Raw genomic sequence first — 56107 nt, 5'->3', positions numbered from 1 at the left:
ACATGCTGTGGCCGGACTTCCAGTTCACCTGGCCGCTGCTCAACAACCCCGATCCCAAACTGTATCCGCCACCGGAAGGCACCATCAGTCCGTGGGGCCTGCCGCTGATCAACACGATTCTGCTGGTCAGTTCCAGCGTGACCATCACCATCGCCCACCATGCATTGCGCAAAGGCCATCGCAGCGCGCTGAAAATCTGGCTGGCGCTGACGGTGTTGCTGGGTTGGGCGTTCCTGGGCTTTCAGGCCGAGGAATACATCCACGCCTACAAGGAGTTGGGCCTCACCTTGGGTTCGGGTGTGTACGGCGCGACGTTCTTCTTGCTCACCGGGTTCCACGGTGCCCACGTGACCATCGGCACCATCATTTTGTTTGTGATGCTGATGCGCATCCTGCGCGGGCATTTCAATGCCGAGCACCAGTTCGGGTTCGAGGCCGCCAGTTGGTATTGGCACTTTGTGGATGTGGTGTGGATCGGGCTGTTTTTCTTCGTGTATGTGTTGTGAAGGGGGTTACCAGGGGGCGTGAGACACCAACTGACCGCTGAAGAACCCCCAGGCGATCAGTGCCAGGGTGATCACGGCCAGTACCACGCGCACGGTCAGGGCGTTGACGAGGCGGTTGGAGTTGCCCTCGTCCTTGACCAGGAAGAACAAGCCACTGAACAGGCTCACGACGGTCGCGATCAGCATCAGGGCAATGGCGGCTTTGAGCATGGTCTGGCTCCGGGGCTTTTTATCGGGAGGGCGAGGCAATGAAAACAAGTATAGCCAGCGCCACAAAACGCTTTCGCCCAGGGCTTGCACCGACGCTGGTGGTGTTGGTGCTGCTGCCGCTGATGGTCGGCCTCGGGTTCTGGCAGCTGTCCCGTGGCCATGAAAAACAGCTGCTGGTGGACAGCTATGCGCAGCGGCGCGTGGCTGAGCCGGTCAATAGCACGCAACTTGACGAGATGGCTGATCCGGCGTTCCGCCGCGTCCGGCTGCGTGGGCAGTTCGACGCCGAACACAGTGTGCTGCTCGACAATCGCATGCGCGATGGCAAGGCGGGCGTCGAGCTGCTGCAACCTTTCCACGACCAGGCCAGTGGCCTGTGGCTGTTGCTCAACCGCGGCTGGTTACCTTGGCCAGACCGGCGCACCCCGCCCGCTTTCACAACGCCTGAGCAGCCGTTGAATCTCGATGCCTGGGTCTACGTGGCCCCCGGCGAAACCTTCCAGTTGCACGCCGACCCGGTCACCGCGCAATGGCCGCGTTTGCTTACTGCCCTGCATCCCGCTGCCCTGTGGGCTGAGCTGGGCCGCAGCGGTTTTGCCTACGAGCTGCGTGCCGAGCCCGGCCCCGGTACGTACGACACCGACTGGGCCGTTGTCGCCATGGGCCCGGAAAAACACCTGGGGTATGCCGTGCAGTGGTTCGCCATGTCGCTGGCGCTGTTGGCGCTTTACCTCTACCTCGGATGGCACACCACAAAAAAGGAGAAGCCCCATGGGAGCGGCCATGAATCCACTCAACGTGTCTGAGGTGCCCGACCGGCGCAAAGGCCGTTGGCAGTTGATCCTGATCCTGATGATGGTGATCGGCCCGATGGCGCTGGCCACCTTCATGTACAAATTGCAGTTCTGGGTGCCGGACAGCCGCAGTTATCACGGCGAGATGATTGGCAATGGCCAGACCCGCGCCGATATTGGCGTGCAGGCCGACGAAGATCGCTGGCAACTGCTGGTGACTGCCCCTACTGCCTGCGCCGCCGATTGCCAGCAACTGGTGTACCTCGCGCGCCAGCTGCAAATCAGTCTGGGCCGTGATGCGTCCCGCGCCAGCCATGCCTTGGCCAGCGCCCAGCCGGTGAGCACCGAATATGAGGCCAAGCTCAAGGCTGAATACCCGCAGCTACAGCGCTATCCGCTCGACCTGACGACCTTCACCAAGAACGCCGCCGCGCCGTGTGATGCGCAGCTGTGGATCATCGACCCTCATGGCAACTTGGTGTTGCGCTATGACGCGAAGGTAAAAGGCAAGGACCTGCTCAACGACCTGCGGTTGCTGTTGAAACTGTCGAACATCGGATAAGGGCATCGTCATGGCCAAACCTGGATTTCGCCTCGCGTTGTTTGCCACCTTGCTGGCGCTGATTGTCGTGCTGTTGGGTGCCTATACCCGTCTGACCCATGCGGGCCTGGGTTGCCCGGACTGGCCGGGTTGCTACGGTTTTATCAGCGTGCCGCAGAGCGAAGCCCAGCTGGCGCATGCCGAGCTGCATTTTCCTGACACGCCGGTGGAGGCCGACAAAGGCTGGGCCGAGATGACGCATCGTTACTTTGCCGGCACGTTGGGGCTGCTGATCGTGCTGTTAGCCGCGCGTTCGTGGAGCCATCGGCGTGATCCGGGCCAGCCGGTGAAGTTGCCGCTGTTCGTGTTGGCGGTGGTGTTCGCGCAGGCTGCCTTCGGCATGTGGACGGTGACGTTGAAGCTGTGGCCGCAAGTGGTCACGGGCCATTTGTTGGGCGGTTTTGCCACCTTGAGCCTGTTGTTTCTGCTGACGTTGCGCTTGTCCGGCGTATTGCCTGCGTTGATTGTGCCCAAGCGCCTGCAGTATTGGGCGACGGCTGGCTTGGTGCTGGTGATCGGGCAGATTGCGCTGGGGGGCTGGGTCAGTTCGAACTATGCGGCGGTGGCGTGTATCGACCTGCCGACCTGCCATGGCGAGTGGTGGCCGGCGGCGGACTTTGCCAATGGCTTTCATCTCACCCAGCACATCGGCCCCAACTACCTGGGCGGGCAGTTGGACAGCGAGGCGCGGACGGCAATTCACCTGACCCATCGCGTTGGCGCCGTCATCGTCTCGCTGGTATTGCTGGGCCTGGCCTGGCAGCTCAAGGTGGTGGGCATGACGCGTCTGGCAGGCTTGTTGCTGATCGCCCTGGCTGCACAAATTTGCCTGGGCCTGAGCAACGTGTATTTCCACCTGCCACTGCCGGTGGCGGTGGCGCACAACGCAGGCGGCGCGGCGTTGCTACTGACGTTGGTGCTGGTCAATTACCACGCCCGCACCAGTCTGGTCCGGGTGCGCAACCAACTGCCGTTTGGCTGGCGCTTTATCCCGCGCAAACACGTATCGGGCCTGATTACCCTTAAAGGAGAGATGCCATGGCGGCCTTGATCGGCGCGCGTCATCGCCAGGCGCTGTGGCGCGACTATCTGGAGCTGACCAAGCCGAAAGTGGTGGTGCTGATGCTCATCACCTCTCTGGTCGGCATGTTCCTCGCGACCCGCGCCGGGGTACCGTGGACGGTGCTGGTGTTCGGCAATCTGGGGATTGCCCTGTGTGCCGGTGGCGCGGCGGCGGTCAATCATGTGGTGGATCGGCGCATCGATGCGGTGATGGCGCGTACGCACAAGCGGCCACTGGCCGAGGGGCGTGTGTCGCCGCTGGCGGCGCTGGCGTTTGCGTTGTTTCTGGCGGTTGCGGGGTTGGCCCTGCTGCTGGCGTTCACCAACCCCCTGGCGGCGTGGCTCACGTTGGCTTCGTTGCTCGGGTATGCGGTGATCTACACCGGCTTTCTCAAGCGAGCGACGCCGCAGAATATCGTCATCGGCGGCCTGGCCGGTGCGGCACCGCCGTTGTTGGGCTGGGTCGCGGTCACCGGCCATGTCAGCGCCGAACCCCTGTTGCTGGTGCTGATCATTTTCGCCTGGACCCCGCCGCACTTCTGGGCGCTGGCCATCCATCGCAAGGAGGAATACGCCAAGGCCGATATTCCCATGCTGCCGGTCACCCACGGCGAGCACTACACCAAGGTGCATATCCTGCTGTACACCTTCGCCCTGCTGGCGGTGAGCCTGATGCCGTATGTCATCCACATGAGCGGCCTGCTCTACCTGGCGTGTGCACTGGTATTGGGCGCGCGCTTTCTGCAATGGGCCTGGGTGTTGTACCGTGGCGCTCAGCCGCACGCGGCGATCAACACCTTCAAGTACTCTATCTGGTACCTGCTGTTGCTGTTTATCGCCCTGCTCGTAGACCACTACCTATTGTTGAACCTATGACCCGAACTCAAAAAACCGTCTTTATCCTGGTGGCCATCGTCGCGTTGATCATGGGCCTGACCGTCAACAAAGTACTCAGTGGCAAAGGCCAGGGTGACCCCACTGCGTTGATCGACGCTGGCATCATCCTGCTGCCGCAAAGTCGCCAACTGCCGCCGGTGACCATGACAAACCAGGACGGCCAGCCCGTGGTGGTCAACGAGTTGAAGGGCAAGTGGAGCCTGCTGTTCTTTGGCTACACCTTCTGCCCGGACATTTGCCCTACCACCCTCGCCCAACTGCGCCAGATCAAGAGCGAGCTGCCCAAGGACGTTGTGGATAAGTTGCAGGTGATCCTGGTGAGCGTCGATCCGCATCGCGATACGCCAACCCAGCTCAAGCAGTACCTGGGTTACTTCGACCCACAATTTGAAGGCCTGACGGGCGCGAATGTGGACGATGTGCAGAAGGTCTCGAATGCGGTGAGCATTCCGTTTATCCCGGCCGATACCAGCAAGCCGAACTACACCGTGGACCACAGCGGCAACCTGGCGGTGATCGGGCCGGATGGGACGCAGCGTGGGTTCATCCGGGCGCCGTTGAATAACCAGAAGTTGGTGGCGCAGTTGCCTGGGTTGCTGCAGCGCAAGTAGCTAGCAACACAAAACAAATGTGGGAGCGGGCTTGCTCGCGAATGCGGTGTCTCAGTCACGGATCTATCGACTGACACTGTGCGTTCGCGAGCAAGCCCGCTCCCACATTTTTTGATCTCCGGTGTTTGGGAGATCGAGTTACATCAGAACGCCGGCAGAATCGCGCCTTTGTACTTCTCAAGAATGAACGCTTTCACTTCCGGGGTGTGCAGCGCTGCTACCAGCTTCTTCACGGCGTCCGAGTCTTTGTTGTCTTCGCGGGTTACCAGGATGTTCACGTAAGGCGAGTCGTTGCCTTCGATCACCAGTGCGTCCTTGGAAGGGTCCAGCTTGGCTTCCAGGGCGTAGTTGGTGTTGATCAGCGCCAGGTCGACCTGGGTCAGTACGCGCGGCAGGGTGGCGGCTTCCAGCTCGCGGAACTTCAGGCCTTTAGGGTTGGCGGTGATGTCCTTGATGGTCGACAGGATGTTGGTCGGGTCCTTCAGGGTGACCAGGTTGTGCTTGGCCAGCAGCAACAGCGCGCGGCCGCCGTTGGTGGCGTCGTTCGGGATAACTACGTTGGCACCGCTTGGCAGGTCTTCCAGCTTCTTGAACTTGCTGGAGTAGGCGCCCAGGGGCTCCAGGTGCACGGCACCGACGCTCACCAGGTGAGTGCCCTTGGCTTTGTTGAACTCATCCAGGTACGGCTGGTGTTGGAAGAAGTTGGCGTCCAGGCGCTTTTCAGCCACCTGTACGTTGGGCTGCACGTAGTCGGTGAAGACTTTGACCTGCAGGTCCACGCCTTCTTTGGCCAGGGCAGGTTTCACGAACTCCAGGATTTCCGCGTGCGGTACCGGCGAAGCGGCGACCGTGAGGGTCTCGGCGTGGGCGGAAAACGCAGCAACGGCGGCAAAAGCAACCAGTAGTTTTTTCATCCAACAAGCTCCTTGTTCGGGCATGTGCCGGCTTTTGGCCGGCAATGGCCGTTATTTTCGAGAAAAATGCACCACCAGCTTGTCGCCGACGGATTGCAGAATTTGCACCAGCACCAGCAGCATCACGACCGTGACTACCATCACATCGGTCTGGAAGCGCTGGTAGCCGAAACGAATCGCCAGGTCACCCAGGCCTCCAGCGCCGACGACACCGGCCATCGCTGTGTAGGACACCAGTGTAATCGCCGTCACCGTAATCGCCGCGAAAATGCCGGGGCGGGCTTCGGGCAACAGGGCGTTGGTGATGATCTGGCGCGTGCTGGCACCCATCGATTGCGTGGCTTCAATGATGCCGCGATCCACTTCACGCAGGGCGGTTTCCACCAGGCGCGCAAAGAATGGCGTAGCGCCTACGACCAGCGGCGGAATCGCACCCGCCACACCCAGCGAAGTGCCGGTGATGAGGACGGTAAACGGAATCATCACGATCAACAGGATGATGAACGGCAGCGAGCGCAGGATGTTCACGATCAGCGACAGCAGCGCGTACAGGCCTTTCTGTTCGAACAGCTGACGTGGGCTGGTCAGGAACAGCAGCACGCCCAAAGGCAAGCCCAACACCACGGTAAAGAACAGCGAGCCGAACAGCATGGTCATGGTGTCGCCGGTGGCGAGCCAGATTTCCGACCAGTCGATATTGGCGAAGAAACTCAACAGGGCTTCCATTAGCGCAGGACCTCCATGTGGACGTCAGCGGCGGTGAAGCGGGCAAACGCCGCCTCCATGTCGCCACCGGTGACGGCGAGGGTCAGTTGCCCGTAGGGGATGTCTTTGATGCGGTCGATACGACCGGCGAGGATGCTGTAGTCCACACCCGTTTCACGGGCGACGGTACCCAGCAGCGGCGCGTAGGTCGCTTCGCCCTGGAACGTCAGGCGCACGATGCGACCCGGCACGTGGGCAAAATCATCGCGTTGCTCGTTTTCGTCGACCTGCTCGGACTCTTGCACGAAGCGCTTGGTGGTCGGGTGCTTGGGGTGCAGGAATACGTCGGCCACCGAGCCTTGCTCGACGATCACACCGGCATCCATTACCGCTACCTGATCACAGACACGGCGGATCACGTCCATCTCATGGGTGATCAGCACGATGGTCAGCTTCAACTCGCGGTTGATCTCGGCCAGCAGTTGCAGCACCGAGGCGGTGGTTTGCGGGTCGAGGGCGCTGGTGGCTTCGTCGCACAGCAAAATCTTGGGCTTGGTCGCCAGGGCGCGGGCGATACCGACGCGCTGCTTCTGGCCGCCAGACAACTGCGCCGGGTACTTCTTGGCGTGGTCGGACAAGCCAACACGGGCGAGCAGTTCAGCCACGCGCAGGTCGATGTCCTTGCGCGACAGTTCGCCAGCCAGGGTCAATGGCAGCGCCACGTTGTCGGCGACGGTCTTGGACGCCAGCAGGTTGAAGTGCTGGAAGATCATCCCGACCTGCTGGCGGAAACGGCGCAGGCCGTTGGCGTCCAGCGCGGTGACTTCCTCGCCATCAACCGTGATCTGGCCGCCACTCGGTTCTTCGAGGCGGTTGATCAGGCGCAGCAGGGTGCTTTTGCCCGCGCCCGAATGACCGATAAGGCCGAACACCTGGCCGTTTTCGACGGTCAGGCTGGTGGGGTGCAGCGCGGGGATATCCTTACCGGCGACGCGGTAAGTTTTATGGACGTTATGAAACTCGATCACGTAGCGAACCTTGTGGGGCGCATGGAAAAGGGATCAGCGGTTAGCCGGGCGCGCATTTTAGCCTGTCCGTATAGCGTTATTTAGCATTTATTTCTCATCTCACCAGCGATTTGGCAATAACGCGATCAAAGGTCATAAAAAAGGAACGGCCCAAACCCCCATCAGTCACTACTTAGGCAACTCGATTTCCCAGGTGCCGTGCCTGGGTCTGAATAAGGAGTTTTGACTGATGAGCACGAAAAAGCCAAAGAGCGAACTTGCCGGAACCAACACCCTGGACCGTGAGAACACCAACGCCAAGTTGCAGGCCCTGGAAGAGTTCCGATCGGACGCCACCGGCCAAGCCTTGCGCACTAACCAAGGCGTTAAGATTTCCGACAACCAGAACAGCTTGAAGGTCGGCGCACGCGGGCCCTCGCTGCTGGAAGATTTCATCATGCGTGAAAAGATCACGCACTTTGACCATGAGCGGATCCCCGAGCGCATCGTGCATGCGCGTGGCACGGGCGCCCATGGCTATTTCCAGAGCTATGAAAACCATTCGGCACTGACCAAGGCCGGCTTCCTGCGTGACCCTGGGCATAAGACGCCGGTATTTGTGCGTTTTTCCACCGTGCAGGGCCCCCGCGGCTCCGGCGACACCGTGCGCGATGTGCGTGGTTTTGCGGTGAAGTTCTTCACCGACGAAGGCAACTTCGACTTGGTGGGCAACAACATGCCGGTGTTTTTTATTCAGGACGCAATCAAGTTTCCTGACTTTGTGCATGCGGTAAAGCCTGAGCCGCACAACGAGATTCCTACGGGCGGGTCGGCTCACGATACGTTCTGGGATTTTGTCTCGCTGCAGCCGGAGTCGGCGCATATGGTCATCTGGGCCATGTCTGACCGTGCGATTCCGAAAAGCCTGCGCAGCATGCAGGGCTTTGGCGTACATACCTTTCGCTTTATCAATGCCGAAGGCGTCTCCAATTTCGTCAAGTTCCACTGGCGTCCGACGGCGGGTACCTGTTCCTTGGTGTGGGACGAAGCGCAAAAGCTTGCGGGTAAAGACACCGACTACCACCGTCGCGATTTGTGGGAATCCATCGAAACCGGTGATTACCCTGAATGGGAGCTGGGCGTGCAGGTGATTCCTGAGGATAAGGAGCACGCATTCGAGTTTGACATTCTGGACCCGACCAAGCTGATTCCAGAGGAGTTGGTTCCGATTACCCCGCTCGGCAAAATGGTGCTGAACCGCAACCCGGACAACTTCTTCGCCGAGGTCGAGCAGGTGGCGTTCTGCCCTGGGCATATAGTGCCGGGCATCGACTTCTCCAATGACCCGCTGTTGCAGGGGCGTCTGTTTTCCTACACCGACACTCAAATCAGTCGTCTCGGTGGCCCTAACTTCCACGAGTTGCCGATCAATCGGCCGGTAGTACCGTTTCATAATGGTCAGCGCGATGCCATGCACCGCACTGTGATCGATAAGGGCCGCGCCGCGTACGAGCCCAATTCGATTGATGGCGGCTGGCCGAAAGAAACGCCGCCGGCAGCGCAAGACGGTGGGTTCGAGTCGTACTACGAGCGCATCGATGCCCATAAGGTGCGTGAGCGCAGTGAATCGTTCGGTGACCACTTCTCCCAGGCTCGCCTGTTTTTCCGCAGCATGAGCAAGCATGAGCAAGAGCACATCATTGCGGCCTACAGCTTTGAGCTGGGCAAGGTGGAGCGCGAGTTTATTCGTGCACGGCAGGTGAACGAGATTCTGGCCAATATTGACCTGGAACTGGCCAAGCGCGTGGCTGAAAACCTCGGTTTGCCGGTGCCGAAAAAAGGCACGGTGGCGGAGTACAAGACCTCGTTGGCACGCTCGCCTGCGTTGAGCCAGGCAAACTTGCTGCCGGCGGATATCAAAACGCGCAAGGTGGCGATCCTGGCAGCGAATGGCGTGGACGGTGCGGGAATCGCCGCATTGAAGAAGGCACTGGAAGCTGAGGGTGCGCATGCCAAATTGCTTGGGCCGACGTCGGCGCCGGTAACAACGGCGGATGGCAAGAGCTTGCCGGTGGATGCATCGATGGAAGGATTGCCGTCCATTGCGTTTGATGCGGTATTCATCCCGGGGGGCAAGGAGTCGGTGAAAGCGCTGAGCGGCGACGGGGTCGCGTTGCATTACGTCCTTGAAGCGTACAAGCACCTTAAGGCGATTGCCGTCGCCAGTGAGGCGAAGTCGTTGCTGGACTTGCTCAAGCTTGAGGCGGATGCGGGACTGATCGTGGGATCGGATGCGAAAGCATTCAAGGCGTTCTTTGCCGCGATTGGGCAGCATCGGGTTTGGGATCGTGAGCCTAAGGCCAAGGCGATTCCGGCTTAACTCTTTGGTTGTTGGTCAGATCGCCATCGCAGGCAAGCCAGCTCCCACACTTGAATGGTGAATACATCCAAGTGTGGGAGCTGGCTTGCCTGCGATGCTTTAATCGGCTTTACGCGGAATCAGCACAATTTGCGCCGGGATATTCTTCAAGATCTGCCGGTGAATCTTCAGGTCATACGCCGAATCAATGCGCTTCACTCGCTTGGTCAGCAAGGTCGCCAGCCATGGGTAATCCTCTGTGCGCGGCGCCTGGATGCTCACATCGCACTGGTAATTCACCACGTCGGTGGCAATCGCATCCAACTGATGGCGCAGTTCCTCGATATGGGTGAGGTTCAGTGCCACAGTGGTGCTTTCAGCCGCAGGGTCGATGACCTTGGCAACCGGTTTCGATTCCGCCGCTTTCAAGGCGGCCTCGGCTTTATCCAGCTCGGCTTTGCGTGCGTGGCTGATGGCGCTGTTGACGCCGCCGGTGAGTGCTGGGGCCTTGGGCATCAGTGCGCGGGCACGGCTCAGGGCGGTGGCTGCGGCGTTGACATCACCTTTTTGCAGCACGATCTGGCTGCGCTGCAGGTAGGCTTCGGCCAGTTGGCGCTGGTAAGGCTCCAGCGTCGGGTCGTTGGGCGACTGGGCCTGCAAGGCGGCAAGCTCGTCCTCGGCGGTGGCCAATTCGCTGCTGGCCAGGTTTTGTTCCAGCTGCGCGATGGCCGCAGCGCGGGCGTCCGGAGCCTCGGTGGCAGCGGGCGTTGTGCTTTGACAGGCGCCCAGCAGCAGGGAAAATGCGGCAAGGAGCAGATAACGGGAGGTGAACGGCTTCATTCCTGCGACTCTCTATTTGCGCAAAAAGCGAGCAAGTCTACACCCCTCGACGGGGCAGGACAAAACTCAGCAGAAACAGGGCGGCGGCCACGACCACAATCGATGGCCCGGCCGGCGTGTCCTTGAACCAGGACAGCGCCAGGCCCCCGCATACTGCGAGCATCCCCAACAGGCTGGCGCCGATGGCCATCTGCTCCGGTGAGCGAGCATGGCGCTGGGCGGCGGCTGCGGGAATGATCAACAGCGACGTGATCAACAATACGCCGACAATCTTCATCGCGACAGCAATCACCACTGCGATCAACAGCATCAGCGCCATGCGCAGGGTCGGCACGGGCAACCCTTCCACGGTGGCCAGCTCTTCATGCACGGTAATCGCCAGCAGTGGGCGCCACAGTGCGATCAGTAACACGAGCACAGCGGCGCTACCGCCGAGGATCCAGGCAAGGTCCGTGGTGCTGATCGCCAGCAGGTCGCCGAACAGATAGGCCATCAGGTCGATGCGCACTTCATGCATGAAGCTCAGCACCACCAGGCCCAGGGATAGGGTGCTGGGCGCGAGGATGCCGAGCAAGGTGTCCGACGCTAGCGGCTGGCGCTGTTGCAGGGTCACCAACAGCACCGCCAGCAGCAGGCAGCCCACGGTCACCGCGATGGTCGGGCTCACATCCAGCAGGAAGCCCATGGCCACGCCCAAAAGCGCGGCATGCGACAGCGTGTCGCCAAAATAGGCCATGCGCCGCCAGACCACGAACGAGCCCAGTGGGCCCGCCACCAGCGCCAGAGCCAAGCCTGCCAGCAGGGCGTAGAGCAGAAAATCAGCCATGCTTGCAGCTATCTCCATGAACATGTGTATGAGGTGCGGCGGGATCATCGACCACGGCGCCATGCAGGTCGTGGGCGTGGTCGTGATGGTGATGGTAGATCGCCAGGCTCTGGGCGTTTTTGCCGAACAGCTCGACGAACGCGGGGTCGCCGCTGACTTGTTCCGGGTGGCCGGAGCAGCACACGTGGCGGTTGAGGCACACCACCTGGTCGGTGGTGCTCATCACCAGGTGCAGGTCGTGGGAGACCATCAGCACGCCGCAGCCGTGGCGGTCGCGCAGGCGGGTGATCAGGCTGTACAGCTCGGCTTGGCCAGCAACGTCGACGCCTTGCACGGGTTCATCCAGCACCAGCAGTTCCGGTTCGCGCAACAGGGCGCGGGCCAGTAATACGCGCTGCATTTCGCCGCCCGAGATGCTTTGCACCGGGCTGTCGATCACCTGTTCGGCGCCGACTTCCTTGAGTGCAGCCTGGGCGCGGGCGCGGTCCACGCCGGGCACTAGGCGCAGGAAGCGCAGCACGGACAAGGGCAGCGTCGGATCGACGTGCAGTTTCTGCGGCATGTAGCCGACGCGCAGCTTGGGCTTACGCCAAACGCTGCCGCTGTCTGGCTTGAGCAGGCCGAGTACGGCGCGCACGAGGGTAGTCTTGCCGGCGCCGTTTGGGCCGATCAGGGTAACGATCTGCCCAGGCTCCACGCTCAGGGCGATGTTATCCAGCACGGCTTGCCCGGCGAACGTGACCCCAACCTGTTCCAGCCGGATTAACGCGTTGCTCATCAAGCCCCCTGGCAACCGGAGCACAGGCCGACCACTTCGACCGTTTGCCCTTCGACCTTGAAGCCGACATCGGCGGAGCTCTTGACGATGGCGTCGCTGATGCTTTTTTGTTCAAGCTCGATGGCGGCGTGGCACTCGCGGCAGATCAGGAACTGACCCTGGTGCGCGTGTTCCGGGTGGCTGCAGCCGACGAAGGCGTTGAGCGAGGCGATGCGGTGCACCAGGCCGTTTTCCAGCAGGAAGTCCAGCGCGCGGTACACGGTTGGCGGCGCGGCGCGACGGCCGTCTTGCTCGCTGAGCACGCCGAGGATGTCGTAGGCGCCCAGCGGCTTGTGGCTCTGCCACACCAGTTCCAGCACGCGGCGACGCAACGCGGTCAGGCGCAGGCCTTTCTGTGCGCACAGGGTGTCGGCCTCCGACAGCGCGGTATGCACGCAGTGAGAGTGGTCATGGGGACGGCTGGCAAGCGGTGTTTTAGGCATGAGCGGCGACAGATATTTGATAGAGACGTTATTATGTTACCCGTTCCTACGCCATCGAGTGGTCATCGTGTCCCGACTTTTTCCTGTTTTTGTCGTATTCATCACCAGTTTGTTCATCGCAGGCGCCGCTCAGGCCGAGGTCAAGGTACTCACCAGTATCAAGCCCCTGCAGTTGATTGCCGCTGCTGTGCAGGACGGCGTGGCCATTCCGGAGGTGCTGCTGCCGCCTGGCGCATCGCCACATAACTACGCGCTGCGCCCGTCCGACGTACGGCGCGTACAGTCGGCAGACCTGCTGTATTGGATCGGCCCGGACATGGAGAGCTTCCTGCCCCGCGTGCTCAAGGGGCGTAGCTTGCCGACCGTGGCGGTTCAGGACCTTGCGGGGATGAAACTGCGGCGTTTCGCCGAAGATAGTCACTCCCATGCCGACGATGCCGACGAACATGACCACGATCACCGCCCCGGCAGCCTGGATGCGCACTTGTGGCTCTCGACGGTCAATGCCCGGGTGATTGCCGCGCGCATGGCCTCCGACCTCAGCGCTGCCGACCCGGCCAATGCCGCGCGTTACCAGAGCAACGTGAAGGCCTTCGATGAGCGTCTGGACGCATTGGATGCGCGTTTGAAAGCGCGCCTGGCATCGATTGGCGACAAGCCTTACTTCGTGTTCCATGAAGCCTTCGATTACTTCGAAGATGCCTACGGCCTCAAGCACACCGGCGTGTTCAGTGTTGCCGCCGAAGTGCAGCCTGGCGCCCAGCATGTGGCTGCGATGCGTACGCGTTTGCAGGAAGTGGGCAAGACGTGCGTGTTCAGTGAGCCGCCGTTGCGTCCGCGCCTGGCGGAAACGCTGGTGGCCGGCCTGCCGGTGAAGCTGGCGGAGTTGGATGCGTTGGGCGGGTACACACCGGCCACGGCTCAGGGGTATGAGCAGGTGTTGGAGAAGCTCGGGAATGATCTGGCCGGGTGTCTTGAGTCGCTTTAACGGCTAACACCGATCGTATGTGGGAGCTGGCTTGCCTGCGATAGCGTCAGGTCAGCCAGCATCTCTGTTGCAGACCCACTCCTATCGCAGGCAAGCCAGCTCCCACATTGACCGGGTTCGGCTTTAGAGTGCGAACGGCAGTTGGACCGTGACCTGCTGGCGTTGCGCCAAGCGGTGTTCAAACTCCGCAGGGTCATGGATCAACACATCCTGTCCTGCAAACGACTCAGCCGCGATCAGGCGTGACAGCCAGAACCGCACACAGGCCACGCGCAGCATGGTCGGCCACAACTCAGCCTCCTTGGCGGTAAATGGTCGGAGACCCGCATAGGCGCCCAGCAATGCGCGGGCACGCTGGCCATCGGTCACGCCATCGGCGTCCGAGCACCAGTCGTTCAGGGCAATCGCCACGTCGTACAGCATCGGGCCAGAGCAGGCGTTGTAGAAGTCGATCAGGCCTGTCAGGTGCGTGCCTTCGAACATCGCATTGTCGCGAAACAGGTCGGCATGGATGTTGGCACGCGGCAGGGCGAGGATCTGCGCCTTGTGGGCTTCAATTTCGTCCAGTGCGTCTTGCAGCAGGCGTTGCGGTGCTGGTGCCAGGTGTGAAATCAGCTGCGCGCCTTCACTAAGCATCCAGTCCAATCCGCGATCGGTCTTGCGCTCGAGTACTTTTTCGCCTTGTGTCGCCAGGTGCAGATGGCCTAGCAGGTCGCCAACCTGTGCGCAGTGTTGCGCATTGGCGTCCTTGATGTGTTTGCCGGCCAGGCGCGGTTGCAGTAGCGCCGGTTTGCCTTTCAGCTCGCGCAGGGCTACACCGTCGGTGGTGCGCAGGGCGTAGGGCACGGGCAGGTCGGCGTCGTGGAGCACGTCGAGCAGTTCGATGAAGAACGGCATCTCGGCGACGGGGCCACGTTCAACCAGGGTCAGGACAAACTCGCCCTGTTCCAGGCTGATGAAGAAGTTGGTGTTTTCGCTACCGGCGGCAATTCCCTGGAAATCAAGCAGGCGGCCGAGCCCGTAAGGGGCGAGAAAGGTTTCCAGCTCGGGCCGAGCCAGGGGGGTGAACACAGACATGGTTAAAACTGCCAGTACGGGCGCCGCGGTGCGCGGCGCCAATTGAAGTTAAGAAGTCATTTCCATTCGAAGATCTTCCATGACGGGATCAGCATATCCGGCTGGTCAGAGCGGATGAAGTTCGCATCGGTTCCGTCCGCGCGTACCAGGAAGTACGGCGGAAAGCCTTTCTGCGTCACCTTGATCGCGTACAGGAAGCCATTCTGGCGGTATTCCTGAATGGTCTTGTCGCCTTCCGTGCGAATAGTAACTTCCGGGTCGCCCGAGGGCGCAGTATCTGCCGCCAAGGCCACGATCGGAGTGAGTGCAATCAAGCCGGTCAACAACAGGCGATTTACTGTACGCATGATAACCTTGTCCCTTTGTCGTCATTGGTCCGGCTATTCTAGCGCCTGACCCGCCGAAAAGGTTGATCCTGCTCATGAGCCAAGCCCCCCTCGTCCTGGTGGACGGTTCTTCTTATCTGTACCGCGCCTTCCACGCGCTGCCCCCGCTGACCACCTCCAAAGGCCTGCCTACCGGTGCGGTCAAGGGCGTGTTGAACATGCTCAAAAGCCTGCGCAAGCAGTACCCGGACAGTCCGTTCGCGGTAGTGTTCGACGCCAAGGGTGGGACCTTTCGCGACGATATGTACGCCGAGTACAAGGCCAACCGCCCCAGCATGCCCGATGACATGCGCGTGCAAATCGAGCCGCTGCATCAAAGCGTGATCGCCCTGGGTTTCCCGTTGCTGTGCGTCGAAGGCGTCGAGGCCGATGACGTGATCGGCACCCTGGCCCGCAGCAGTGCAGCTGCCAACCGCCCGGTGGTGATCTCCACCGGTGACAAGGACATGGCGCAGCTGGTGGACGGGCACATTACCTTGGTCAACACCATGACCGGTAGCGCGATGGACATCGAAGGCGTAAAGGAGAAATTTGGCGTCGCTCCGGAGCAGATCATCGACTATCTGGCGTTGATGGGCGATTCGTCCGACAACATTCCGGGCGTTCCGGGCATTGGCCCCAAGACTGCGTCCGGCTTGCTTGTCGGCGTGAATGGCGGCATCAAAGAGCTTTATGAGCAGTTGGACATTGTGCCGACGTTGCCGATTCGCGGCGCCAAGACGCTTCCGGCCAAGCTCGAAGAACATCGGGAGATGGCGTTTCTTTCCTACCAGTTGGCGACGATCAAGTGCGATGTGCCGCTGGATGTCGGCTTGGATGACTTGCATCTGATCGAGCCGGATCGCGAAAAACTGCTGGAACTGTACTCGCTGCTGGAGTTCAAGAGCTGGATCGATGAGGTTCAGCGCGATGCCAAGCGTGTCGAGCTCAAGGCCGCGCCTGCCGAAGAAGTTGCCGAGGCGGTTCCCGCGGCTCCGGTCGAGACGGCTTACACCACCATTCTCGACCAGGCCACGTTCGATCTTTGGTTGAAGAAACTCAATGACGCGAAATTGTTCGCTTTTGACACCGAAACCACCGGTATCGACGCGCAACAAGCGCAATTGGTCGGTGTTTCCTTTGCCGTGCAGCCCCACGAAGCGGCCTACATCCCGCTGACCCATTCCTACATCGGTGCGCCGGAGCAGTTGGACCGCGACACGGTGTTACTGGCCCTGAAACCGCTGCTGGAAGACCCGGCCAAGCTCAAGGTCGGCCAGCACGCCAAGTTCGACATGAATATCCTGGCCAACTGCGCGATCGGCGGCGACCCGGCGCAGGGCATTACTGTGCGCGGCATCGCATTCGACACCATGCTCGAATCCTACGTGCTGAACTCCACCGCAACCCGACATGACATGGACAGCCTGGCCAAGAAGTACCTGGACCACGACACCGTCAGCTTCCAGGACATCGCTGGCAAGGGGGCCAAGCAACTGACCTTCGACCAGATCGCCCTTGAACAAGCCGGCCCGTATGCGGCTGAGGATGCGGACGTGACCTTGCGTCTGCACCAGGAGCTGTTCGCGCAACTGACCGCCATCCCGAGCCTGGCCAGTGTGTTGACCGACATCGAGATACCGTTGGTGCCGGTGCTGGCGCGCATTGAACGCCAGGGTGCGCTGGTGGACGCGGCGTTACTCGGCGTTCAGAGCATCGAGTTGGGAGACAAGATGGTCGAGCTGGAGCGCCAGGCGTTCGAGATCGCCGGTGAGGAGTTCAACCTGGGGTCGCCCAAGCAGCTCGGCGCGATACTTTACGAAAAGCTCGGTTTGCCAGTGCTGAAAAAAACCGGCAAGGGCCAGGCGTCTACCGCTGAGGAAGTGCTGGCCAAGCTGGCAGAGGACGACTATCCGCTGCCCAAGGTGCTGATGCAGTACCGCAGCATGAGCAAGTTGAAAAGCACTTACACCGATCGGCTGCCGGAGCAGATCAACCCACGGACCGGGCGTATCCATACGTCTTATCACCAGGCGGTGGCGGCGACTGGGCGCTTGTCGTCCAGTGATCCGAACCTGCAGAACATCCCGGTGCGTACCGCTGAAGGGCGGCGGATTCGCCAGGCGTTTGTCGCGCCCAAGGGCTACAAGCTGTTGGCAGCGGACTATTCGCAGATTGAGCTGCGGATCATGGCGCACTTGTCCAAGGACGAGGGGTTGATGAATGCCTTCCGCAACGACCTCGACGTGCATACGGCGACGGCGGCCGAAGTGTTCAAGGTTGAACTGGCTGAGGTTACTTCCAATCAGCGTCGCAGCGCCAAAGCGATCAACTTTGGCCTGATCTATGGCATGGGCGCCCAGAAGCTGGGTAAGGACATCGGCGTCGACACCAAGACGGCCAAGGCTTATATCGATGTTTACTTCGCTCGCTACCCCGGTGTGCGCGAGTACATGGAGCGCACGCGCGCCCAGGCTGCTGATCAGGGTTATGTCGAAACCTTCTTCGGGCGTCGGCTGTATTTGCCGGATATCAACTCCAACAAACCTCAGGAACGCGCTGCGGCAGAACGCACGGCGATCAACGCGCCGATGCAGGGTACGGCGGCGGATATCATCAAGAAGGCGATGGTGTTGGTGGATAACTGGCTGGCCGAGTCTGGCCTGGACGCCAAGGTGATCCTGCAGGTGCACGACGAACTGGTGCTTGAGGTGCGTGAGGATCTGGTGGCAGAGGTCAGCGAGAAGATTCGCGAGCACATGAGTGCGGCGGCCAAACTGGATGTGCCTTTGGTGGTGGACGTAGGCGTTGGTGACAACTGGGACGAAGCGCACTAATTGCGTGGGCTCTGCCGTCGCCTTGGGTGGTGGCAGAGTGCTTTAGATCAGATATCGCCGTCAGTTATTTCCAATAGTTTTTTGAACCTGCCGGAACTTAACCCGTGAAGTGCCACTCAGAGTTACTGAATGGGTGGTGAAGCCCTTCAATGCTCCTATGTTGTGTTAAGTGTTGGCAGATATCTGGACCCCGCCCTAGCGGTCCAGTACTTGAACCCCGAACTTCCCCTCCCCATAAGAAGTCCGGGGTTTTTTTTGCCCGCAGAAAAGTTATTCCGCGAGTTCCGCACCCTTGTCCGCCAATTCCATCCAGCCCGCCAGCACGGTGTAAGCCTCTTCCAGACCCATGCGCTTGGGGGCCGAGAACAGCTGGATGGTAATTGCGTCGCCCCAGCCCTTACGGATTTCGGACTGCACTTTGAGCAAGGTGTTCTTGGCTGCGCCGTAGGTGAGCTTGTCGGCCTTGGTCAGCAGGATGTGCGTCGGCATGCCGCTGGCGACTGCCCAGTCGAGCATCAACAGGTCGAAGTCAGTCATTGGATGACGGATGTCCATCATCAGGATCAACCCCTTCAAACTCTCGCGGCCACCCAGGTAAGCCTCCAGGTGACGCTGCCAGTGCAGCTTCAACGGGATAGGTACTTTTGCGTAACCGTAGCCCGGCAGGTCGACCAGACGCCGATCATCGTCTAGCTTGAAGAAATTGAGGAGTTGCGTGCGGCCCGGGGTTTTCGAGGTGCGTGCCAGGCTGGCGTGGGTCAGCGTGTTCAGTGCGCTGGACTTGCCAGCGTTGGAGCGACCGGCAAAGGCGACTTCAAAGCCTTCGTCATCGGGGCATTGGTCAACTTTGGCGGCGCTGAGCATGAACGTGGACTGTTGGCACAGGCCAAGGATGGGATTCTTGAGTTGCATGAGATTTCCGATGTGGGCGATGCCGAGAAAGGGTGCGGCAAGCGGTGTCGTTTCCGTTTCAGTAGCGCCAGTATATAATGCCGCAGATTTTGTGTGTGTTTTGTCCCAGCGAAGGACGAAATTCACGGGAGCGAAAGACCTTTATTGCGCATTAGAACGCAAAACGCTCTCAAACCCTGAAATGGTCGACGTATGACCAGATGGTTGCTCGCTATCGGTGTCCTGATTCCGCTTTACAGCGCTCAGGCTACACAGGATCCGGAGGCGGTGTACAACCGAGTTTGCGTGGCTTGCCATGCCGGTCAGCTGCCCAACGCCCCCAAACGGGGTGACCAGGCAGCCTGGGCGCCAAGATTGGCGCAAGGCATGGACACGTTGGTCCAACACGTGACCCAGGGTTTCAAGGCAATGCCTCCGCGTGGTTTGTGCATGGACTGCAGTACTGAGGATTACCAGGCCGTCATTGAGTTGATGGTGAGTAAACCCGGTAGATAACTCTTAAACCCCTTAGCCGTAGTTGGATTAGCTGATGAACAAACTGATCGTGAGTCTGCTGTTGACCTTGGGCATCACCGGTGTTGCCCATGCTGCAGGCGACGCTACAGCGGGCCAGGCGAAAGCCGCCGTATGTGGTGCTTGCCATGGACCGGATGGCAACAGCCCGGCGCCGAACTTCCCTAAACTGGCCGGCCAGGGTGAACGTTACCTGACCAAGCAGATGCACGACATCAAGGATGGAAAGCGCACGGTCCTGGAAATGACCGGCCTGCTGACCAACCTCAGCGATCAAGACCTGGCAGACATCGCGGCGTATTTTGCCAGCCAGAAAGGCAGCGTGGGAGCCGCCGATCCTAAAACCGTGGCCCACGGTGAAGAGCTGTTCCGTGGTGGCAACCTGGAAAAAGGCATGCCTTCGTGCATCGGTTGCCACTCGCCTAACGGCGCAGGCCTCGCTGCTGCCGGTTTCCCGCACTTGAGCGGCCAACATGCGCAGTATGTTGCCAAGCAGTTGACGGACTTCCGTGAAGGCAATCGCACCAATGACGGCGATGCCAAAATCATGCAAACCATCACCAATAAAATGAGCAACAAGGACATCGAGGCGGTTTCCCAGTACATCCAGGGCCTGCACTAAGCCTGCGGCTACGTTAACGCTCGATTAATCCATCGATGCAAGCATAAAAAGGGTGGCTTAGGCCGCCCTTTTTTGTGGCCGGTGCCGTTACACTAACGAACTCATGCCCGCGTAGACCTGTCACAACAAAGGTCGCGTGAGGCGACTTTATTTGTCCAGGAGTAAAGCATGCGTAATCTGATCCTCAGCGCCGCTCTCGTCACTGCCAGCCTCTTCGGCATGACTGCACAAGCTGCCGACGTGCCGCTTGAAGCCGGTAAAACCTACGTCGAACTGGCTAACCCGGTTCCGGTTGCGGTGCCTGGCAAGATCGAAGTGGTGGAGCTGTTCTGGTACGGCTGCCCGCATTGCTACGCTTTTGAGCCGACCATTAACCCTTGGGTCGAAAAACTGCCTTCCGACGTAAACTTCAAGCGCATCCCCGCCATGTTCGGTGGCCCTTGGGATGCCCACGGCCAACTGTTCCTGACCCTGGAAGCCATGGGTGTAGAGCACAAGGTCCACAACGCCGTGTTCAACGCGATCCAGAAAGAAGGCAAGCGCCTGACCAAGCCGGACGAAATGGCTGACTTCGTTGCCACCCAGGGTGTCGACAAGGACAAGTTCCTGGCCACCTTCAACTCCTTCGCGATCCAGGGTCAGATCAAGCAGGCCAAGGAACTGGCGCAGAAGTACGGCGTGCAGGGCGTACCGACCATGATCGTCAACGGTAAGTACCGTTTTGACCTGGGCACCACCGGTGGTCCGGAAGCGACCCTCAACGTGGCTGACCAGCTGATCGCCAAAGAGCGTGCAGCGAAGTAAGGGGCCTACCATGCGCCGCTGGGGTACCGAACGTGTCGTTGGTTTGCATGATCCGCAGGTCAACGAACATCACCTGGAATCCACAGGCCTGCCGGCGGACAGCCGCCTGCGCCTGCTGAGCTTCAACATCCAGGTGGGCATCAGTACCGAGAAGTACCGGCACTACCTCACCCGTGGCTGGCAGCACCTGCTGCCCCACACTGGGCGTGCCGGCAACCTGCAAAAAATCGGCAACCTGTTGAATGATTTCGACCTGGTCGCCCTGCAGGAAGCTGACGGCGGCAGCATACGCTCCGGCTACATCAACCAGGTGGAGCATCTGGCCCAGCTAGGTGCTTTCCCTTACTGGTATCAGCAACTCAATCGCAACCTCGGGCGCCTGGCGCAGCACAGCAATGGCGTGCTCAGCCGCTTGAAACCAACCGCTATCGAAGATCACCCGTTGCCAGGCCCCAAGGGGCGTGGCGCGATCCTCGTGCGTTTTGGTGAAGGCCCTGAGGCCTTGGTGGTGGTGATGATGCACTTGGCGCTGGGTGCGCGCACCCGCACCATGCAGTTGGCTTACATCCGTGAGCTGATTGGTTCTTACAAGCACCAGGTGCTGATGGGTGACATGAACACCCATGCCAGCGACCTGCTGCAGAATTCCCCGTTGCGCGACCTCGGGCTACTGGCGCCGCAAGCCGAAGCCACGTTTCCCAGTTGGCGTCCGCAACGTTGTCTTGACCATATCCTGCTCAGTCCAACCCTCACACTCGAGAGTGTGCAGGTGCTGGCGCAGCCCATCTCCGATCACCTGCCGGTCGCGGTAGAGATTCGTCTGCCGGGTTCGCTCACGGCTGATGCATTACCCGCGTTGAGCCCAGGCCCTCGCGGACCCCTTGCATGAGCGACGACGCCCAGCGCTGGAAAGAGAAATACCTTAAAAGTATCGAGCAACAAGAAAAGCTCGAACGCCGTTGGGCTGCCCGCCTCGACCTGCTGCGTCGAGGGCTGGTGCGCAGCACCCTGGCGGCGGAAGGCACTGACCGCGCGGTTGACCAATGCATGAAGGAAATGCGCGACGTCGTCCGTACCGACGATATGGATGCCGCCCTCGCCGCCCTGCTGCCACGCCTGGAAAAGGCCGTATTGGATTCGGAGCAGCGTCGCGAAACCCGGGTTGACCAGATCAGCAGCGCACTCACGTCTCTGGTGGCGCAGTTGCAAAAGCTGCCGCTACCCCGTGAGGTGGCGCGTCCACTGAAAACCTTCGCCAAGCAGTTGGACGGACGCGTCAGCCAGGCCCGCGAGATCCCGCTGCTGCTCAGTGAACTCAGCAGCCTGCAACGGCAAGCGCTGGATAACCTGGAGCCGGACGGCGAAACCCCGCGCCCTGGGCCGGGGTTGCTGCAGCGTCTGTTTGGAGCCAAGGAGGTTGCGGATGAGGCGGTGGCCAGCGAGCCCACCGCCAACCCGATACCGTTGCCCGCTGTGGCCAAGCCAGTCGCAGAGCCCCAAGAGCCCGAGCAGTCCGAGGAATTGACACAAGCCTTGCGCGCTTTTGCACCGCAAGTGCCAGTGCCGAGTGCGCCACAAACTGAAATCCCGGTGCCAGCTAAAGTCGCCGAGGCGGCCAGTGACACGTTCGTCTACGAGGCGCCTGTTCAAAAGGCGTCGCCTGCAACGCCTGTCGCGCGGATCGAGCCCGCCGCTTCCGAGCCTAAGGTGGACGAGCCGGCTCCGGAAAGCGCCCTCGCCGCCTTTGTCGAGGTGCCGCAGGCTCAGGTCGAGACGCCGGACGAAACGCTCATTGGTAGCCTGTCGCTGCCGCCCGTGCTGGAGGCCGAGGAGGCCGATCCCGACGAGCTGCAAGCTGATGGCCCGTATTCTTTGCCGGACTCGCCGGAGCCGTCCTACAGCTCCGTGGCCAAACATATCGAAGACACGCTCCTTGGGCTGCTGGAGGAGCTGTCACTGCCCGAGCGTCACCGACCCCAGGCCGAAGCCATGCGCGAACGCCTGGCCCACGGTTTGAACTGGTACGAGTTGCTGCCGATCCTGGATGACTTGGCGGTGTTGATGTTGGCGATCACCGACAGCGGCCAGCATGAATTTGAAGCCTATCTCAAGCAGCTCAACGAACGCCTTGAAGCGTTCCAAGGCCATTTGCAGGTGGCCAGCGACGGCCACGCCGATAGCCGCTCCGCCGCTCGGGAACTGGACACGCAGATTCGCGAACAGGTCGATGGCCTGCAAAGCAGCGTCCAGGAGGCGGCCGACCTGGACAGTCTCAAGCATGTTTTGGAAAGCCACCTTGAAGGCCTGCTCGGCACCATGGACGAGCATCAGCAACAACGTGACCAGCGTGAACAGGAAGTTGCGGCGCGCCTGACAGGGCTGGCTGAACGGGTCGCCAATATGGAGCAGGAAGCGCAGGGTTATCGTGAGCACCTGGAGGTGCAGCGCCAAAAGGCCCTGATTGATCCGCTCACCGGCCTGCCCAACCGTGCAGCCTGGAGCGAACGCCTCGACTTTGAGGTCAACGCCTGGCACCAACACGGCAACAACCTGTCATTGGCGATGTTGGACCTGGATCACTTCAAGCGTATCAACGACGGATACGGTCATCTGGCCGGTGACAAAGTGCTGAAAATCATCGCCAACGTGTTGCGCAAGCGCCTGCGCCCGACGGACTTTATCGCGCGCTTTGGCGGTGAAGAGTTTGTGTTGCTGATGCCCAATTCTTCCTTGGCCGATGCCGTGGCGGTTGGCAACGTGCTGCGTGCAGCCATTGAAGCGTGCCCGTTTCACTTCAAGGGCGAGCCGGTGACGATTACGGTGTCCATGGGGGTGGCGCAGTTCCAGCCGGGAGAGCGCAGTGACTTGGTGCTCAAACGCGCGGATGCGGCGTTGTATCGAGCCAAGGCGGCGGGGCGCAACCAGGTGCAGGCGGCGTAAAAGATGTTCCATTTTGTAATTTGACCGTCGGGTCGCGGGCGGTACGTTACACTGTTGCATTATCGTCTTCAGTGTAACGTCGCCCGCCATGAAATCCTTTTGCTTCGCCTTTTTGTTTCTTCTGCTCGCCGGCTGCGCCAGCGGTCCTCGCCTGGACACCAGCCACCCCTCGGTGAACCATGACAACCGCGTGCAGTTCGTTATCGTCCACTACACCTCCACCAACCTCGAACGCTCCCTGGCCCTGCTTACCCACGGCCAAGTCAGCAGCCATTATCTGATCGGCGACGACGCCTCAGGCACCATCTACAAGCTGGTCGACGAAAGCCAGCGCGCCTGGCATGCGGGGGAAAGCGAGTGGATGGGCCGCACCTGGCTCAACTCCAGCTCCATCGGCATCGAAATCGTCAACCCAGGCTACCGTGATACGCCCACCGGCCGCGTGTGGTACCCGTACTCGGAGTCGCAGGTGCAGTCGCTGGTGGTGTTGCTCAAGGACATCAGCAAACGCAATGGCATCGATCCCAAGAACATCATCGGCCACAGCGACATCGCACCGTTGCGCAAGCTAGACCCGGGCCCGTTGTTCCCGTGGAAGCGTCTGGCGGCTGAAGGGCTAGGCGTTTGGCCGGATGCGCAAGCCGTTGCGCGGTTCCAGGTGCAATACGCCAGCGAGTTGCCGAGCATCACCTGGTTCCAGGAAGAGTTGGCGCGCCTGGGCTACCAGACGCCGCAGACCGGTGAATTGGATGTCGCCACGCGCCATGTGATTGCGGCATTCCAGATGCACTTCCGGCCTTCGCTGTTCGATGGCACGCCAGATGCGGAGAGTGCCGCGATCCTGCGCGCGTTGAATCGCAGTTAAAGCGGTAGCGCCATATAGAATTGAGTGCCCTGCCCCGGCCGTGAATACACGCCCATGCGGCCACCGTGCAATTGCACGATCTCTTTGCACAGCGCCAGCCCGAGGCCGGCGCCACCCTTCTTGCGACCTACCTGCACGAAGGGTTCGAAGATGCGCCCCTGTTGCCCGTAGGCGATGCCTTCGCCGTTGTCCTCGACGCTGATAATCACCCGCTCACCATGGCGACGCGCCTGCAGGCGAATCTGTCCGCCGTCGGCGGTGTGGCGCAGGGCGTTGCCCAACAGGTTGTCGAGTACTCGCTCCAACTGCACCTGATCGGCATACAACCGGGGCAGATCGGGTTGGGCCTCCACCAGCAGCTCTATGTTTTGCGCGTTGGCCGGTTCTGCAAAGCGTGCGCGGGCATGTTCGAGCAAGTCAGTGACATCACAGGGCCCCAGGGTGAGTTTCTGCAGGCCGTTCTGGTAGCGCGAGAAATTGAGCAGGTCATTGATCAACTGCATCAGGCGCTGCATTTCTTCATTGACCGTATCCAGCAGGTCCGCTTCGCGAGACTCCGCCGGAAACTTCGCGCGTTCGCGGAACAGGCCGAACGCCATGTGCATGCCGGTCACCGGCGTGCGCAATTCATGGGAAGCGCGTAACACGAATTCGCTGCGTACCCGTTCAAAGGCGCGCTGCTCGGTGACGTCATGCAACACCATCACGGCGCCGAGAATGTGCCCCTGGGTATGGCTGACAGGCGTCAGGCTGTAAGTCAGCAGACGCAGTTCGCCTTCGACTTCCACTTCCAGGTCGTCGGGCGCACGTTCCAGGTTGCCGCCCCGTAGGACCAGTTGCAGCTGTTCATCCAGCTCCGGGCGTGCCAGTGCTTCGCCAAGTCCCTGGCCTAGACGTTCTCCATCCCAGCCCAGTTGGCGTTGTGCTACTGGGTTGAGGTGCTCCAGGCGGCCTTGGCGGTCAATCATCAGCAGGCCGTCATCGATGCTGTCGAGCACGGCTTGCAAGCGCTGCTGACCGGCCAGCAGCTCATCAACGTTGGTTGCCTGATGCTGGCGCAGTGCCTCGGCCATGATGCCGAAGCGACGGGTCAGTTGGTTCATTTCCGCGGCTGAAGAAATCGGCAGTGTCACTTCGAAATCGCCCTGCCCGATCTTGTCCGCCGCTTTGGCCAGTGCTTCGATCGGCCCGCCAAAACGTCGGGCGATGCCATGGGCCGTCACAAACCCGATGATCAGCACCGCCAGCCCCACCAAGCCGAGCAAACCGGCGATGAGCAGGGCCCGCTCGCGGGACTTGTGTTCGCTGTTACTGATGTTCTGCAGGGCCAGCTTGTGCTCGTTGATCAGGCCGTTGCGCAGTTCATTGAAGGCTTCGGTGAGCTGCTCCTTGCTGCCGGGAGGCGGTGTCGCTTGCTGGGATTCGTCAAACGCCTTGAGCAAGTCTTGGTAATCGTCCTTGGCTCGGCTGAACCCCGTTCCAACACCGTCCCTCTGCTCGTGCGCTATGCCTTGGTCCAGCAGTTCGAAATAGCGTTGTTTCGAAGCCTGCAAGGCCTGCGGGTCCGGGCTCTCTTCCAGCATCATCATCAACTGGTCGCCCAGGCTCTGGCGCAACTTGAGCCCCAGGTCCAGGGTGACGAAGTTGCTACGGATCAAGGACTCCTGGGTCTTCGCCATTTGCATGACGCTGACCAGGCCCAGGATCAAACCCAGCAGGGCGACGGTGATCAGCGCTGAGATACTCAGGAACAGCCGAGTGCGCAGTTTCATCGCAAGCTTCATAGGCTACAGCTCACAGGTTGTACTGTTTGCGTTTGCGGTACAGGGTCGATGCGTCGATACCGAGGGTACGGGCGGCCTGGTCCAAGGTGTCGCTGGTGGCCAGCACGGCGCCGATATGCGCTTTTTCCAGCTCATCCAGGCTCAGCGCTGCGCCGATACGCGGGGCATTATTGGTCGGCTGCTCGGCCATGCCGAGGTGAGTGATTTCGACCTTTTCCTGGGGGCAGATAATGCTCGCCCGCTCCACCACGTTGCGCAATTCACGGATATTACCGGGCCAGCGATAGTTAAGCAGCGCTTCGCGCGCTTCATCGCTGAAGCCACGTGCGGGTCGTGCGTATTCCTTGACGAAGCGCGCCAGGAAGCGGTCGGCCAGGGTCAGGATGTCTTCGCTGCGCTCGCGCAACGGAGGCAGGTGCAGGGTGATCACGTTGAGGCGGTATAGCAGGTCTTCTCGGAAGCGACCCTCGCGCACCATATCTTCCAGGTTCAAGTTGGTAGCCGCGAGGATGCGCACGTCGGCACGACGGGTGACCGGGTCGCCCACGCGCTCATATTCCTTGTCTTGAATAAACCGCAGCAACTTGGGTTGCAGGGTGAGCGGAAAGTCGCCGATTTCGTCGAGAAACAGCGTTCCGCCATCTGCTTGGTTGACCCGGCCGAGGGTGCTTTCGCTTGCGCCGGTAAAAGCACCACGGCTATGGCCGAACAGCTCGCTTTCCATCAGCTCTGCCGTCAGCGACGGGCAGTTGATGGTGACGCAGGACTTTTTCGAGCGCTTGCTCCAACCGTGAATGGCACGGGCCAGCTCGCCCTTACCCGTACCGGACTCGCCCAGGATCAGGATGTTGGCATCCGTGCCTGCGACCTGGCGCGCGGTTTCCAGCACCACCATCATCGCGGGGCTGTGGGAGTCGAGGCCGTCCTTGGGCTGGCGTACTTCGCCTTCCAGTGCTTCAAGCCGTGCGGATAGCTGGCGTACCTCCAACTGCTTGGCGGTGGCCAGGCGCAATTGGTCCGGGCTGCAAGGTTTTACCAGGTAGTCAGCGGCGCCGGCCTGGATCGCATCCACGGCGGTGTCGACAGCCGAGTGGGCGGTGACAATCACCACGCGCATCCACGGCGCCTGGATGCGCATTTGTGCCAGCACATCCAGGCCATTGTCTTCACCCAGGCGCAGGTCCAGGAAGCACAGGTCGAACACCTGGCGTTGCATCAGCGCATCGGCCTGGGCCGCGCTGTTAGCGGTGGCTACGGTGTAGCCTTCATCTTCCAGGCAATAGCGGAAGGTGCGAAGGATCGCGGATTCGTCATCCACTAAAAGAATGCGGCCTTGAAGTTCCTTGGCTGATTCCATCTGTCCCACGCTCCTTAATATGAATGATGGTGTTTAGTCCCGGAATAATCGGGCAAGTTGCATGGTTTATTCTGATCGATAAAAGGCAGCGTCGTGCAGGTATCTGCATGTCTTCCCACAAAGCCCTGCCTGATGGCGTTTTCATGCCGTCTTGCCACTTCGGCAACGCACTCAACATTTTCGATCCTTCGATCCGACCGCTGGCGATCGTGCATTTCGCACGGCCACCAAGGGGGCATCGTGCAGGATGCTGGGCGATCTGCCGATCTAAAATATATAACCTATTGATTTTATTGGGTTTTATTTTGCAAAAAAGCTGGCATGCGCTCTGCAATATCTCTCCCAACGAATAATCAGAATGCGGGAGAACAACAGCATGACTCGCCAAAGCCTCAGCCAACTGCGTGTATCGCCGCTGCGCTTGCAGCAGGGTCTGTTTGCCAGCCTGGCCTTGATGGTCACGTTGATTGCCGGCCAGCAGATACAGCATTGGCAGCAGAGTCAGCAGCAAGCCCCGCAGTTCGAACGTCCGATGATGACCCAGACCCATTTCAGCTCCATTGGCAGTGTTTCTGCCAATGCTGCGGCCCCGCAATTGAGAGTAGCTGACCAGGATTCCACCCTGGGCGAGCTGCCAGCCCAAGAACGTTGGGTGTTCTAGGCAAGAGCAATAAAAGGTCGCTCATGTTGGGCGCCCGAAAGGCACTACCGCTGTTACCCCTATAAAAGCGTAAGGAGAATCACCATGTTGAGTTGGGCAATCACATTTCTGATCATCGCCATTGTGGCTGCAGTCCTGGGCTTCGGTGGTATCGCGGGCACCGCCACGGGTATCGCCAAGATTCTCTTTGTCGTCTTCCTGGTGATGTTCATCGCTTCGTTCTTCTTTGGCCGTCGCGGCCGAGGCTGAACATGACCTCCCTGTCGTTTAAAACCATAGCTGCCGCCCTGCTTCTAGGCGGCAGCGGCTTGGTGATAGCCGCCAACGACGGCCAATCTCGGGCCAACGAATTGCTCAGCGCGGACCCGCAATACCGCGAAGCCTGGCAAAGCGTGGTGAAGAAAGAAGAGCGCTTGCCGGAATGGGTGATGAACCTGTCTGGCACCGCCGAACAGATGAATGCTGTAGAAGAAGACGGCGACAAGTATTTGGTTGGGCCGCTCTGCGAGACCGCAGATACGTGCCTGAACAAGCGCCTGATCGTTGCGTTCAGCTACGACAAGAAAGATGCCTACGCCATGTTGGTGCAAGTGCCGGCCGGTCTGCCGGCAGACAAGTCCCCGACGCGGCACGCCGACTACCGGTTTATCGGTAAGCCCGACGAAGGCATGCAGAAGCTGCTGATGGAGCAGCTGAAGAAAGATCCGAATTGGTACTAAGGTTCGTGCGACGCGGCTCGCGTCTGCGAACCCATCGTCCATAGAAAGAAGCCCCTCGCTTCTTTCTGTTTGCACCGCTCGCTAAGAGAGGTGCATGACCAAGGGGCCGGGTTGCTCTGATCAATTGGGATCGGCGTGACCTACGGGCACAGGGAGTGCCTGCGCAAGGGCCGGGTCAGGCGAAAAGCTGCGACGCAGGTTCACAAGCTCACGGCTTGCTGAACTTGCGACGGGCTTAACACTCTCATCTCCCGCGCTTCATACCGCCTATAGCCGCAAATTTCACTTTTGCTCATCTCCAACCATTTCTTGGTGTGTCGGGGTGACCATCTATCGATAAAATTTTGCCTTGGCTATAGGACATTTCCGACACAAAGTCGCTGTTATCTCAGGCATTTCTGCCAGCCTCTTCAAGACGTCCTGATTCTCTGAGCGAGCCGGGTTTGGCAGGTTCACGGCATGTTTGCCGGACAATATGTCGCATTTGAACTGACCGTTCGGACAGTTATTATGAAAAAAACCCATGCCGATTCGGCATAGGGTAGGCGTTTACGGCATTAGACGTCGTCCTCTTGCATCGGAATAGTTGCGCCTTTTTTCGCCTGCCAGTAAGCCATTTCGGCCACGCTGCGGTGACCTTCCATGGAGGCAGATGCACACACTTTTTCGCTCTCGAGCGTTGCAGCTGGCGCATTTGCCATACGTCCACTTGAAGTAAGGGTAATGACATGAAGAAGGCAAAGCTAAGCCTCGCCTGGCAGATCCTCATCGGTTTGGTGCTCGGGATCGCAATCGGTGCAGTGCTCAACCATTTCAGTGCTGAAAAGGCCTGGTGGATCAGCAATGTGTTGCAGCCAGCGGGCGATATCTTTATCCGCCTGATCAAGATGATCGTGATCCCGATTGTGATCTCCTCGCTGATCGTCGGCATTGCCGGTGTCGGTGACGCGAAGAAGCTCGGGCGTATCGGCGTCAAAACCATCCTTTACTTCGAAGTGGTCACCACCATCGCCATCGTGGTTGGCTTGTTGTTGGCCAACCTGTTCCACCCAGGCGCTGGCATCGACATGAGTACCTTGGGTACCGTCGATATTTCCAAGTACACCGCTACTGCGGCGGAAGTGCAGCATGAGCATGCGTTCATCCAGACCATCCTCAACCTGATCCCATCGAATATCTTCGCCGCCGTTGCCCGTGGCGAAATGCTGCCGATCATCTTCTTTTCGGTGCTGTTCGGCCTGGGTCTGTCGAGCCTCAAGCCTGAGCTGCGCGAGCCGCTGGTGAACATGTTCCAGGGCGTGTCCGAGAGCATGTTCAAAGTCACCCACATGATCATGAAATACGCCCCGATCGGCGTTTTCGCACTGATCGCGGTGACCGTGGCCAACTTCGGCTTCGCCTCCTTGTTGCCACTGGCCAAGCTGGTGATTCTGGTTTACGTCGCCATCCTGTTCTTCGCCTTTGTGGTTCTGGGCCTGATCGCGCGCCTGTTCGGCTTCTCTGTGATCAAGCTGATGCGCATCTTCAAGGATGAGCTGGTACTGGCTTACTCCACCGCCAGCTCCGAGACCGTGCTGCCGCGCGTGATCGAGAAGATGGAAGCCTACGGCGCGCCGAAGGCGATCTGCAGCTTCGTGGTGCCAACTGGCTACTCGTTCAACCTCGACGGCTCGACTCTGTACCAGAGCATCGCCGCGATCTTCATCGCGCAGTTGTATGGCATCGACCTGTCGATTGGCCAGCAACTGATGCTGGTGCTGACCCTGATGGTCACCTCCAAAGGCATCGCCGGTGTGCCGGGTGTGTCCTTCGTGGTGCTGTTGGCCACCCTGGGCAGCGTGGGCATTCCGCTGGAAGGCCTGGCGTTCATCGCCGGTGTCGACCGTGTCATGGACATGGCGCGTACCGCCCTGAACGTGATCGGCAATGCGCTGGCCGTGTTGGTTATCGCACGTTGGGAAGGCATGTACGACGACGCCAAGGGCGAGCGCTACTGGAACTCCCTGCCACACTGGCGCACCAAGACTGCACTGCCAGCCGGCGAGACCAGCCGCGGCTAAGGCTTGCGTGATTTGAACAAACCCCGGAAATCCGGGGTTTGTCGTTTCTGTCAGCCCCGCTATCATTCGCCCCATCTTTTGGGGGATTTAACTGATGCTCAATGGCCTCTGGCTTGGCTTCTTTGTCGTGGCAATGGTGTCAGCACTGGCGCAATGGCTGGTGGGCGGTAACGCCGGGATTTTTGCGGCGATGGTGGAAAGCATTTTCGCTATGGCCAAACTCTCGGTGGAAGTGATGGTGCTGCTGTTTGGCACTCTGACCTTATGGCTGGGCTTTTTGCGCATCGCCGAAAAAGCCGGGATCGTCGACTGGCTCGCCAAGGCCCTCGGGCCGTTGTTCCGCCGCTTGATGCCGGAAGTGCCTGCCGGTCACCCGGCCATCGGCTTGATCACCCTCAACTTCGCAGCCAACGGCTTGGGCCTGGATAACGCAGCCACGCCGATTGGCTTGAAGGCGATGAAGGCGTTGCAGGAACTCAACCCCATCCCGAACACGGCGAGTAACGCGCAGATCCTGTTCCTGGTGCTGAACGCGTCCTCGCTGACGCTGCTGCCGGTGACTATCTTCATGTACCGTGCCCAGCAAGGCGCCGCCGACCCGACGCTGGTGTTCCTGCCGATCCTGCTGGCCACCAGCGCCTCGACCCTGGTGGGCCTGCTGTCGGTGGCGATCATGCAGCGCCTGCGGCTGTGGGACCCAGTGGTGCTGGCCTATCTGATTCCTGGCGCGCTGGTGCTGGGTGGCTTCATGGCGCTGTTGGCGACCTTGTCGGCCACGGCTCTGGCCGGCTTGTCCTCGATCCTCGGCAACCTGACGTTGTTTGGCTTGATCATGCTGTTCCTGGTGATCGGCGCGCTGCGCAAGGTCAAGGTGTACGAAGCCTTTGTAGAAGGCGCCAAGGAGGGCTTCGACGTTGCCAAGAACCTGCTGCCGTACCTGGTGGCAATGCTGTGTGCCGTCGGCGTGCTGCGGGCTTCGGGGGCGCTGGATTTCGGCCTGGAAGGCATTCGCCATGTGGTGGCCTGGACCGGCATGGACACGCGTTTTGTTGATGCCTTGCCCACCGCGATGGTCAAGCCGTTTTCCGGCAGCGCCGCGCGGGCGATGTTGATCGAGACTATGCAGACTCAGGGTGTGGACAGCTTCCCGGCGCTGGTGGCAGCGACGATCCAGGGCAGTACCGAGACCACCTTCTATGTGTTGGCGGTGTACTTTGGGTCGGTGGGGATTCAACGGGCCAGGCATGCCGTGGGGTGTGCGTTGTTGGCGGAGTTGGCTGGCGTGGTGGCGGCTATTGCGGTGTGCTACTGGTTTTTTGGCTGAGACTGAGATTGCTATCGCAGGCAAGCCAGCTCCCACCTTTGACTGTGTTCACAAATCAAAAATGTGGGAGCGGGCTTGCTCGCGAAGAGGCCCTCAGCGTTTCACAGCACCATTACCCTGCTGCACCACCCACTCCACCACTTGCTTATTCAACTGATCCCCCGCCGCTCCAAACCCAGCCACCACCGCCGGCACTTTGGTGTCCCCCACCGGCTGGTGCACTTCGAACCGCCGGCTGGCAATAATCCGCTGATCACTCCCGCGCACCAGTCGCGCGTCCAAGCGAATCACCACCTCCACGGCACTGCCGTGATATTCACTCTGGAACGCCTGCAACTGCCCGCCCAACTCATAGTCGGCCTGCAGGTTGCTTTCGTCGGTGCTCAGCAACGTCACCCGCCCATCACGCTGGAAGCCATCCATAAAGCGGTTGCGCAACAGCACCGGTGACGGGTCGCTCCAACGTGAATTCGCGTAGCTGCTGATCAGGTCGCCATTGGGCACTACGGCAATGCGCGGGCTGTCGAGGAATTCGCTGCTCTGCGGCTTGTTCACGCGCAGCGACCAGGCCACGGGTGTGCCTTGGCCTGTGGTCTGGGCCGACGCCAGGCGGTACACATCCGACGGGTCAGGCTTGGGCAGGATCGAGCAGGCACTGATCAATACCAGTGCCACAGGGGCGATCATTTGGTAAGCACGCTTCATGGCGTGAACTCCTTGTTCTTGTCGCTGCCCAGCAGGTAACCGCTGGGGTTGGCTTCCAGGCGGCGGGAGATGGCGCGCAGCGAACCGAGGGTTTCACGCAGTTCGCGCACGGCCGGCGCCAGTTCGTTGAGGCCCTGCATGCCGCTGTTCACCGAGTCCTTGTTATTGGTCAGCAAGGTGTTGATGGTGGCGGTGCTTTGTTCAAGGGACTTCATGGCCTGCTCGGCGCTGCCAAAGGCTTGCTTGCCCTGGTCGTTGAGCAGGCCGTTGGCGTTGCGCATCAACACGGTGGTCTGCTCCAGGGCCGCGCTGGCCTGTTTGCTTACCTGCATCAGTTGCTGCATCACCACTTTAATGTCGCCACGCTGCTCGGCGATGGCGCCGGTGGTTTGTTGCAAGTTGTCGAGGGTGTTGCTCAAGCGGTCGACGTTCTCGTGGGAGAACATGCGGTTGGCGTTATGCAGCAGCAGGTTGATGCTGGTCATCAGGTCGTTGCTGTTGTTGAGCAGGCGTGCGATGGGCGATGGCGAGGCGATGATTTCCGGCAGGTTGCCGTCCTTGCCCTTGAGCTCCGGGCTTTGTGGTGTGCCGCCGCTGAGCTGGATGATCGAGGTACCTGTGATGCCGGTCAGGGCGAGCTTGGCTTGGGTGTCTTCCTTGATCGGCGTCTGCCCCGACAAGCGGATGCGTGCCAGTACACGGCGAGGGTCCTTGGGGTCCAGGCGCAGGCTCGTGACGTCGCCCACCTTGATCCCGCTGTACTGCACCGAACTGCCCTGGGACAGGCCGCTGACCGCCTCGTTGAACACCACCTCGTAATCCTGGAAGGCGCTGTCGACGCTGGATTTGGCCAGCCACAGGCCAAACAGCATTGCGCCGACCACCACGATTACGCTGAACAGACCGATCATCACATGATGGGCTCGGGTTTCCATGTCATACCTCGTTGAGCGGTTGAGCGGCATCCAATGCCGCGCGGCCACGGGGGCCGTGGAAATATTCGTGAATCCAGGCGTCGTCGGTTTCCGAGACGACATCGATGGCATCTGCCACCAGCACTTTCTTCTGCGCCAGCACCGCCACGCGGTCGGTGATGGTGTACAGCGTGTCCAGGTCGTGGGTGACCAAAAACACGCTCAGGCCCAACGCATCGCGCAGGGTCAGGATCAGTTGGTCGAACTGCGCCGCGCCAATTGGATCGAGGCCGGCGGTGGGTTCGTCAAGAAACAGGATGTCCGGGTCCAAGGCCAGGGCGCGAGCAAGCGCGGCGCGCTTGATCATGCCGCCGGACAGCGAGGCCGGGTATTTATCGGCGGCCGACAACGGCAGCCCCGCCAGGGCCAGCTTGACCGCTGCCAAGTGCTCGGCATCGCGGCGGCTGAGGCCGGCGTGTTCGATCAACGGCAGCGCGACGTTTTCGGTGACGGTCAGCGAGGAAAACAACGCGCCCTTCTGGAACAGCACGCCGAACCGCCGTTCCACCAGTGAGCGCTCGTGTTCCGACAGGCTCGGCAGGTTCTTGCCGAACACCCGCACCTCGCCTTCGCTGGGCCGGCGCAACCCGACGATGCTGCGCAGCAGCACCGACTTGCCGCTACCGGAGCCGCCGACCACTGCCAGGATCTCGCCTTTGTACAAATCCAGGTCGAGATTCTCGTGCACGCTCTGGCTGCCAAAGCGATTGCACAGGCCGCGCACTTCAATCACCGCCTCAGTGGGCGCTCGGTGTAGGCGACTCACCAGCCCATCTCCATGAAGAACATCGCGGCGACGGCATCCAGCACGATCACCACAAAAATCGATTGCACCACGCTGGAGGTGGTGTGGGCGCCGACCGATTCGGCACTGCCGCTGACCTTGAAGCCTTCCAGGCAGCCAATGGCGGCGATCAGGAAGGCGAAGATCGGTGCTTTCACCATGCCCACCAGAAAGTGCTGCACCCCGATGTCTGATTGCAGCAACGATAAAAACATCGCCGGCGAAATATCCAGCGCCACGGCGCACACCACCCCGCCGCCGACAATGCCTGAGAGCATCGCCAAAAATGTCAGCATCGGCAGCGATACCAGCAACGCCAGCACGCGCGGCAGTACCAGCAGCTCCATGGGGTCCAGGCCCAGGGTGCGGATCGCGTCGATTTCTTCGTTGGCTTTCATCGAGCCGATTTGCGCGGTGAACGCACTGGCGGTGCGGCCAGCGATCAGGATGGCGGTGAGTAATACACCGAATTCCCGCAGGAACGAGAACGCCACCAGGTCGACGGTAAAGATCGTCGCGCCAAAGCTCTTGAGCACCGTAGCGCCGAGAAACGCCACCACGGCACCCACCAGAAACGTCAGCAACGCCACGATGGGCGCTGCGTCGAGGCCGGTTTGTTCGATATGCGCGACCATCGGCGTGATGCGCCAGCGCTTGGGTCGGAAAATACCGCGAGCGAAGGTTTCGAGGATCAGGCCGATAAAGCCCAGCAGTTGCTTGCTGTCTTGCCAGACTTTATCCACAGCCCGGCCGATGCGCGCCAGCACCTGGATGCCGGTGGCCTCTTCGGGGGCTTTTTCGGGTACGCAGAAATCGTTGAGGGAGCGGTAGACCGTTTTGAGCAGCGCACGGTCGGCGGCGGACAAGCTGCAATCGGTCTGCTCGGCGGACTGCTCTATGCGGGTGGGCCCCAGCAGTTCCACCAGCAGTGAGGCGCCGGCGGTGTCCAGCGCGCCGAGGCCATTGAGGTCGATGCGGGCGCCGGCGTCGTATTGGCCGTCGAGTTTGTCCGACAGCTTTTTCAGTCTCGCGTAGTGGGCAAGCGTCCAGTCCCCCGTAATCCTGAGTAACGGAGGAACAGTGGACGTATCGAGGTGGGCTGCGCCGGCCGTTGAACTACTGGTCATAAGCTCCGAGCTTGTTTGGCTATCCACAATTCCTACGTAATAGCACGATACAGCCTACTTTGGGTTGTCCGATTGTGCTGTGTCAGTCACTTTGAATCGCAGCACGCCAATCACTTGTCCGTCGTCGGTCAAAACCTGCACTTGCCAGCGGCCTGCAGCGTCAGCCGGGAAATTCTGCTTGTGGGTCCAGGCACGGTAGCCTTCCTTGCGACCACCGTGGATATCCAGGGCGATGCGGTCGACCTCTTTGCCGTTGAATTTCCACACGTGGTAAATCCGCTCATCCAGGCCCCGCGGCGCGTTGATCGCGGTGTAGGCGTACAGTCCGGCATTGCGCAGTTGGGCGGCGCTGACTTCCTTGAGGTCATCCCCTGGCGTGCGGTCTTGCAGCGTGGTGCTGATGGCGACTTCGGTCATCCACAAGGTAGCTGGTGGTACCCAACTGCGCAGGAACCACCCGGCACAGCCAATCGCAGCGGTAACCCCCAGCAGCATCGCCCAGCCTTTGACGCTGCGCAGTGGCAGGCTTACGGCCAGGCTCGGAATCGACAATGCCATGGCCACGCCAAGGGCGAGTTTGTAACTTTCGGCGGTGGTCAGGTGCAGGATGATCGGCAGCGCAGTCAGCAGCGCGGCGAACAGGGTCAAGGTGTGCAGCGCGAGGAACAGCGAGCGCTTGGGCGCCAGCCACTTGTAGTACAGCGGGTCGGTGATCGACACCAACGCCGCCGCACCGAGCAGGCCAGTGAAAATCGATTGGCCGCTGTTCCAGGCCGTGGTGACGAAAAAGAACGGCAGCACAAAAAACAGACTTTCCTGGTGGATCATCTGCGTCGCATAACGCAACAGCGGTTCGGGGATTTCCCGTTTGAAGACCTTGGTGAACAACTGGGTGAAGCTGTTTTCGAGCATCAGCCACAACCAGCTCACCAGCATGATCACCGCAATCCAGCTGGCCATGCCCTGCTGACGGTCCACCAGGATGAAACTGCACACCCCCGAGATGAAGCCGCCGAGCGCAATCACCCCTGGGTAGCGCTTCATCAGTTCGAGGACGCGGGTGATTATGCGGGTCAGGTTTTGCATTCGGCGGTTCGCAGTCTTTGTAGGAAAAAATCCCCGACAGAATAACGTCTTAGCCTTCGGTCCGGTGTTCGATTACGCGATCCGTTTGCGATAAACCCGCACGCCAATCAATACAATCGCGATCAGCCCGAGCACCCCGGCGCCGATCCAACTGAGGGCGTCGTAGCTCAGCAGTGGTTTCTCGATACGCCAGTAACCGGGTTGCTTGAACACTTGGCGCAGGGCTTGGTTGGTCTGGTCCAGGCTCACCGCCTTGATGCGTTTGACCGGATCGCTGAAGTGGCCATTGTTGTAGTCGCCGGAAGCGCTCCAGTAGTAATCGGCCAGGGCGCTGTTGCCCTGCACGGCCCAGGCCTGGCGGGCGATGGCGGCTTGCTGCAGGCGGGCGAACACGGCGGGGTCGAGACCGGTCTTGAGCAGTTGGGCTCGCAGGTCCTGTAGCACTTGCTCGGCTTCAGGCAGGTTTTCGCGTTCAAGGTCGGCGTTCAAGCTGAGAAAACCGACGCCGCCGAGCACTTCGCGCTCGCTCCAGGGCCCGTAGGACAACGCGTGCTTGAGGCGCAGTTGACGGTAAAGCGCCCAATCGAGGTAGTCCTTGAGCAGGTCGTAGGTTTCGTCGTGCTGATCGTCCAGCACCGGTTCGGGAAATAGCCAGTGCAGTTTGGCGCTGTTGCCTACCCAGCCGTGGATCAGTTCGCGGTGGCTGGCGGCGGCGTGCTGGATTTCCGGTAGCGGCAGGTGCTCGGTGGGGTCGACGGGATCGAGCTGGCCGTAGGTGCGCTCCAGGTAGGCTGGCAGCAGCTTGTCGAGGTCGCCGACGATGATCAGCGTCATGTTGTTGGGGGCGTACCAGTTTTTGCGCAGTGTCTCCAACTGGTCACGGGTCAGGTGATCGACCTCGGCGCGCTCGGCACATTTAAGGCCCAGTTCGACGGCCAGTTGGTTGCTGGCGGTGTGGCCCAGGTCCTGGCGATCGAGCAGGCGTTGCAGGTGCGAATAATGGCCGCCGTCTTCGCGCTGCACCACCTGTTTGGCGGCGCTGATATTGGCGTCGGTCAGCTCGGTGCGGGTGATGATCGCCAGCAGCAAGTCGAGCACCTTGCGCTGGTTTTGCGCCGGGGCCTCGATCACGAAGGTGGTGTCGGCGTTGCTGGTGTAGGCGTTCCACTCGCCGCCGAGGGCTTGCATGCGGTCTTCGAGGTCACCTTCGCCGCCGCCGTCGATACCGCTGAACAGCAAGTGTTCAAGCAGGTGCGGCAGCTCCTTTTCCTCACAGGGGAAGTCGTCGAGGCCTACCCCGACTACCAGGCGGATCGCCACATGCCCGCGTTCGGTGCCCGGTTTGAGCAGCAATTGCAGGCCGTTGGGCAAGGTGTAGCCCTCGACTTGCAGGCGGTCAAAGGCAAAGGCATGGGCAGAACCCATGAGCAGGCAGGCGAATAACAGGCGACGCATAACAAGCTTCCTGGCGAGTGAGGTCAGTTTTAACTGACTTCACGGGCCATCATCCGTTCAGGGCGAATGTGTGATGTCGGCAATATCTTCGGCGGAGAGTGCGCCGGTGTCGGACGTTTCCAAGACTACATAAGCACTGCTGCAAAACAACGAGTTGAGGCGTTTCATGTCGGCAATCAGTTCCAGGTGTAGGGAGCTGGTCTCCAGGCTCTGGACGATTTTGCGCTGCAGGCGGCTGACGTGGGCGTGGGCCAGACGCCGTTCCTGGGCACGGAAACGGCGTTTCTCGCGCAGTAATTGGCGCGCGCTTTCCGGGTCGGCGCTGAGGAATACCGACAGCCCCAGCCGCAGGTTGGCGATCAATTGGCTGTGCAGGCCGCTGAGCTCTTCCAGGCCGACTTCGGAGAATTGGCGGCGCTGGGAGGTTTTCTGCTGCTGGACCTTGCGCAGCATGCGTTCGATCAGGTCACCGGCCAGCTTGAGGTTGATCGACAACTCGATGATCTCGGCCCAGCGGCGGCTGTCCTGTTCACTGAGGTCTTCGCGGGGCATTTGCGCCAGGTAGAGCTTGATCGCACTGTAGAGCGCTTCGACGTCGTCGCTGAGGCTACGCATCTCCTGGGTGATGGCGGTTTGTTTACCGCGCAATACTTCCTGCATTGAGGTCAGCATATTGTCGATCAGGTCGCCCAGGCGCAGGGTTTCCCGGGCGGCGTTGGCCAGGGCCAGGCTTGGTGTGTCGAGCGCGGCCGGGTCGAGGTGGCGTGGCTTGGCCTTGCCATTGGCCTCTTGTTGTTCCGGCAGCAGCCATGCACACAGGCGTGACATGGGGCCGATTGTCGGCAGTAGGATCAGGCAGCGGGTGACGTTGTAGAGCAGGTGGAAGGTAATGACCATGCCTTGGGCGCTGTAGTCCAAACCGTCCATCCAGCGTACGAGGGGGTCGAGTACCGGGATGATCAGCAACAGGCCGATCAGTTTGTACAGCAGGCTACCGAGGGCAACCTGGCGACCGGCGGCGTTTTGCATATTGGTGCTAAGAAACGCCAGTACGCCGCTGCCGATGTTGGCGCCGATCACCAGGCCGATGGCCACGTGCAAACCGATCACACCGGCACCGGCCAGCGTGGCGGTCAGCAGCACGGCGGCCAGGCTGGAGTAGGAAATCATCGCGAACAGCGCACCGACCAAGGCATCCAGCAAGATATCGCCGGTCAGCGAAGCGAAGATAACTTTGACCCCCTGGGCGTGGGTAATCGGACCCGCGGCTTCGACAATCAATTGCAGGGCCAGAATGATCAAGCCCAGGCCGATCCCGACCCGGCCCATCTGCCCTGCCCGCGTCTGTTTGCGCGACAGGAAAAAAATCACGCCGAGAAAGATCAGCAGCGGTGACAGCCATGACAGGTCAAACGTCAGCACCCGCGCCATCAGCGCCGTACCGACATCGGCACCGAGCATGGTTGCCAGGGCGGGCGTCAGCCCCATCAGGCCTTGGCCGACGAATGAAGTGACCAGCATGGCCGTGGCGTTGCTGCTCTGCACCATGGCCGTCACCAGGATACCGGCGACAAAGGCCAGCCAGCGCTTGGACATGTTCTGCCCGATGACTTGGCGCAAGTTGGAACCGTAGACCCGCAGGATGCCGGTTCGGACGATGTGCGTGCCCCAGATAAGCAGGGTCACGGCGGAAAGCAGATTGAGCAAGGTCAGCATGCTCGGCCCCCCGTGTGGGTTAGCTCAAAGAAGAGCAAATAAGAATTGCCGCGTGCCGCTCTACGTCTTGTAGTTAAGCTGTAGTTGGCGAATAGGCTCTGCGCCAGCATCGCATAGCTAAAGTGGGGATTGAAACAAAACTGTCATGAAATCAGCTTTTTGCGGATGCAAAAAAGGGGCTTGTCTCAGCCCCTTTTTGGTCTGGCTCGGGTTTATTGACCCGGAATGTCCTTGCGCAGTTTCACAGGATCCTGCTGTTTCTTCTTTTTCGCGATGGCGGTGCGCATCTTGATGTTCACCGCTTCTACCGCCAGGGAGAACGCCATGGCGAAGTAGACGTAGCCTTTAGGCACATGCACGTCGAAGGCTTCTGCGATCAGCACGGTACCCACTACCAGCAGGAACGACAGCGCGAGCATTTTCAGCGACGGGTGCTTGTCGATGAATTCGCTGATGGTGCCGGCTGCCAGCATCATCACCAATACGGCTACGACAATTGCCGCGACCATGACCGGTACATGGGAGACCATGCCAACGGCGGTGATCACCGAGTCCAGGGAGAACACGATGTCGATGATGGCGATCTGGATGATGGTGTAGATGAATTTGCCACCGGCGCCCTTCGGCTCATCGTGGGTTTCGTCTTCACCTTCCAGGGCGTGGTACATCTCTTGGGAGCTTTTCCACAGCAGGAACAGGCCACCGAAGAACAGGATCAGGTCGCGACCGGAGATGCCTTGGCCGAAGACCACGAACAGGTCGGCGGTCAGTTGCATCACCCAGGTGATCGACAGCAACAACAGGATGCGCGTGACCATGGCCAGCGCCAGGCCGAAGATCCGGGTGCGCGCCTGCATATGCTTGGGCATGCGGCTGACCAGGATCGAAATCATGATGATGTTATCGATGCCCAGGACGATCTCGAGGGCCGTCAGGGTGAAGAAGGCAATCCAGATTTCTGGATTGGTCAGCCATTCCATGTGTATTCCTTTGAGCAAGTGTTAAACCGCGCAAGCTGCAGCGCCGCGCGGTGAGTCGGTAGGATTATAGAGTGCTGAACAGCGGAAAAATCCCCATCAGCAACGCGGCGAACATTATGCACAGGCACACCAGTACTGCCCACTTGAGGGTGAAGCGCTGGTGATCGCCGAATTCGATGCCAGCCAGGGCTACCAACAGGTAGGTGGACGGTACCAGCGGGCTGAGCAAGTGCACGGGCTGGCCAACGATGGAGGCGCGGGCCATTTCTACAGCGGTGATGCCGTAGTGGCTGGCGGCTTCGGCCAGCACCGGCAGTACGCCGTAGTAGAACGCATCGTTGGACATGAAGAAGGTGAACGGCATGCTCACCAGCGCGGTGATCACCGCCAGATACGGGCCGAGTGCGTCGGGAATGACCGCCAGCAGGCTCTTGGACATGGCATCGACCATGCCGGTACCCGACAGGATGCCGGTGAAGATACCCGCCGCGAAGATCAGGCCGGTGACCGCCAGTACGCTGCCGGAGTGGGCGGCGATGCGGTCTTTCTGCATCTGCAGGCACGGGTAGTTGACGATCATCGCGATACTGAACGCCACCATGAACAGCACCGGCAGCGGCAACAGGCCGGCGATCAGCGTGCACATCAGGGCGAAGGTCAGCGCGCCGTTGAACCAGATCAGCTTTGGACGGCGGGCGTCCGGGAATTGCGACACGCTGATTTCGCTGTGGTCGATCTCATCGCCGTGCAGGTGCAGTTCACCCAGACGTGCGCGCTCACGCAGGCCGTACATGTAGGCAATCACCAGGATCGCCACGACGCCGACGGCCATGGCCGGGATCATCGGTACAAAAATGTCCGACGGGTCCACATGCAATGCACTGGCGGCGCGTGCCGTCGGGCCACCCCAAGGGGTCATGTTCATCACACCACCGGCGAGAATGATCAGGCCTGCCATGATTCGCGGGCTCATGCCAATGCGCTGGTACAGCGGCAGCATGGCGGCCACGCAGATCATATAGGTGGTGGCGCCGTCACCGTCGAGGGACACGACCAGAGCCAGCACGGCGGTGCCGACCGAAACCTTCAGCGGGTCGCCCTTGACCATCTTGAGGATCTTGCGCACGGCCGGGTCGAACAAGCCGGAGTCGATCATCAGGGCAAAGTAGAGAATGGCGAACATCAACATCACGCCGGTCGGCGCCAGCTTGGTGATGCCCGCAAGCATCATCGGGCCGATCTCCGGCGCGAAACCGCCGAACAGCGCGAACAGGATTGGCACGATGATCAAGGCGATCAGCGCGGACAGGCGCTTGGTCATGATCAGGAACATGAACGTGATGACCATGGCAAAGCCAAGGAAAGTCAGCATAGGAATACTCCAGGCGTAGCGCGGCTAGGGAATGGCGAACCGGGTGGGGCTCAGCGCAGAACGAAAGGCACGAGGCGTACGGGTGGAGTTGGGGCGAACAGGCGGGTACGAGCGGACATCGGGAATCACCATTGTTGTTGTGTACAGCCGGTCTGTTGCCGGCAGTTGGGGGCGATCCTAGACGGGAAAGCTTTCAGCCAGCTTTCGCTGGGAAAACAGGTGATGAAGGGAAGACGCACAATCTTCAAGCGTATGAAGATCCAATGTGGGAGCTGGCTTGCCTGCGATTGCGGTGTATCAGCCCCCCCATGTGCTAGCTGACCCGCCGTCATCGCAGGCAAGCCAGCTCCCACATTCAGAGTGTGTTTGCAGGGAGATATCAGGGCAGTTCGAGGCCGCCGGCAGCTTTGTGAAGCTTGCGCAAGTGTTCACCCACCTGCTTGAGGTTGGCCTCACACGCAGCAATTTCATCCGCACGGGACGGGTCCAGCAGCGCCCTTACCTCTTTATCCAAGTCGCCAGTCAGCGATTGCAACTGCTTCTGGCGCTCGGCGCTTTCCGATTCCAGGCGCTTGGCTTCCGACGGTTGCGGCAGGCCGTAGCCACCGCTGTCCAAAAGTTCTGCCGGGCGGCTGAGGAAGCCACTGTTGGCGAGGATTTGTTGCAGGGTGTTATTGGCTTTCTCCATGCCGCCGTTTTTCAGCTCGCGGGCACCGAGGTAGCGCTGTTTGACTTCGTCTTGGGCCAGCATCAACTGCTTGCGATAGCTGGCCTGCTCCAACAGCAGCAATGCGGCGCTGGTACGCAGGTCGGCCTGGTCGAACCAGGGGCGGCGTTCGGCGGCGCTGAGGGACAGCCAGTCTTCGACCTGGGTCTGCTTGATCGGCAGATATTTGCGCAGCACTTCAAACATCGCCTGGTAGCGCTCGCGGAAGGAGTCGAAGTGATAACCCAGGCGCAGAGCATTGCGTTTGTCGTCGAGCACGCTGGTATCGGCCAAGCCGCGAGCGCTGAGAACTTCCAACAAGCCGTTGGGGGTGATGTTGTCCAGGCCAGTCAGTTGCGGGTTGGCGCTGCCGCTGCGCAACAGCTTCAGGCTCTCTACTGCGCAGTTGTTGGAAATGAAGAAGTAGTTGCCGTCATAGCTCCAATGCATCTCGGCAGCGTGCTCGACGGTGTCGTTGATTTCCTGGCGCGTCAGTTTCAAGGGCACGGAGGCCAGGCCGCGCAGCTCGGTCTTGGTGTATTCGTCGATTACCTGGGCCAGCGGCAGCACAAACAGCCGCGACGGGTACTTGCCCACCAGTCCATCCCAACTCGACAACTGAACGTCACCGACGAAGGCGCGGTAGGACAGCACCAGATGCTGGTCCAGGTCCAAGCGACAATCCGGACCACGCGGGCGACCGGGGGCGCAGATCACCAGGCGCAGCATGCTGTGGCCCCAGCGGCTGACCAGATTCTGGTTGGCTTCGGCCAGCAGGTAGTCGATTTCGTAGACGCGCTCCGGGTCGATCTGGCCCAGCGGCGTCTTGGCAAAGTCGTTGCCTGCGTTCAGGAAGGCATAGGTCTTGGCGCAGGTGTCCTGCTCGGGCGGTGCCCAGCCGAAGTGCTCCTTGTAATAACGAAACAGCGCGGGGCGTCGGCAGGCGTAGCTGGGGTCGAGCAGGAAGTACTCCATGTTGACCGCCACGAATTCCAGCGGGCTGGTGGTTTCGTAGATGTCCGGGCTGCGGGCAACCTGATGGTTGTGCTGTTCACGTTCGCCACGGCGCCCGACGTATTGCGGCCAGCCGGCGAGGTCCAGCAGGCGCGGGTCGTCGCTGAGGGTGAAGCGGCGGTCATTCTGGCCACGGCATTGATCGGGCAGGCCGATCAGGCCGGTGATGTTGTTCTGGCGACTGCAGCGGTTGATCAGCGCACGGTCTTCCTTGGACCACAGGCGCGCACGGTCATAGATGTGGGTCAGTTCATGCAGCACGGTGGCGAGCATTTCCCGGCGCACAGTGCCGTGGGGGCGATTGGTTTTCTGGGTGGCGGCGCTGCCATCAGTGAGGCTGGCGAGCAGGTTGCTGTTGAGGTCCAGCTCGGACACCAGGGACGCCTGGCCGTAGGCGTTGCTGGGCATCTTGTCGGTCCAGCCGACATCGATGCGCCGGTCCAGCTGCTCGATAAAGCGTGGCGGTAATGAGCGCATCGCCTCGTCGAGCAATGCCTGGCTGGCCTGTTGTTCAGCCGGGCTCAAGCCATCGATCTTGAGCCGCAGTTGCAGGCCGGCCTGGGCTGCGCCTGCACAGAGCAGCACAGCCCACGCCAAGAGCCAGGCGGCGAGTCGCCTCACAGAGCGAGGATAGCTTCGGCGAGGCTCTGGTCGCTGGCGTCACGCGTTTCCGGCATGCGCGTACGAATGGTGTCGAAAGCCGCTTCCAGTTGTGCGCCACGGATCTCGCCATTGGTGGCGACGAAACTGGCGGCATCATCGTAGGCTTCACGCACGACCTTGGAGTCGCGGATGGAGGTGGTGGTGTCCGAGGTGAAATCGATGGTGCGGCCGGAGGCGCGAACAATGATGTTACTGGTGGCCACCAGGGTATGTGCCTGGGCGACGTCGGCCAACAACAGCAGGCCAAGGGTGGCGGCGATCAGCGGGCTACGCATGGAATAACTCCGAATACAAAGATGGAAATACAAAGATGATTATTGGACGAGAATTGCTTGCGCCAGTTCACGGTCGCTGGCGTTAAGTTTTGGCTGGGTACGGCGCAGGTAGTCCAACGCCGACTCAAGCCTTGCCCCCCGCAATTGGCCGTCTGTGGCGATGAACGCGGCCGCATCATCCTGGGCAGCGACGATCACTTTGCGGTCGAAGGGCGCAGACGTCACCTTGCTAGTGGCGTACGCGCTCGCGACAGTACTTTGGGTGGTCACGTCAAAGGCCGAAGCCAATGGCGACCAGCCAGCGCAAAACAAAACAGGGACTATTAACAGGCGGTATGAAAAAGCCATGGGACTCGACAACTGAAAGCGAGCGCCAAGGCTAGCGCAATGCCCGGGCGAGAGCCAGCGCCGGGGCATCGGGCCCGTTGTCAGATAGCCAGGATCGCTTGGGCCAGCTGTGCGTCAGTCGCGGTATTGAGTTGCGGCGCTTGTTGGCGGATCTGGGCCAGGGCGCTTTCCAGCTTCACGCCACGAATGGCGCCTTCGCTGGCGACAAAGCTGGCAGCGTCGTCACGCGCGGCGCGTACGACCTTGTTGTCACGCAGGGACGATGTGGCATCGGAGGTCGCATCGGAGGTGGCTTTGAGTGCGCCGACGATCGAGTCAGTGGTCACGATAAGGCTGGTTGCGCTGGCGTTGGCAGCCACGGCCAACAGGGCAGCGGCACTCAGCAGGCGAAGACGGGACATGGGATGACTCCTCTAAATGAACGGATAACGGTGGCGCACGGCCGCCAATGTGGATCAGACGCCTGCTTTAAACAGTTCGCCACGCAGTGGCTGGATATTAAGCCGCCGTTTATCCGTTCGGAAAGCCTCTTGACCGCCTAGTCACGCCAGAAGGGCTTGGACAATTCGCACAGACGGTCGCTGGGGCTGATGCCCACGTCGGATAATTCCCGACGATCCATTTGAGCCAGCTGGCGTCGCTCATGAGCTTGGCGTGCCCAGCGTGCCAGCGTGCCAGCGTGCCAGCGTGCAGCCCGTCTTGTTTAGCAACCGTCTATAGAGAGGGGTTTGGGTATCCATGGCGAGCACCTTTCGTGAGCTACTGGAACACCATGTTGGGCGAGTCGACATGACCAATACAGATACACCGAATCTAAATTGTACTGCCTAACTGTTTTGTTTTTTAAACTGTACCTGTCGCTATGAATGGCTTTTGTTCGACCGTCCAAAACCCGGATGCCAGAAACAACAAAGCCCGCCTCCGGTTACCCGGGGCGGGCTTTGTTTTGACAAATCTGGTTGCTGGCGGTGGACCCGTTAGGTCAGGGCCAGCGAGCGCCAATTAGCGCCAGAACGGCTTGCTCAGCTCTTCGTAGCGTTGAGCTTCGCTGATACCAGCGTCAGCCAGCAGACGCGAATCCAGACGAGCCAGTTGGTGGCGGCTGGAGATGCGGCGCTGCCACAACATCAGGTTGGCGATAACGCGCAAAGGCAGGGAAGCCTGGGTGTTTACAGCTTTTTCTTCGAAGAACAGATCGGAACTGAGTGTACGTTCCATGATGACATCCTTCCGCTTGTGGCGGGATTAGGTAGTGGTTTAACTGATGCCAATGATCCTCCTCCGCCGCAAGACTCTCTAGATACAGTTCACCTGTATTGTGAGGGGCCAGTTAACTGTTTAAGGGTGCTGTACTGTACAGAAATGGGGCAACTGTACCTGTCCGCACTGAAACAGTGCGAAATAGGCATTTTCGATGAGTTGAGTAGGATATTTCGGTAGGAAATGACCGGTACAGCAGTACAGTTTTTTCAAAATGCTTAGAGGTACAGCCGAGCTGATGAAACTGTATTTGCATCAGCTCGGATCTGTATCAATCACGCCTTGAGCATATGCCCGGTTTCTTCCAGGTTGATGTGCCAGCTCAGTGCTTCGCGCAGGATGTGCGGTGTATGCCCGCCGATGGCGCAGGCGGCGTCGAAGTACGTGTTCAGCGCATCGCGATACGCTGGGTGCACGCAGTTGTCGATGATCACTCGCGCCCGTTCGCGTGGTGCCAGGCCGCGCAGGTCGGCCAGCCCGACTTCGGTCACCAGGATGTCGACGTCATGTTCGGTGTGGTCCACGTGGCTGACCATCGGCACCACGCTGGAGATCGCGCCGCCCTTGGCGATGGACTTGGTCACAAAGATCGCCAGGTGCGCGTTGCGCGCGAAGTCACCTGAGCCGCCGATACCGTTCATCATCCGCGTGCCGCAGACGTGGGTGGAGTTGACGTTGCCGTAGATGTCGAACTCCAGCGCGGTATTGATCCCGATAATGCCCAGGCGGCGCACCACCTCAGGGTGGTTGGAGATCTCTTGCGGGCGCAGTACCAGCTTGTCCTTATAGTGTTCCAGGTTGCCGAACACGTCGGCATTGCGCCGCTCCGACAGGGTGATTGAGCTGCCCGAGGCGAAGCTGAGCTTGCCGGCGTCGATCAGGTCGAATGTGGAGTCCTGCAGCACTTCGGAGTACATCGTCAGGTCTTCGAACGGCGATTCGATCAAGCCGCACATTACCGCGTTGGCGATGTTGCCGATGCCGGCCTGCAACGGGCCGAGCTTGTTGGTCATGCGCCCGGCGTCCACTTCCTGCTTGAGGAAGTTGATCAGGTGATTGGCGATGCCTTGGGTGTCGCTGTCAGGCGGCGTCACCGTGGAGGCGGAGTCGGCCTGGTTGGTGATCACGATGGCGACGATCTTCTCCGGTGGGATCGGGATCGCGGTGCTGCCGATGCGGTCGTCGACTTTTACCAGCGGGATCGGTGTGCGGGTTGGGCGGTAAGTCGGGATATAGATGTCGTGCAACCCTTCAAGGTTCGGGTTGTGCGCCAGGTTGATCTCGACGATGACCTGCTTGGCGAAGATTGCGAAACTGGCCGAGTTGCCCACGGAGGTGGTGGGCACAATGTGGCCCTGCTCGGTGATTGCGACTGCCTCGATGACGGCGATGTCCGGCAGCTTGAGCTGGTTGTTGCGCAGTTGCTCAACTGTTTCCGACAAATGCTGGTCGATAAACATGACTTGGCCGGCGTTGATCGCCTTGCGCAGGGTGCTGTCGACCTGGAACGGCATGCGTCGGGACAGTACGCCCGCTTCGGTCAGTTGCTTGTCCAGGTCGTTGCCCAGGCTGGCACCGGTCATCAGGGTGATTTTCAGCGGTGACGTCTTGGCGCGTTCGGCCAATGCGTGGGGAACGGCCTTGGCTTCACCGGCACGGGTAAAGCCGCTCATGCCGACGGTCATGCCGTCCTCGATCAGTGCGGCGGCGTCTGCCGCGCTCATGACCTTGTTCAACAACGAAGGCAAGCGGATGCGATCACGGTACATGGATTCTTATCTCAGGCTACGGAAGCAAGGTGCGCAGTTTAGTGATTTCAAAAAATTTCGGCCCGCTACCATGGTCGAATGCCGGGCAGCGATTTAGAGCCTTTGGTCGGGTTTCATGGAGTAATAAAAAACCCCAGCCTACGGGAGGCCGGGGTTTCGAGTATTGCGCTGTAGCAGTGTTACTCGACGGCTTTGACCATGTCTTCGATGACCTTCTTCGCATCACCAAAGACCATCATGGTCTTATCCAGGTAGAACAGTTCGTTATCCAGACCGGCATAACCGCTGGCCATCGAGCGCTTGTTGACGATGATGGTCTTGGCTTTGAACGCTTCGAGGATCGGCATGCCGGCAATCGGCGAGTTCGGATCGTTCTTGGCCGCCGGGTTGACCACGTCGTTGGCGCCCAACACCAACACCACGTCGGCCTGGCCGAACTCGGAGTTGATGTCCTCCATCTCGAACACTTGGTCGTAAGGCACTTCGGCCTCAGCGAGCAGGACGTTCATGTGGCCGGGCATGCGGCCCGCTACCGGGTGGATTGCGTACTTCACGGTGACGCCGCGGTGGGTGAGCTTCTCGGTCAGTTCCTTGAGCGCGTGTTGCGCCCGCGCCACTGCCAGGCCGTAACCCGGAACGATGATCACGGTGTCGGCGTTGGTCAGCAGGAAGGTCGCATCGTCGGCCGAGCCGGATTTGACCGGGCGGGCTTCTTTGGAACCGGCTGCGGCCCCCGCATCCGGCGCATTGCCAAAACCGCCCAGCAGTACATTAAAGAAGGAACGGTTCATCGCCTTGCACATGATGTACGACAGGATCGCGCCGCTGGAGCCCACCAGGGAGCCGGCGATGATCAGCATCGAGTTGTTCAGCGAGAAACCGATACCCGCCGCTGCCCAGCCGGAGTAGCTGTTGAGCATCGACACCACCACCGGCATATCGGCGCCGCCGATTGGGATGATGATCAACACGCCGAGCACAAATGCCAGCGCCAGCATCAGCGCGAAGGCGGTGAGGTTGCCGGTGAACATAAAGGCCAAGCCCAGGCCCAGGGTCAGGAGACCGAGCACCAGGTTGATCTTGTGCTGGCCGCCGAACTGTACCGGTGCGCCCTGGAACAGGCGGAACTTGTACTTGCCCGAGAGCTTGCCGAACGCGATCACCGAACCGGAGAAGGTGATGGCACCGATGGCAGCGCCCAGGAACAGCTCCAGTCGGTTGCCCGCAGGAATCGAGTCGCCCAGGTGTTTGACGATGCCCAGGGATTGCGGCTCGACCACCGCAGCAATCGCGATGAACACCGCTGCCAGGCCGATCATGCTGTGCATGAACGCCACCAGCTCAGGCATCTTGGTCATTTCTACGCGCTTGGCCATGATCGAACCGGCAGTGCCGCCGACCAGCAGGCCGACGATCACGTAGCCGATACCCGCAGTTGCCAGCTCAGCGCCGAGCTTATAGATGAGGCCCACGGTGGTGAGTACCGCTAGCGCCATGCCGAGCATGCCGAACAGGTTGCCGCGCCGCGAAGTCGTCGGATGTGACAGCCCTTTGAGGGCCTGGATGAAGCAGATCGACGCGATCAGGTAGAGCGTCGTTACCAGATTCATGCTCATTACTTCGGCGCCTCTTCTTTTACTTTCGGGGCTTTCTTCTTGAACATCTCAAGCATCCTGCGCGTAACCAGGAAACCGCCGAACACGTTTACCGCCGCCAGGGCCACGGCCAGGGTGCCCATGGTCTTGCCCAGCGGGGTCACGGTAAGGGCGGCGGCCAGCATGGCGCCGACGATCACGATCGCGGAAATCGCGTTGGTCACCGCCATCAATGGCGTGTGCAGCGCGGGCGTTACGTTCCAGACCACGTGGTAACCGACATAAATTGCCAGCACAAAGATGATCAGGTTGTAGATACCGGGGGAGATAAGCTCTTCCATCGTCTGAATCCCTGCTTAGGCGTTTTTACGGATGACTTGGCCGTCGCGGCACATCAGGCACGCGGCGACGATGTCGTCTTCGAGGTTGATTTCAAACTGCCCTTCCTTGGTGAAGACCAGCTTCAGGAAGTCCAGCAGGTTGCGCGCATACAAGGCCGAGGCGTCGGCAGCGACAGCGCCGGCGAGGTTGGTCGGGCCGCAAATGATCACGCCGTTTTCCACAACGACCTGGTCGGCGACGGTCAGTGGGCAGTTGCCACCTTGGGCAGCGGCGAGGTCGATGACCACGGAGCCCGGTTTCATCTGTGCGACGGTGTCGGCGCTGAGCAAGGTCGGTGCCTTGCGGCCTGGGATCAGTGCGGTGGTGATGACGATATCGGCCTGCTTGGCGCGCTCGTGCACGGCCAATGCCTGGCGTTGCATCCAGCTGGTCGGCATTGGGCGAGCGTAGCCTCCGACGCCGACGGCGCATTCGCGTTCTTCGTCGGTCTCGTACGGCACGTCGACGAACTTGGCGCCGAGGGACTCGATCTGCTCTTTCACCGCCGGGCGTACGTCAGACGCTTCGATCACTGCACCCAGACGTTTCGCCGTAGCGATGGCCTGCAGGCCGGCAACACCGGCGCCGAGGATCAGCACGCGGGCGGCCTTAACGGTGCCGGCGGCGGTCATCAACATCGGCATGAAGCGCGGGTAGTGATGAGCGGCGAGCAACACGGCCTTATAGCCGGCGATGTTGGCCTGGGAAGAAAGCACGTCGAGGCTCTGGGCCCGCGATGTACGCGGCGCAGCTTCGAGGGCAAAGGCGGTGATGCCGTGCTCGGCGAGCTTGGCAATGGTTTCGTTGCTGAACGGATTGAGCATGCCCACCAATACGGTGCCGCTTTTGATCAGCGCAAGTTCGCTGTCGCTGGGGGCTACCACCTTGAGGATCAGCTCTGCGCCAAAGGCATCATTGGCGCTGCCAATGGTTGCGCCTGCCGTTTCATAGGCACTGTCGACGACGCTGGCTTTAATGCCGGCTCCGCTTTGAACAGTGACCTTATGGCCCTGGCCGATCAGCTTCTTGATGGTTTCCGGGGTGGCAGCCACCCGCGTTTCACCGGTCTGGGTTTCGAGAGGAACACCAATGTGCACGTCAAATCTCCTGCATGATCTTTTTGCTTTTGATCTTTTTGTAAAAAGGCCAGTGCACCGCGAGTGGCGCAACTGGGGCGGCCGATCAGCACGATCCCGCTGAAATGACAGCGGGGCGCGGCATTTTGCAGGCGAACTTTACGGCCTTCAAGGGATTATGACGGGTGACGAAAAATTAACTACAAGTCACCCTGTGACTGATTGTCGCAACACTCTGAAATAACCTCTTCAAATACATGGATTTAAAGGGCTGTAGGCGTTTAAGGCGTCTTTTGTCATCGCCAGTGTGAATAGTCGTGCATTGGCCTGCGATAGTCGCTACAAGCCATGATAATCATGGCGTTGAAGCTGATTTTTAGTCGACAGGTACAGTCTGTTTAAATGCGACATATACGTATATCTGTAGGATCTAAATATAACTGACTACAAAGTCAGCAATTGGCTTTTGGCCTTTAAATGCTGGGGCTGTAGCGCTGCGACTGATCAATCAACCAGTCCCTGAAGGCATGCAGCGAGGCTGATTCGACTTTTCTGTCGGGAATCATCAAGTAGTAAGCCTTCGAACTGGTCAGCGCTTCGGGGCTCGCAATGACCAGTTGGTGCTCCTCCAGTTCGCGCTGGATGAGGAACGGTGGAATCAGCGCGACGCCCATGTCATGCATGGCCGCCTGGGACAGCATCGAGAATAGCTCGTAGCGCGGTCCTGTCATGTCGCGGGGGATATTCAGTTGCTGGGCGTTGAACCACTGGCGCCAGGCATAAGGGCGGGTGGTTTGCTGCAGCAGTGGCAGCTCCGCGATTTGCTGGGGGCTGAATTGCACATGGCTGCCGAGTAAGCGCGGGCTACACACGGGTACGGGGTTTTCTCCCATTAGGCGGTGGGATTCAGTACCTGACCAGTCAGCATCGCCGAAGTAGATCGCCGCATCGAATTCAGTGTCGGCAAACAGAAAGGGCCGCGTGCGGTTGGTAAGGTTGACTGTGACTTCCGGGTGTTGGCGCTGGAAGTCCTTGAGGCGCGGAATCAGCCACTGGGTACCAAACGTCGGGACTACCGCCAGTTCGATCACATTAGCGCCCTGCTGGCCCATTACTGACAGGGTGTCGCGCTCCACCGCATCCAGTTGTGTGGCGACACGGCGGCTGTAAGACAGCCCCGCTTCCGTCAGCTTGACGCCGCGCCGTGAGCGGCGAAACAGCTCGACACTTAAAAACTCCTCAAGGCTGGCTATCTGTCGACAGATGGCGCCTTGGGTGATGGAAAGCTCAAGCGCCGCCTTGGTAAAGCTCTCGTGACGGGCTGCCGCTTCAAAACTGACAAGGGCGGTGGTGCTGGGTATCTTTCTGCGCATGTACCTTGTCCTCACATATGAAGCGCACCTGCGGCGCTCTTGGGTGTTTCGGAGTGAGAAATTAGCACAAGGCTATGCGGAAACCTCGTTTGCTCTCCTCGTTCGGCGGGCCTAGGCTCCATCCACGACTTCTGATTTATCTACGCGAGGACTTATTCATGGCTGGCAAGGCAAGCTTCAACTGGATCGATCCACTGCTGCTGGATCAACAGCTCACCGAAGAAGAGCGCATGGTGCGTGACAGCGCCGAGCAGTTCGCCCAGGACAAGCTGGCACCGCGTGTGCTCGAAGCCTTCCGCCATGAAAAGACCGACCCTGCGATCTTTCGCGAGATGGGCGAAACCGGGCTGCTGGGCGCGATGATTCCCGAGCAGTACGGCGGCAGTGGTTTGAACTACGTCAGTTATGGGCTGATTGCCCGGGAAGTCGAGCGTGTCGACTCCGGTTATCGCTCGATGATGAGCGTGCAGTCTTCGTTGGTGATGGTGCCTATCAATGAGTTTGGTACCGAGGCGCAGAAGCAAAAGTATCTACCGAAGCTGGCCTCGGGCGAGTGGATTGGTTGCTTCGGTCTGACCGAGCCTAACCATGGTTCGGACCCGGGCGCGATGATTACTCGTGCGCGCAAAGTAGACGGTGGCTACAGCCTGACCGGCGCGAAGATGTGGATCACCAATAGCCCAATCGCTGATGTGTTTGTGGTGTGGGGCAAGGATGATGCCGGCGATATTCGCGGGTTTGTCCTGGAGAAGGGCTGGAAGGGTCTCAGTGCTCCGGCGATTCACGGCAAAGTTGGCCTGCGCGCCTCCATCACCGGTGAGATCGTGATGGATAACGTCTTCGTGCCGGAGGAGAACATCTTCCCCGACGTGCGTGGCTTGAAAGGACCATTCACTTGCCTTAACTCGGCGCGCTACGGCATCTCCTGGGGCGCGCTGGGCGCTGCCGAGTTCTGCTGGCACACCGCTCGCCAGTACACCTTGGATCGTCAGCAGTTCGGCCGTCCGTTGGCAGCTACCCAGTTGATCCAGAAAAAGCTGGCCGACATGCAGACCGAGATCACCCTGGCCCTGCAAGGCTGCCTGCGTTTGGGGCGTATGAAGGATGAAGGTACGGCGGCGGTCGAGATCACCTCGATCATGAAGCGAAATTCGTGTGGCAAATCCCTGGATATCGCACGGATGGCGCGGGACATGCTCGGTGGTAACGGTATCTCTGACGAGTTCGGGGTGGCGCGTCACCTGGTCAACCTGGAGGTGGTCAATACCTACGAAGGTACCCATGACGTGCACGCCTTGATCCTCGGTCGTGCGCAAACCGGTCTTCAAGCGTTCTATTAATAGGAGAGCTGGAATGGGCGCACTTTCGCATCTGCGAGTACTGGATTTGTCGAGAGTGCTGGCGGGGCCTTGGTCCGGGCAGATACTTGCAGACCTTGGGGCCGAGGTTATCAAGGTCGAGCGACCAGGGAGTGGTGATGACACGCGCGCCTGGGGGCCGCCCTTTCTCAAGGACGCGTATGGCGAGAACACCAGCGAGGCGGCGTACTACCTGTCGGCCAACCGTAATAAAGAGTCGGTGACAATCGACTTCACGCGACCGGAGGGGCAGAAGCTGGTGCGGGATCTCGCGGCCAAGTCCGACATCCTGATCGAGAATTTTAAAGTCGGTGGTCTGGCGGCGTATGGGCTGGACTATGAGTCGCTCAAGCAGATCAACCCGGAGTTGATCTATTGCTCGATCACGGGGTTTGGTCAGACGGGGCCCTATGCCGCACGTGCTGGCTATGACTTTATGATCCAGGGGTTAGGCGGGCTGATGAGCCTGACCGGTCGGCCTGAGGGTGACGACGGTGCGGGGCCGGTAAAGGTTGGGGTGGCGCTGACTGACATCCTTACCGGGCTTTACTCGACTGTGGCGATCTTGGCAGCGCTGGCTCATCGGGATCATGACGGGGGCGGGCAGCATATTGATATGGCATTGCTCGACGTGCAGGTGGCTTGCCTGGCGAATCAGGCGATGAATTACCTGACGACGGGAGTGCCGCCCAAGCGCTTGGGCAATGCTCATCCGAATATTGTGCCGTATCAGGACTTTCCTACGGCCGACGGCGACTTCATCCTCACGGTAGGCAATGACGGGCAGTTCCGTAAGTTTGCTGAGGTGGCGGGTCAACCGCAGTGGGCGGACGATCCTCGTTTCGCGACTAATAAGGTGCGGGTGGCTAATCGCGCTGAGCTTATTCCGCTGATACGCCAGGCCACGGTGTTCAAGACAACGGCTGAGTGGGTGTCACAGCTGGAGCAGGTTGGCGTGCCGTGTGGGCCGATCAATGATCTGGCGCAGGTGTTTGCTGATCCGCAGGTCAAGGCGCGTGGGCTTGCGATGGAACTACCTCATGCGCTGGCGGGCGCTGTGCCCCAGGTGGCGAGTCCAATACGGCTGTCGAAGACGCCGGTGGAATACCGCAGTGCGCCACCTTTGTTGGGTGAGCATACGGTTAAGGTGCTACAGAGCGTATTGGGGCTGGATGTGGCGAGTGTTGATGCGTTGAGGGTTGCGGGTGTTATCTGAGTGGTTCCTTCTATATAGATGCGTGGAGGCTTGGGTTTGGTCGTTTTTTAATCAATTAGAAGTGTTTGATAGAAAACCTGAATTAAAGGTTGACGGCAGATTCTGGAGGCCTATAATTCGCCCCACTTCCGGCGCAGTCGAAACGGAAAACTCCTTGGTAAACAATGAGTTATGTAGGTTTCGGCGGTCAGTGCTTCAGTCCATCGAAGCTCGCAGGAAGTTGAAAAAGAGGTGTTGACAGCAGCGTGTAACGCTGTAGAATTCGCCTCCCGCTAACGAGTGATCGGAAGCGCAAGTGGTTGAAGTTGTTGAAGAAATCTTCGAAAACTTCTGAAAATAATCACTTGACAGCAAATGAGGCTGCTGTAGAATGCGCGCCTCGGTTGAGACGAAAGATCTTAACCAACCGCTCTTTAACAACTGAATCAAGCAATTCGTGTGGGTGCTTGTGGAG

Annotated in this window: 55 protein-coding genes (1 of these 55 cut by a window edge); 22 read left to right on the top strand and 33 right to left on the bottom strand. The window is 60.1% G+C overall.

The features are described from left to right. On the top strand, nt 1-506 hold the 3' portion of the coding sequence (locus CFE47_RS21465; RefSeq protein ID WP_286840297.1) for a cytochrome c oxidase subunit 3. It extends 382 nt beyond the left edge of the window; only the last 506 of its 888 coding nucleotides appear in the window; its start codon lies beyond the left edge, outside the window; the stop codon is at nt 504-506. A 6-nt stretch (nt 507-512) separates the two neighbouring features. Here CFE47_RS21465 and CFE47_RS21460 read toward each other — a convergent pair whose 3' ends face one another. Next, entirely contained in the window at nt 513-716 is a 204-nt protein-coding gene (locus CFE47_RS21460) for a twin transmembrane helix small protein (RefSeq protein ID WP_135309325.1), read from the bottom strand. 38 nt (nt 717-754) lie between these two features. Between CFE47_RS21460 and CFE47_RS21455 the strand changes: the two genes are divergently transcribed. Genes CFE47_RS21455 through CFE47_RS21435 form a run of 5 tightly spaced genes read left to right on the top strand, consistent with a single transcriptional unit; the run spans nt 755 to nt 4681 of the window. Further along, nucleotides 755-1522, top strand: a complete 768-nt coding sequence (locus tag CFE47_RS21455) for an SURF1 family protein (RefSeq protein ID WP_286840293.1) — start codon at nt 755-757, stop codon at nt 1520-1522. Then, nucleotides 1488-2072 (top strand): PA_0111/PP_0108 family redox-active disulfide protein, encoded by a 585-nt coding sequence (locus tag CFE47_RS21450; RefSeq protein WP_286840291.1) that lies wholly within the window; start codon nt 1488-1490, stop codon nt 2070-2072. Before CFE47_RS21455 ends, CFE47_RS21450 begins: the two co-directional genes overlap by 35 nt. A gap of 10 nt (nt 2073-2082) precedes the next feature. Further along, nucleotides 2083-3162 carry a COX15/CtaA family protein gene (locus CFE47_RS21445; RefSeq protein WP_286840289.1) on the top strand — a complete coding sequence of 360 codons (1080 nt, stop codon included), beginning with the start codon at nt 2083-2085 and terminating at the stop codon, nt 3160-3162. Continuing rightward, nucleotides 3150-4049 (top strand): heme o synthase, encoded by a 900-nt coding sequence (gene cyoE / locus CFE47_RS21440; RefSeq protein WP_185709670.1) that lies wholly within the window; start codon nt 3150-3152, stop codon nt 4047-4049. Before CFE47_RS21445 ends, cyoE begins: the two co-directional genes overlap by 13 nt. After that, a complete protein-coding gene (locus tag CFE47_RS21435) occupies nt 4046-4681 on the top strand; it encodes an SCO family protein (RefSeq protein WP_185709671.1) in 636 nt (211 codons plus the stop codon). Before cyoE ends, CFE47_RS21435 begins: the two co-directional genes overlap by 4 nt. A 143-nt stretch (nt 4682-4824) precedes the next feature. Here the strand turns inward: CFE47_RS21435 and CFE47_RS21430 are convergent, their stop codons facing one another. From CFE47_RS21430 to CFE47_RS21420, 3 genes are read right to left on the bottom strand one after another with little or no spacing between them, the layout of a single operon-like run. Continuing rightward, a complete protein-coding gene (locus CFE47_RS21430) occupies nt 4825-5595 on the bottom strand; it encodes a MetQ/NlpA family ABC transporter substrate-binding protein (RefSeq protein WP_286840285.1) in 771 nt (256 codons plus the stop codon). A 51-nt stretch (nt 5596-5646) separates the two neighbouring features. Continuing rightward, nucleotides 5647-6321, bottom strand: a complete 675-nt coding sequence (locus CFE47_RS21425) for a methionine ABC transporter permease (protein ID WP_286840283.1) — start codon at nt 6319-6321, stop codon at nt 5647-5649. After that, nucleotides 6321-7328 (bottom strand): methionine ABC transporter ATP-binding protein, encoded by a 1008-nt coding sequence (locus CFE47_RS21420; protein ID WP_185709673.1) that lies wholly within the window; start codon nt 7326-7328, stop codon nt 6321-6323. The genes CFE47_RS21425 and CFE47_RS21420 overlap by 1 nt, the downstream gene beginning before the upstream one ends. 229 nt (nt 7329-7557) lie before the next feature. On the opposite strand from CFE47_RS21420, the gene katE reads away from it, so the two are divergent. After that, a complete protein-coding gene (gene katE, locus CFE47_RS21415; RefSeq protein WP_286840280.1) occupies nt 7558-9687 on the top strand; it encodes a catalase HPII in 2130 nt (709 codons plus the stop codon). Between the two features lie 99 nt (nt 9688-9786). Here katE and CFE47_RS21410 read toward each other — a convergent pair whose 3' ends face one another. The 4 genes from CFE47_RS21410 to zur are packed head-to-tail and all read right to left on the bottom strand — an operon-like array spanning nt 9787 to nt 12592. Then, complete coding sequence (locus CFE47_RS21410) at nt 9787-10506, bottom strand: PA5502 family lipoprotein (RefSeq protein ID WP_286840277.1); 720 nt, start codon at nt 10504-10506, stop codon at nt 9787-9789. A 37-nt stretch (nt 10507-10543) separates the two neighbouring features. Further along, nucleotides 10544-11332: a zinc ABC transporter permease subunit ZnuB gene (znuB, locus tag CFE47_RS21405; protein WP_286840274.1), complete on the bottom strand. Its 789-nt coding sequence runs from the start codon at nt 11330-11332 to the stop codon at nt 10544-10546. Further along, the gene (znuC, locus tag CFE47_RS21400) at nt 11325-12110 is read right to left on the bottom strand and encodes a zinc ABC transporter ATP-binding protein ZnuC (RefSeq protein WP_286840273.1); all 786 of its coding nucleotides are present in this window, start codon (nt 12108-12110) and stop codon (nt 11325-11327) included. Before znuC ends, znuB begins: the two co-directional genes overlap by 8 nt. Beyond that, nucleotides 12110-12592: a zinc uptake transcriptional repressor Zur gene (gene zur / locus CFE47_RS21395; RefSeq protein ID WP_056861009.1), complete on the bottom strand. Its 483-nt coding sequence runs from the start codon at nt 12590-12592 to the stop codon at nt 12110-12112. The genes znuC and zur overlap by 1 nt, the downstream gene beginning before the upstream one ends. 67 nt (nt 12593-12659) lie before the next feature. Here zur and CFE47_RS21390 point away from each other — a divergent pair, with 67 nt between their 5' ends. Beyond that, nucleotides 12660-13580 (top strand): zinc ABC transporter substrate-binding protein, encoded by a 921-nt coding sequence (locus CFE47_RS21390; RefSeq protein ID WP_286840270.1) that lies wholly within the window; start codon nt 12660-12662, stop codon nt 13578-13580. A gap of 123 nt (nt 13581-13703) precedes the next feature. On the opposite strand, the gene CFE47_RS21385 is transcribed toward CFE47_RS21390, so the two are convergent. Together CFE47_RS21385 and CFE47_RS21380 are read right to left on the bottom strand one after the other, a co-directional pair. Then, nucleotides 13704-14657, bottom strand: a complete 954-nt coding sequence (locus CFE47_RS21385) for a homoserine kinase (protein WP_286840267.1) — start codon at nt 14655-14657, stop codon at nt 13704-13706. 56 nt (nt 14658-14713) lie between these two features. Then, on the bottom strand, nt 14714-15004 hold the full coding sequence (locus CFE47_RS21380) for a DUF2782 domain-containing protein (protein ID WP_185709680.1): 291 nt from the start codon (nt 15002-15004) through the stop codon (nt 14714-14716). Nucleotides 15005-15078: 74 nt separating this feature from the next. On the opposite strand from CFE47_RS21380, the gene polA reads away from it, so the two are divergent. Further along, nucleotides 15079-17859 (top strand): DNA polymerase I, encoded by a 2781-nt coding sequence (gene polA, locus CFE47_RS21375; protein ID WP_286840263.1) that lies wholly within the window; start codon nt 15079-15081, stop codon nt 17857-17859. A gap of 270 nt (nt 17860-18129) precedes the next feature. Here polA and yihA read toward each other — a convergent pair whose 3' ends face one another. Next, nucleotides 18130-18771, bottom strand: coding sequence for a ribosome biogenesis GTP-binding protein YihA/YsxC (gene yihA / locus CFE47_RS21370; protein WP_286840260.1), 642 nt, complete (start codon nt 18769-18771; stop codon nt 18130-18132). Between the two features lie 192 nt (nt 18772-18963). On the opposite strand from yihA, the gene CFE47_RS21365 reads away from it, so the two are divergent. The 6 genes from CFE47_RS21365 to CFE47_RS21340 all read left to right on the top strand — a co-directional run bounded on the left by CFE47_RS21365 (nt 18964) and on the right by CFE47_RS21340 (nt 24515). Further along, nucleotides 18964-19266 (top strand): c-type cytochrome, encoded by a 303-nt coding sequence (locus CFE47_RS21365; protein ID WP_185709682.1) that lies wholly within the window; start codon nt 18964-18966, stop codon nt 19264-19266. A 34-nt stretch (nt 19267-19300) separates the two neighbouring features. Then, on the top strand, nt 19301-19906 hold the full coding sequence (locus tag CFE47_RS21360; protein ID WP_185709683.1) for a c-type cytochrome: 606 nt from the start codon (nt 19301-19303) through the stop codon (nt 19904-19906). Between the two features lie 168 nt (nt 19907-20074). Next, complete coding sequence (gene dsbA / locus CFE47_RS21355) at nt 20075-20710, top strand: thiol:disulfide interchange protein DsbA (protein ID WP_185709684.1); 636 nt, start codon at nt 20075-20077, stop codon at nt 20708-20710. 10 nt (nt 20711-20720) lie between these two features. After that, on the top strand, nt 20721-21599 hold the full coding sequence (locus tag CFE47_RS21350; RefSeq protein WP_286840256.1) for an endonuclease/exonuclease/phosphatase family protein: 879 nt from the start codon (nt 20721-20723) through the stop codon (nt 21597-21599). Beyond that, on the top strand, nt 21596-23650 hold the full coding sequence (locus tag CFE47_RS21345; RefSeq protein WP_286840254.1) for a diguanylate cyclase: 2055 nt from the start codon (nt 21596-21598) through the stop codon (nt 23648-23650). The genes CFE47_RS21350 and CFE47_RS21345 overlap by 4 nt, the downstream gene beginning before the upstream one ends. Before the next feature lie 88 nt (nt 23651-23738). Then, a complete protein-coding gene (locus CFE47_RS21340; protein ID WP_185709687.1) occupies nt 23739-24515 on the top strand; it encodes an N-acetylmuramoyl-L-alanine amidase in 777 nt (258 codons plus the stop codon). Here the strand turns inward: CFE47_RS21340 and CFE47_RS21335 are convergent. Further along, on the bottom strand, nt 24512-26299 hold the full coding sequence (locus CFE47_RS21335; protein WP_286840250.1) for a KinB sensor domain-containing domain: 1788 nt from the start codon (nt 26297-26299) through the stop codon (nt 24512-24514). The genes CFE47_RS21340 and CFE47_RS21335 overlap by 4 nt on opposite strands. A 10-nt stretch (nt 26300-26309) precedes the next feature. Next, nucleotides 26310-27656: a sigma-54-dependent response regulator transcription factor AlgB gene (gene algB / locus CFE47_RS21330; protein ID WP_185709689.1), complete on the bottom strand. Its 1347-nt coding sequence runs from the start codon at nt 27654-27656 to the stop codon at nt 26310-26312. Nucleotides 27657-28032: 376 nt separating this feature from the next. Between algB and CFE47_RS21325 the strand changes: the two genes are divergently transcribed. From CFE47_RS21325 to CFE47_RS21305, 5 genes are all read left to right on the top strand, one after another. Then, entirely contained in the window at nt 28033-28317 is a 285-nt protein-coding gene (locus CFE47_RS21325; RefSeq protein ID WP_286840247.1) for a hypothetical protein, read from the top strand. A gap of 84 nt (nt 28318-28401) precedes the next feature. Beyond that, nucleotides 28402-28566, top strand: a complete 165-nt coding sequence (locus tag CFE47_RS21320) for a DUF1328 domain-containing protein (protein ID WP_003170804.1) — start codon at nt 28402-28404, stop codon at nt 28564-28566. 2 nt (nt 28567-28568) lie between these two features. After that, nucleotides 28569-29036: an inhibitor of vertebrate lysozyme family protein gene (locus CFE47_RS21315; protein ID WP_286840246.1), complete on the top strand. Its 468-nt coding sequence runs from the start codon at nt 28569-28571 to the stop codon at nt 29034-29036. A gap of 728 nt (nt 29037-29764) precedes the next feature. After that, nucleotides 29765-31096 carry a glutamate/aspartate:proton symporter GltP gene (gltP, locus tag CFE47_RS21310; RefSeq protein WP_185709692.1) on the top strand — a complete coding sequence of 444 codons (1332 nt, stop codon included), beginning with the start codon at nt 29765-29767 and terminating at the stop codon, nt 31094-31096. Nucleotides 31097-31190: 94 nt separating this feature from the next. Beyond that, entirely contained in the window at nt 31191-32420 is a 1230-nt protein-coding gene (locus tag CFE47_RS21305; RefSeq protein ID WP_016978801.1) for a spore maturation protein, read from the top strand. Between the two features lie 93 nt (nt 32421-32513). Here the strand turns inward: CFE47_RS21305 and CFE47_RS21300 are convergent, their stop codons facing one another. The 20 genes from CFE47_RS21300 to CFE47_RS21205 all read right to left on the bottom strand — a co-directional run bounded on the left by CFE47_RS21300 (nt 32514) and on the right by CFE47_RS21205 (nt 53079). Continuing rightward, nucleotides 32514-33125, bottom strand: coding sequence for an ABC-type transport auxiliary lipoprotein family protein (locus CFE47_RS21300; RefSeq protein WP_286840240.1), 612 nt, complete (start codon nt 33123-33125; stop codon nt 32514-32516). After that, nucleotides 33122-34060, bottom strand: coding sequence for an MlaD family protein (locus CFE47_RS21295; RefSeq protein WP_185709694.1), 939 nt, complete (start codon nt 34058-34060; stop codon nt 33122-33124). The genes CFE47_RS21300 and CFE47_RS21295 overlap by 4 nt, the downstream gene beginning before the upstream one ends. A gap of 1 nt (nt 34061) precedes the next feature. After that, nucleotides 34062-34865, bottom strand: coding sequence for an ABC transporter ATP-binding protein (locus CFE47_RS21290; protein WP_124527098.1), 804 nt, complete (start codon nt 34863-34865; stop codon nt 34062-34064). Next, on the bottom strand, nt 34862-36010 hold the full coding sequence (locus tag CFE47_RS21285) for an ABC transporter permease (protein WP_185709695.1): 1149 nt from the start codon (nt 36008-36010) through the stop codon (nt 34862-34864). The genes CFE47_RS21290 and CFE47_RS21285 overlap by 4 nt, the downstream gene beginning before the upstream one ends. Nucleotides 36011-36064: 54 nt before the next feature. Beyond that, on the bottom strand, nt 36065-37096 hold the full coding sequence (locus CFE47_RS21280) for a DUF5924 family protein (RefSeq protein WP_286840230.1): 1032 nt from the start codon (nt 37094-37096) through the stop codon (nt 36065-36067). A gap of 72 nt (nt 37097-37168) precedes the next feature. Beyond that, nucleotides 37169-38551: a M16 family metallopeptidase gene (locus CFE47_RS21275; RefSeq protein ID WP_286840227.1), complete on the bottom strand. Its 1383-nt coding sequence runs from the start codon at nt 38549-38551 to the stop codon at nt 37169-37171. Nucleotides 38552-38608: 57 nt separating this feature from the next. After that, a complete protein-coding gene (locus CFE47_RS21270) occupies nt 38609-40267 on the bottom strand; it encodes a Na/Pi cotransporter family protein (RefSeq protein ID WP_286840224.1) in 1659 nt (552 codons plus the stop codon). A gap of 212 nt (nt 40268-40479) precedes the next feature. Beyond that, nucleotides 40480-41247, bottom strand: coding sequence for a TerC family protein (locus tag CFE47_RS21265; RefSeq protein WP_105699069.1), 768 nt, complete (start codon nt 41245-41247; stop codon nt 40480-40482). Nucleotides 41248-41311: 64 nt separating this feature from the next. Next, the gene (locus CFE47_RS21260) at nt 41312-42619 is read right to left on the bottom strand and encodes a CitMHS family transporter (RefSeq protein WP_286840219.1); all 1308 of its coding nucleotides are present in this window, start codon (nt 42617-42619) and stop codon (nt 41312-41314) included. A 379-nt stretch (nt 42620-42998) separates the two neighbouring features. Beyond that, a complete protein-coding gene (locus CFE47_RS21255) occupies nt 42999-44960 on the bottom strand; it encodes a DUF7844 domain-containing protein (protein WP_286840217.1) in 1962 nt (653 codons plus the stop codon). Further along, nucleotides 44957-45277: a DUF2388 domain-containing protein gene (locus CFE47_RS21250; RefSeq protein ID WP_286840215.1), complete on the bottom strand. Its 321-nt coding sequence runs from the start codon at nt 45275-45277 to the stop codon at nt 44957-44959. Before CFE47_RS21250 ends, CFE47_RS21255 begins: the two co-directional genes overlap by 4 nt. 39 nt (nt 45278-45316) lie before the next feature. Continuing rightward, on the bottom strand, nt 45317-45625 hold the full coding sequence (locus CFE47_RS21245; RefSeq protein WP_286840212.1) for a DUF2388 domain-containing protein: 309 nt from the start codon (nt 45623-45625) through the stop codon (nt 45317-45319). An 80-nt stretch (nt 45626-45705) separates the two neighbouring features. Further along, nucleotides 45706-46026 carry a DUF2388 domain-containing protein gene (locus tag CFE47_RS21240; protein WP_032862677.1) on the bottom strand — a complete coding sequence of 107 codons (321 nt, stop codon included), beginning with the start codon at nt 46024-46026 and terminating at the stop codon, nt 45706-45708. 137 nt (nt 46027-46163) lie between these two features. Further along, nucleotides 46164-46256, bottom strand: coding sequence for a DUF1127 domain-containing protein (locus tag CFE47_RS21235; protein ID WP_286840385.1), 93 nt, complete (start codon nt 46254-46256; stop codon nt 46164-46166). Between the two features lie 371 nt (nt 46257-46627). After that, nucleotides 46628-46843: a DUF1127 domain-containing protein gene (locus CFE47_RS21230; protein WP_010168694.1), complete on the bottom strand. Its 216-nt coding sequence runs from the start codon at nt 46841-46843 to the stop codon at nt 46628-46630. A gap of 317 nt (nt 46844-47160) precedes the next feature. Continuing rightward, nucleotides 47161-48654: a succinyl-CoA:acetate CoA-transferase ScpC gene (gene scpC / locus CFE47_RS21225; RefSeq protein ID WP_185709704.1), complete on the bottom strand. Its 1494-nt coding sequence runs from the start codon at nt 48652-48654 to the stop codon at nt 47161-47163. A 179-nt stretch (nt 48655-48833) separates the two neighbouring features. Next, nucleotides 48834-50270, bottom strand: coding sequence for an NAD(P)(+) transhydrogenase (Re/Si-specific) subunit beta (locus CFE47_RS21220; protein WP_207045694.1), 1437 nt, complete (start codon nt 50268-50270; stop codon nt 48834-48836). Beyond that, nucleotides 50270-50590: an NAD(P) transhydrogenase subunit alpha part 2 gene (locus CFE47_RS21215; protein ID WP_003187417.1), complete on the bottom strand. Its 321-nt coding sequence runs from the start codon at nt 50588-50590 to the stop codon at nt 50270-50272. Before CFE47_RS21215 ends, CFE47_RS21220 begins: the two co-directional genes overlap by 1 nt. 15 nt (nt 50591-50605) lie before the next feature. Further along, complete coding sequence (locus CFE47_RS21210) at nt 50606-51727, bottom strand: Re/Si-specific NAD(P)(+) transhydrogenase subunit alpha (RefSeq protein ID WP_105699077.1); 1122 nt, start codon at nt 51725-51727, stop codon at nt 50606-50608. Nucleotides 51728-52179: 452 nt separating this feature from the next. Beyond that, complete coding sequence (locus CFE47_RS21205) at nt 52180-53079, bottom strand: LysR family transcriptional regulator (RefSeq protein WP_286840184.1); 900 nt, start codon at nt 53077-53079, stop codon at nt 52180-52182. 158 nt (nt 53080-53237) lie between these two features. Here CFE47_RS21205 and CFE47_RS21200 point away from each other — a divergent pair, with 158 nt between their 5' ends. Both CFE47_RS21200 and CFE47_RS21195 read left to right on the top strand, forming a co-directional pair. After that, nucleotides 53238-54419: an acyl-CoA dehydrogenase gene (locus CFE47_RS21200; RefSeq protein ID WP_003187423.1), complete on the top strand. Its 1182-nt coding sequence runs from the start codon at nt 53238-53240 to the stop codon at nt 54417-54419. 13 nt (nt 54420-54432) lie between these two features. Continuing rightward, entirely contained in the window at nt 54433-55653 is a 1221-nt protein-coding gene (locus tag CFE47_RS21195) for a CaiB/BaiF CoA transferase family protein (RefSeq protein ID WP_286840182.1), read from the top strand. The last annotated feature ends 454 nt before the right edge of the window (nt 55654-56107 follow it).

It is taken from the genome of Pseudomonas sp. PGPPP1 (assembly GCF_002255865.1).
Taxonomy (GTDB): domain Bacteria; phylum Pseudomonadota; class Gammaproteobacteria; order Pseudomonadales; family Pseudomonadaceae; genus Aquipseudomonas; species Aquipseudomonas cremoris.
This window is presented reverse-complemented; position numbering and strand designations above follow the sequence as displayed.

What these genes read in the sequence shown, in the direction of transcription:
- CFE47_RS21460 (WP_135309325.1), bottom strand. Translation starts at nt 716, where the DNA reads ATGCTCAAAGCCGCCATTGCCCTGATGCTGATCGCGACCGTCGTGAGC.
- CFE47_RS21455 (WP_286840293.1), top strand. Translation starts at nt 755, where the DNA reads ATGAAAACAAGTATAGCCAGCGCCACAAAACGCTTTCGCCCAGGGCTT.
- CFE47_RS21450 (WP_286840291.1), top strand. Translation starts at nt 1,488, where the DNA reads ATGGGAGCGGCCATGAATCCACTCAACGTGTCTGAGGTGCCCGACCGG.
- CFE47_RS21445 (WP_286840289.1), top strand. Translation starts at nt 2,083, where the DNA reads ATGGCCAAACCTGGATTTCGCCTCGCGTTGTTTGCCACCTTGCTGGCG.
- cyoE (WP_185709670.1), top strand. Translation starts at nt 3,150, where the DNA reads ATGGCGGCCTTGATCGGCGCGCGTCATCGCCAGGCGCTGTGGCGCGAC.
- CFE47_RS21435 (WP_185709671.1), top strand. Translation starts at nt 4,046, where the DNA reads ATGACCCGAACTCAAAAAACCGTCTTTATCCTGGTGGCCATCGTCGCG.
- CFE47_RS21430 (WP_286840285.1), bottom strand. Translation starts at nt 5,595, where the DNA reads ATGAAAAAACTACTGGTTGCTTTTGCCGCCGTTGCTGCGTTTTCCGCC.
- CFE47_RS21425 (WP_286840283.1), bottom strand. Translation starts at nt 6,321, where the DNA reads ATGGAAGCCCTGTTGAGTTTCTTCGCCAATATCGACTGGTCGGAAATC.
- katE (WP_286840280.1), top strand. Translation starts at nt 7,558, where the DNA reads ATGAGCACGAAAAAGCCAAAGAGCGAACTTGCCGGAACCAACACCCTG.
- CFE47_RS21410 (WP_286840277.1), bottom strand. Translation starts at nt 10,506, where the DNA reads ATGAAGCCGTTCACCTCCCGTTATCTGCTCCTTGCCGCATTTTCCCTG.
- znuB (WP_286840274.1), bottom strand. Translation starts at nt 11,332, where the DNA reads ATGGCTGATTTTCTGCTCTACGCCCTGCTGGCAGGCTTGGCTCTGGCG.
- znuC (WP_286840273.1), bottom strand. Translation starts at nt 12,110, where the DNA reads ATGAGCAACGCGTTAATCCGGCTGGAACAGGTTGGGGTCACGTTCGCC.
- zur (WP_056861009.1), bottom strand. Translation starts at nt 12,592, where the DNA reads ATGCCTAAAACACCGCTTGCCAGCCGTCCCCATGACCACTCTCACTGC.
- CFE47_RS21385 (WP_286840267.1), bottom strand. Translation starts at nt 14,657, where the DNA reads ATGTCTGTGTTCACCCCCCTGGCTCGGCCCGAGCTGGAAACCTTTCTC.
- CFE47_RS21380 (WP_185709680.1), bottom strand. Translation starts at nt 15,004, where the DNA reads ATGCGTACAGTAAATCGCCTGTTGTTGACCGGCTTGATTGCACTCACT.
- polA (WP_286840263.1), top strand. Translation starts at nt 15,079, where the DNA reads ATGAGCCAAGCCCCCCTCGTCCTGGTGGACGGTTCTTCTTATCTGTAC.
- yihA (WP_286840260.1), bottom strand. Translation starts at nt 18,771, where the DNA reads ATGCAACTCAAGAATCCCATCCTTGGCCTGTGCCAACAGTCCACGTTC.
- CFE47_RS21365 (WP_185709682.1), top strand. Translation starts at nt 18,964, where the DNA reads ATGACCAGATGGTTGCTCGCTATCGGTGTCCTGATTCCGCTTTACAGC.
- CFE47_RS21360 (WP_185709683.1), top strand. Translation starts at nt 19,301, where the DNA reads ATGAACAAACTGATCGTGAGTCTGCTGTTGACCTTGGGCATCACCGGT.
- dsbA (WP_185709684.1), top strand. Translation starts at nt 20,075, where the DNA reads ATGCGTAATCTGATCCTCAGCGCCGCTCTCGTCACTGCCAGCCTCTTC.
- CFE47_RS21350 (WP_286840256.1), top strand. Translation starts at nt 20,721, where the DNA reads ATGCGCCGCTGGGGTACCGAACGTGTCGTTGGTTTGCATGATCCGCAG.
- CFE47_RS21345 (WP_286840254.1), top strand. Translation starts at nt 21,596, where the DNA reads ATGAGCGACGACGCCCAGCGCTGGAAAGAGAAATACCTTAAAAGTATC.
- CFE47_RS21340 (WP_185709687.1), top strand. Translation starts at nt 23,739, where the DNA reads ATGAAATCCTTTTGCTTCGCCTTTTTGTTTCTTCTGCTCGCCGGCTGC.
- CFE47_RS21335 (WP_286840250.1), bottom strand. Translation starts at nt 26,299, where the DNA reads ATGAAGCTTGCGATGAAACTGCGCACTCGGCTGTTCCTGAGTATCTCA.
- algB (WP_185709689.1), bottom strand. Translation starts at nt 27,656, where the DNA reads ATGGAATCAGCCAAGGAACTTCAAGGCCGCATTCTTTTAGTGGATGAC.
- CFE47_RS21325 (WP_286840247.1), top strand. Translation starts at nt 28,033, where the DNA reads ATGACTCGCCAAAGCCTCAGCCAACTGCGTGTATCGCCGCTGCGCTTG.
- CFE47_RS21320 (WP_003170804.1), top strand. Translation starts at nt 28,402, where the DNA reads ATGTTGAGTTGGGCAATCACATTTCTGATCATCGCCATTGTGGCTGCA.
- CFE47_RS21315 (WP_286840246.1), top strand. Translation starts at nt 28,569, where the DNA reads ATGACCTCCCTGTCGTTTAAAACCATAGCTGCCGCCCTGCTTCTAGGC.
- gltP (WP_185709692.1), top strand. Translation starts at nt 29,765, where the DNA reads ATGAAGAAGGCAAAGCTAAGCCTCGCCTGGCAGATCCTCATCGGTTTG.
- CFE47_RS21305 (WP_016978801.1), top strand. Translation starts at nt 31,191, where the DNA reads ATGCTCAATGGCCTCTGGCTTGGCTTCTTTGTCGTGGCAATGGTGTCA.
- CFE47_RS21300 (WP_286840240.1), bottom strand. Translation starts at nt 33,125, where the DNA reads ATGAAGCGTGCTTACCAAATGATCGCCCCTGTGGCACTGGTATTGATC.
- CFE47_RS21295 (WP_185709694.1), bottom strand. Translation starts at nt 34,060, where the DNA reads ATGGAAACCCGAGCCCATCATGTGATGATCGGTCTGTTCAGCGTAATC.
- CFE47_RS21285 (WP_185709695.1), bottom strand. Translation starts at nt 36,010, where the DNA reads ATGACCAGTAGTTCAACGGCCGGCGCAGCCCACCTCGATACGTCCACT.
- CFE47_RS21280 (WP_286840230.1), bottom strand. Translation starts at nt 37,096, where the DNA reads ATGCAAAACCTGACCCGCATAATCACCCGCGTCCTCGAACTGATGAAG.
- CFE47_RS21275 (WP_286840227.1), bottom strand. Translation starts at nt 38,551, where the DNA reads ATGCGTCGCCTGTTATTCGCCTGCCTGCTCATGGGTTCTGCCCATGCC.
- CFE47_RS21270 (WP_286840224.1), bottom strand. Translation starts at nt 40,267, where the DNA reads ATGCTGACCTTGCTCAATCTGCTTTCCGCCGTGACCCTGCTTATCTGG.
- CFE47_RS21265 (WP_105699069.1), bottom strand. Translation starts at nt 41,247, where the DNA reads ATGGAATGGCTGACCAATCCAGAAATCTGGATTGCCTTCTTCACCCTG.
- CFE47_RS21260 (WP_286840219.1), bottom strand. Translation starts at nt 42,619, where the DNA reads ATGCTGACTTTCCTTGGCTTTGCCATGGTCATCACGTTCATGTTCCTG.
- CFE47_RS21250 (WP_286840215.1), bottom strand. Translation starts at nt 45,277, where the DNA reads ATGCGTAGCCCGCTGATCGCCGCCACCCTTGGCCTGCTGTTGTTGGCC.
- CFE47_RS21245 (WP_286840212.1), bottom strand. Translation starts at nt 45,625, where the DNA reads ATGGCTTTTTCATACCGCCTGTTAATAGTCCCTGTTTTGTTTTGCGCT.
- CFE47_RS21240 (WP_032862677.1), bottom strand. Translation starts at nt 46,026, where the DNA reads ATGTCCCGTCTTCGCCTGCTGAGTGCCGCTGCCCTGTTGGCCGTGGCT.
- CFE47_RS21230 (WP_010168694.1), bottom strand. Translation starts at nt 46,843, where the DNA reads ATGGAACGTACACTCAGTTCCGATCTGTTCTTCGAAGAAAAAGCTGTA.
- scpC (WP_185709704.1), bottom strand. Translation starts at nt 48,654, where the DNA reads ATGTACCGTGATCGCATCCGCTTGCCTTCGTTGTTGAACAAGGTCATG.
- CFE47_RS21220 (WP_207045694.1), bottom strand. Translation starts at nt 50,270, where the DNA reads ATGAGCATGAATCTGGTAACGACGCTCTACCTGATCGCGTCGATCTGC.
- CFE47_RS21215 (WP_003187417.1), bottom strand. Translation starts at nt 50,590, where the DNA reads ATGGAAGAGCTTATCTCCCCCGGTATCTACAACCTGATCATCTTTGTG.
- CFE47_RS21205 (WP_286840184.1), bottom strand. Translation starts at nt 53,079, where the DNA reads ATGCGCAGAAAGATACCCAGCACCACCGCCCTTGTCAGTTTTGAAGCG.
- CFE47_RS21200 (WP_003187423.1), top strand. Translation starts at nt 53,238, where the DNA reads ATGGCTGGCAAGGCAAGCTTCAACTGGATCGATCCACTGCTGCTGGAT.
- CFE47_RS21195 (WP_286840182.1), top strand. Translation starts at nt 54,433, where the DNA reads ATGGGCGCACTTTCGCATCTGCGAGTACTGGATTTGTCGAGAGTGCTG.